Annotated in this window: 56 protein-coding genes and 2 pseudogenes; 23 read left to right on the top strand and 35 right to left on the bottom strand. The window is 28.6% G+C overall.

The features are described 5' to 3' along the window. A partial coding sequence (locus EG57_RS26275; protein ID WP_032077215.1) for a hypothetical protein occupies positions 1 to 1236 on the bottom strand: 1236 nt, incomplete at its 3' end. Positions 1237 to 1808: 572 nt separating this feature from the next. On the opposite strand from EG57_RS26275, the gene EG57_RS0210715 reads away from it, so the two are divergent. After that, complete coding sequence (locus tag EG57_RS0210715; RefSeq protein ID WP_032077216.1) at positions 1809 to 2060, top strand: hypothetical protein; 252 nt, start codon at positions 1809 to 1811, stop codon at positions 2058 to 2060. A gap of 173 nt (positions 2061 to 2233) precedes the next feature. On the opposite strand, the gene EG57_RS0210720 is transcribed toward EG57_RS0210715, so the two are convergent. Then, complete coding sequence (locus EG57_RS0210720; RefSeq protein ID WP_032077217.1) at positions 2234 to 2800, bottom strand: TetR/AcrR family transcriptional regulator; 567 nt, start codon at positions 2798 to 2800, stop codon at positions 2234 to 2236. Between the two features lie 179 nt (positions 2801 to 2979). On the opposite strand from EG57_RS0210720, the gene EG57_RS0210725 reads away from it, so the two are divergent. After that, positions 2980 to 3801 carry a nitroreductase family protein gene (locus EG57_RS0210725; protein ID WP_032077218.1) on the top strand — a complete coding sequence of 274 codons (822 nt, stop codon included), beginning with the start codon at positions 2980 to 2982 and terminating at the stop codon, positions 3799 to 3801. 746 nt (positions 3802 to 4547) lie between these two features. On the opposite strand, the gene EG57_RS0210730 is transcribed toward EG57_RS0210725, so the two are convergent. From EG57_RS0210730 to EG57_RS0210740, 3 genes are read right to left on the bottom strand one after another with little or no spacing between them, the layout of a single operon-like run. After that, on the bottom strand, positions 4548 to 7265 hold the full coding sequence (locus EG57_RS0210730) for an AAA family ATPase (RefSeq protein ID WP_032077219.1): 2718 nt from the start codon (positions 7263 to 7265) through the stop codon (positions 4548 to 4550). Next, positions 7255 to 7902 (bottom strand): ABC-three component system middle component 1, encoded by a 648-nt coding sequence (locus EG57_RS0210735; protein WP_032077220.1) that lies wholly within the window; start codon positions 7900 to 7902, stop codon positions 7255 to 7257. The genes EG57_RS0210730 and EG57_RS0210735 overlap by 11 nt, the downstream gene beginning before the upstream one ends. Further along, a complete protein-coding gene (locus EG57_RS0210740) occupies positions 7883 to 9481 on the bottom strand; it encodes a transcriptional regulator (RefSeq protein ID WP_032077221.1) in 1599 nt (532 codons plus the stop codon). Before EG57_RS0210740 ends, EG57_RS0210735 begins: the two co-directional genes overlap by 20 nt. Before the next feature lie 121 nt (positions 9482 to 9602). On the opposite strand from EG57_RS0210740, the pseudogene EG57_RS26280 reads away from it, so the two are divergent. Next, a pseudogene (locus EG57_RS26280) lies at positions 9603 to 9746 on the top strand (nitroreductase family protein); the annotation flags it as partial. 58 nt (positions 9747 to 9804) lie between these two features. Here the strand turns inward: EG57_RS26280 and EG57_RS25155 are convergent. Next, the gene (locus EG57_RS25155; protein WP_052037850.1) at positions 9805 to 10635 is read right to left on the bottom strand and encodes a thermonuclease family protein; all 831 of its coding nucleotides are present in this window, start codon (positions 10633 to 10635) and stop codon (positions 9805 to 9807) included. A 311-nt stretch (positions 10636 to 10946) separates the two neighbouring features. On the opposite strand from EG57_RS25155, the gene EG57_RS0210750 reads away from it, so the two are divergent. The 7 genes from EG57_RS0210750 (at position 10947) to EG57_RS0210775 (ending at position 15298) form a co-directional block, all read left to right on the top strand. Next, complete coding sequence (locus EG57_RS0210750; RefSeq protein ID WP_007060504.1) at positions 10947 to 11171, top strand: DUF1659 domain-containing protein; 225 nt, start codon at positions 10947 to 10949, stop codon at positions 11169 to 11171. 60 nt (positions 11172 to 11231) lie between these two features. Then, a complete protein-coding gene (locus EG57_RS0210755; RefSeq protein ID WP_029162187.1) occupies positions 11232 to 11450 on the top strand; it encodes a DUF2922 domain-containing protein in 219 nt (72 codons plus the stop codon). 143 nt (positions 11451 to 11593) lie between these two features. Next, a complete protein-coding gene (locus tag EG57_RS25830) occupies positions 11594 to 11767 on the top strand; it encodes a YvrJ family protein (RefSeq protein WP_082085024.1) in 174 nt (57 codons plus the stop codon). A gap of 274 nt (positions 11768 to 12041) precedes the next feature. Further along, complete coding sequence (locus tag EG57_RS0210760) at positions 12042 to 12686, top strand: sigma-70 RNA polymerase sigma factor region 4 domain-containing protein (protein WP_029162188.1); 645 nt, start codon at positions 12042 to 12044, stop codon at positions 12684 to 12686. Continuing rightward, a complete protein-coding gene (locus EG57_RS0210765) occupies positions 12677 to 13270 on the top strand; it encodes a sigma-70 family RNA polymerase sigma factor (protein WP_032077222.1) in 594 nt (197 codons plus the stop codon). Before EG57_RS0210760 ends, EG57_RS0210765 begins: the two co-directional genes overlap by 10 nt. 233 nt (positions 13271 to 13503) lie before the next feature. Beyond that, positions 13504 to 14607: a DnaD domain-containing protein gene (locus tag EG57_RS0210770; RefSeq protein ID WP_032077223.1), complete on the top strand. Its 1104-nt coding sequence runs from the start codon at positions 13504 to 13506 to the stop codon at positions 14605 to 14607. Beyond that, a complete protein-coding gene (locus EG57_RS0210775) occupies positions 14549 to 15298 on the top strand; it encodes an ATP-binding protein (protein ID WP_084572215.1) in 750 nt (249 codons plus the stop codon). Before EG57_RS0210770 ends, EG57_RS0210775 begins: the two co-directional genes overlap by 59 nt. A 97-nt stretch (positions 15299 to 15395) precedes the next feature. Here the strand turns inward: EG57_RS0210775 and EG57_RS0210780 are convergent, their stop codons facing one another. Continuing rightward, on the bottom strand, positions 15396 to 16109 hold the full coding sequence (locus EG57_RS0210780) for an isoprenyl transferase (protein ID WP_179944824.1): 714 nt from the start codon (positions 16107 to 16109) through the stop codon (positions 15396 to 15398). A gap of 153 nt (positions 16110 to 16262) precedes the next feature. Beyond that, positions 16263 to 17039, bottom strand: a complete 777-nt coding sequence (locus tag EG57_RS0210785; protein ID WP_032077224.1) for an EFR1 family ferrodoxin — start codon at positions 17037 to 17039, stop codon at positions 16263 to 16265. Positions 17040 to 17376: 337 nt separating this feature from the next. On the opposite strand from EG57_RS0210785, the gene EG57_RS0210790 reads away from it, so the two are divergent. From EG57_RS0210790 to EG57_RS26515, 3 genes are all read left to right on the top strand, one after another. Continuing rightward, on the top strand, positions 17377 to 19278 hold the full coding sequence (locus EG57_RS0210790; RefSeq protein WP_052037852.1) for a sigma-54-dependent Fis family transcriptional regulator: 1902 nt from the start codon (positions 17377 to 17379) through the stop codon (positions 19276 to 19278). 218 nt (positions 19279 to 19496) lie between these two features. Continuing rightward, complete coding sequence (gene adhE / locus EG57_RS0210795) at positions 19497 to 22118, top strand: bifunctional acetaldehyde-CoA/alcohol dehydrogenase (protein WP_052037854.1); 2622 nt, start codon at positions 19497 to 19499, stop codon at positions 22116 to 22118. Positions 22119 to 22217: 99 nt separating this feature from the next. Then, entirely contained in the window at positions 22218 to 22376 is a 159-nt protein-coding gene (locus EG57_RS26515) for a hypothetical protein (protein WP_161782706.1), read from the top strand. 66 nt (positions 22377 to 22442) lie between these two features. Here EG57_RS26515 and EG57_RS0210800 read toward each other — a convergent pair whose 3' ends face one another. From EG57_RS0210800 to EG57_RS0210810, 4 genes are all read right to left on the bottom strand, one after another. Further along, positions 22443 to 23123: a GTP pyrophosphokinase gene (locus tag EG57_RS0210800; RefSeq protein ID WP_029162196.1), complete on the bottom strand. Its 681-nt coding sequence runs from the start codon at positions 23121 to 23123 to the stop codon at positions 22443 to 22445. Positions 23124 to 23177: 54 nt separating this feature from the next. After that, entirely contained in the window at positions 23178 to 24935 is a 1758-nt protein-coding gene (locus tag EG57_RS0210805; protein ID WP_032077225.1) for a helicase-related protein, read from the bottom strand. A gap of 438 nt (positions 24936 to 25373) precedes the next feature. Continuing rightward, positions 25374 to 25535, bottom strand: a complete 162-nt coding sequence (locus tag EG57_RS25835) for a MoaF C-terminal domain-containing protein (protein ID WP_242859838.1) — start codon at positions 25533 to 25535, stop codon at positions 25374 to 25376. An 81-nt stretch (positions 25536 to 25616) separates the two neighbouring features. Continuing rightward, entirely contained in the window at positions 25617 to 26426 is an 810-nt protein-coding gene (locus tag EG57_RS0210810) for a MerR family transcriptional regulator (RefSeq protein WP_032077226.1), read from the bottom strand. A 200-nt stretch (positions 26427 to 26626) separates the two neighbouring features. Here EG57_RS0210810 and EG57_RS0210815 point away from each other — a divergent pair. From EG57_RS0210815 to EG57_RS0210830, 4 genes and pseudogenes are all read left to right on the top strand, one after another. Next, positions 26627 to 26860, top strand: a pseudogene (locus EG57_RS0210815) (hypothetical protein); the annotation flags it as partial. 205 nt (positions 26861 to 27065) lie between these two features. Continuing rightward, positions 27066 to 27395, top strand: a complete 330-nt coding sequence (locus EG57_RS0210820; protein ID WP_032077228.1) for a transposase — start codon at positions 27066 to 27068, stop codon at positions 27393 to 27395. A gap of 44 nt (positions 27396 to 27439) precedes the next feature. Beyond that, positions 27440 to 28321 carry an IS3 family transposase gene (locus tag EG57_RS0210825; RefSeq protein ID WP_084572210.1) on the top strand — a complete coding sequence of 294 codons (882 nt, stop codon included), beginning with the start codon at positions 27440 to 27442 and terminating at the stop codon, positions 28319 to 28321. A 176-nt stretch (positions 28322 to 28497) separates the two neighbouring features. Then, positions 28498 to 29025 carry a GntR family transcriptional regulator gene (locus tag EG57_RS0210830; RefSeq protein ID WP_032077229.1) on the top strand — a complete coding sequence of 176 codons (528 nt, stop codon included), beginning with the start codon at positions 28498 to 28500 and terminating at the stop codon, positions 29023 to 29025. 240 nt (positions 29026 to 29265) lie between these two features. On the opposite strand, the gene EG57_RS0210835 is transcribed toward EG57_RS0210830, so the two are convergent. Continuing rightward, the gene (locus EG57_RS0210835; protein ID WP_032077230.1) at positions 29266 to 30288 is read right to left on the bottom strand and encodes an alpha-hydroxy-acid oxidizing protein; all 1023 of its coding nucleotides are present in this window, start codon (positions 30286 to 30288) and stop codon (positions 29266 to 29268) included. Between the two features lie 98 nt (positions 30289 to 30386). Further along, complete coding sequence (locus EG57_RS0210840; protein ID WP_029162206.1) at positions 30387 to 30602, bottom strand: hypothetical protein; 216 nt, start codon at positions 30600 to 30602, stop codon at positions 30387 to 30389. A 154-nt stretch (positions 30603 to 30756) separates the two neighbouring features. Between EG57_RS0210840 and EG57_RS0210845 the strand changes: the two genes are divergently transcribed. Then, entirely contained in the window at positions 30757 to 31386 is a 630-nt protein-coding gene (locus tag EG57_RS0210845; protein ID WP_032077231.1) for a flavodoxin family protein, read from the top strand. 76 nt (positions 31387 to 31462) lie between these two features. Here EG57_RS0210845 and EG57_RS0210850 read toward each other — a convergent pair whose 3' ends face one another. From EG57_RS0210850 to EG57_RS0210860, 3 genes are all read right to left on the bottom strand, one after another. Continuing rightward, entirely contained in the window at positions 31463 to 31906 is a 444-nt protein-coding gene (locus EG57_RS0210850; RefSeq protein ID WP_032077232.1) for an OsmC family protein, read from the bottom strand. Positions 31907 to 32074: 168 nt separating this feature from the next. Further along, on the bottom strand, positions 32075 to 32899 hold the full coding sequence (locus EG57_RS27280; protein ID WP_032077233.1) for a methyl-accepting chemotaxis protein: 825 nt from the start codon (positions 32897 to 32899) through the stop codon (positions 32075 to 32077). Positions 32900 to 33055: 156 nt separating this feature from the next. Next, the gene (locus EG57_RS0210860) at positions 33056 to 33892 is read right to left on the bottom strand and encodes an aldo/keto reductase (protein WP_032077234.1); all 837 of its coding nucleotides are present in this window, start codon (positions 33890 to 33892) and stop codon (positions 33056 to 33058) included. Positions 33893 to 33966: 74 nt separating this feature from the next. On the opposite strand from EG57_RS0210860, the gene EG57_RS0210865 reads away from it, so the two are divergent. Then, positions 33967 to 34308 carry a biotin transporter BioY gene (locus tag EG57_RS0210865; RefSeq protein WP_341350113.1) on the top strand — a complete coding sequence of 114 codons (342 nt, stop codon included), beginning with the start codon at positions 33967 to 33969 and terminating at the stop codon, positions 34306 to 34308. Positions 34309 to 34384: 76 nt separating this feature from the next. On the opposite strand, the gene EG57_RS0210870 is transcribed toward EG57_RS0210865, so the two are convergent. From EG57_RS0210870 to EG57_RS0210885, 4 genes are all read right to left on the bottom strand, one after another. After that, positions 34385 to 34861, bottom strand: a complete 477-nt coding sequence (locus EG57_RS0210870; protein WP_032077235.1) for a MarR family winged helix-turn-helix transcriptional regulator — start codon at positions 34859 to 34861, stop codon at positions 34385 to 34387. A 194-nt stretch (positions 34862 to 35055) separates the two neighbouring features. Further along, a complete protein-coding gene (locus EG57_RS25420; RefSeq protein ID WP_052037855.1) occupies positions 35056 to 35787 on the bottom strand; it encodes a hypothetical protein in 732 nt (243 codons plus the stop codon). A gap of 141 nt (positions 35788 to 35928) precedes the next feature. Next, a complete protein-coding gene (locus EG57_RS0210880; RefSeq protein ID WP_029162215.1) occupies positions 35929 to 37302 on the bottom strand; it encodes an amino acid permease in 1374 nt (457 codons plus the stop codon). 201 nt (positions 37303 to 37503) lie between these two features. Beyond that, positions 37504 to 39987 carry an MBL fold metallo-hydrolase gene (locus EG57_RS0210885; RefSeq protein ID WP_032077236.1) on the bottom strand — a complete coding sequence of 828 codons (2484 nt, stop codon included), beginning with the start codon at positions 39985 to 39987 and terminating at the stop codon, positions 37504 to 37506. 218 nt (positions 39988 to 40205) lie between these two features. On the opposite strand from EG57_RS0210885, the gene EG57_RS0210890 reads away from it, so the two are divergent. The 4 genes from EG57_RS0210890 to EG57_RS0210905 all read left to right on the top strand — a co-directional run bounded on the left by EG57_RS0210890 (position 40206) and on the right by EG57_RS0210905 (position 42373). Further along, positions 40206 to 40769: an RNA polymerase sigma factor gene (locus EG57_RS0210890; RefSeq protein WP_032077237.1), complete on the top strand. Its 564-nt coding sequence runs from the start codon at positions 40206 to 40208 to the stop codon at positions 40767 to 40769. Between the two features lie 3 nt (positions 40770 to 40772). Further along, positions 40773 to 41237: a zf-HC2 domain-containing protein gene (locus EG57_RS0210895; protein ID WP_032077238.1), complete on the top strand. Its 465-nt coding sequence runs from the start codon at positions 40773 to 40775 to the stop codon at positions 41235 to 41237. Between the two features lie 25 nt (positions 41238 to 41262). Further along, positions 41263 to 41919: a DUF2953 domain-containing protein gene (locus tag EG57_RS0210900; protein WP_032077239.1), complete on the top strand. Its 657-nt coding sequence runs from the start codon at positions 41263 to 41265 to the stop codon at positions 41917 to 41919. 64 nt (positions 41920 to 41983) lie between these two features. Then, positions 41984 to 42373 carry a GerW family sporulation protein gene (locus EG57_RS0210905; RefSeq protein ID WP_032077240.1) on the top strand — a complete coding sequence of 130 codons (390 nt, stop codon included), beginning with the start codon at positions 41984 to 41986 and terminating at the stop codon, positions 42371 to 42373. Positions 42374 to 42455: 82 nt separating this feature from the next. Here EG57_RS0210905 and EG57_RS0210910 read toward each other — a convergent pair whose 3' ends face one another. The 14 genes from EG57_RS0210910 to EG57_RS0210965 form a co-directional block, all read right to left on the bottom strand. After that, positions 42456 to 43286 carry a YitT family protein gene (locus EG57_RS0210910; RefSeq protein WP_032077241.1) on the bottom strand — a complete coding sequence of 277 codons (831 nt, stop codon included), beginning with the start codon at positions 43284 to 43286 and terminating at the stop codon, positions 42456 to 42458. A 330-nt stretch (positions 43287 to 43616) separates the two neighbouring features. Next, positions 43617 to 44585, bottom strand: a complete 969-nt coding sequence (locus tag EG57_RS0210915) for an LCP family protein (RefSeq protein WP_032077242.1) — start codon at positions 44583 to 44585, stop codon at positions 43617 to 43619. A 134-nt stretch (positions 44586 to 44719) separates the two neighbouring features. Further along, positions 44720 to 46411, bottom strand: a complete 1692-nt coding sequence (locus EG57_RS25160) for an ABC transporter ATP-binding protein (RefSeq protein ID WP_052037856.1) — start codon at positions 46409 to 46411, stop codon at positions 44720 to 44722. Positions 46412 to 46522: 111 nt separating this feature from the next. Further along, positions 46523 to 46660, bottom strand: coding sequence for a hypothetical protein (locus tag EG57_RS26520; protein WP_161782707.1), 138 nt, complete (start codon positions 46658 to 46660; stop codon positions 46523 to 46525). A gap of 42 nt (positions 46661 to 46702) precedes the next feature. Next, positions 46703 to 48658 (bottom strand): asparagine synthase-related protein, encoded by a 1956-nt coding sequence (locus EG57_RS0210925; protein WP_032077243.1) that lies wholly within the window; start codon positions 48656 to 48658, stop codon positions 46703 to 46705. Further along, positions 48658 to 49134, bottom strand: coding sequence for a lasso peptide biosynthesis B2 protein (locus EG57_RS0210930; RefSeq protein WP_032077244.1), 477 nt, complete (start codon positions 49132 to 49134; stop codon positions 48658 to 48660). The genes EG57_RS0210925 and EG57_RS0210930 overlap by 1 nt, the downstream gene beginning before the upstream one ends. Next, positions 49109 to 49396, bottom strand: a complete 288-nt coding sequence (locus EG57_RS0210935; RefSeq protein ID WP_032077245.1) for a lasso peptide biosynthesis PqqD family chaperone — start codon at positions 49394 to 49396, stop codon at positions 49109 to 49111. The genes EG57_RS0210930 and EG57_RS0210935 overlap by 26 nt, the downstream gene beginning before the upstream one ends. Positions 49397 to 49416: 20 nt before the next feature. Continuing rightward, on the bottom strand, positions 49417 to 50340 hold the full coding sequence (locus EG57_RS0210940; RefSeq protein WP_032077246.1) for a phosphoenolpyruvate carboxykinase (ATP): 924 nt from the start codon (positions 50338 to 50340) through the stop codon (positions 49417 to 49419). Between the two features lie 247 nt (positions 50341 to 50587). Beyond that, a complete protein-coding gene (locus EG57_RS0210945; protein ID WP_032077247.1) occupies positions 50588 to 51823 on the bottom strand; it encodes a nucleotidyltransferase domain-containing protein in 1236 nt (411 codons plus the stop codon). A 282-nt stretch (positions 51824 to 52105) separates the two neighbouring features. Next, positions 52106 to 53677, bottom strand: coding sequence for a hypothetical protein (locus EG57_RS0210950; RefSeq protein WP_152563676.1), 1572 nt, complete (start codon positions 53675 to 53677; stop codon positions 52106 to 52108). Between the two features lie 21 nt (positions 53678 to 53698). Continuing rightward, complete coding sequence (locus EG57_RS27285; protein ID WP_278246460.1) at positions 53699 to 53833, bottom strand: hypothetical protein; 135 nt, start codon at positions 53831 to 53833, stop codon at positions 53699 to 53701. 14 nt (positions 53834 to 53847) lie between these two features. Then, on the bottom strand, positions 53848 to 55380 hold the full coding sequence (locus EG57_RS0210955; RefSeq protein ID WP_032077249.1) for a lipopolysaccharide biosynthesis protein: 1533 nt from the start codon (positions 55378 to 55380) through the stop codon (positions 53848 to 53850). An 84-nt stretch (positions 55381 to 55464) separates the two neighbouring features. Further along, a complete protein-coding gene (locus tag EG57_RS25425; RefSeq protein WP_052037857.1) occupies positions 55465 to 56598 on the bottom strand; it encodes a glycosyltransferase family 2 protein in 1134 nt (377 codons plus the stop codon). A gap of 234 nt (positions 56599 to 56832) precedes the next feature. Beyond that, on the bottom strand, positions 56833 to 57627 hold the full coding sequence (locus EG57_RS0210965; protein ID WP_032077250.1) for an O-fucosyltransferase family protein: 795 nt from the start codon (positions 57625 to 57627) through the stop codon (positions 56833 to 56835). Between the last annotated feature and the right edge of the window lie 44 nt (positions 57628 to 57671).

Consider the following 57671-nt stretch of genomic DNA (forward strand, 5'->3'; position numbering starts at 1 on the left):
TGCAAATTTTGCATTCGTATTTGCTGTTACTGTTAAATTTGCATTACTTGTTAAACTTGCCGCTGGTATTGTTATTATCATTCCTGCACTCGATACTGCTGTCGGTGTTCCTGCTATTGTTATTGTCACTGCAGTAGCTCCTGCTGCTGCATTTGATTTTGCTGTTGCTGTTAATCCTGATGGTAAGTTTGCTATCCAACTTGCCAAATTATCACCTGCAGTTATATTGCTTGCAAGGGTGTCGTCTGTCAATGTTATTAATACATCTCTTGATGTAATTGCACTGTTTTGTGTACCATCTACTGTTATATTTCCTACTGTTGCTGATGGTACTGGTGCTGGCGCTACTACTGCAAATTTTGCATTTGTATTTGTTGCTACTGTTAATCTTAGATCACTTTTTAAGCTTGCTGCTGGTATCGTTATTGCCATTGGTGCACTTGATGTTGCTGTTGGTGTTCCAGCTATTGTTAGTGTTACTGCTGTAGCTTCTGCTAATGCAGTTGTCTTAGCTTTTGCTGTTAATCCTGATGGTAAGTTTGTTATCCAACTTGAAAGATCAGTATTTTCATTTATATCTTGTGATAATTTATCATTTATCAATGTTATTAGTACATCTCTTGATGTAATTGCACTGTTTTTTGTACCATCTACTGTTATATCTTCTGCTATTGCTGTTGGTATAGCCTTTACATTTATATCGAAATCCTGAAAAATGGCATAATCAACTGAAGTTAATACAACTTGTTTGACATTCTTTATATCTGGAGTAAGAGTGCTATAACCACTAGTTGATACTCCATTAAGAGTACTTGAAAAGGTTGAGCCATCTACATAGGTCAAAACATATGAAACCGCTGTATCAGATGCCAGAGCGTTAAATGAATTAATATCAAACATGTATCCATTTTGTACGCTAATAGTTAAATTAACACCAGACGATGCTCCACCATCATAAACATATATACCGCCATCACCTTGGCTGTTGTCATAGCCTAGAATATTACCAGGTAAAGCAGACAAAGTAACTGTTTTGCCGTCGGATAAAGTTCTATTTGAAGATTGTTGAGTATATTGTAAATCTGCGTCTTCAACTGCAAAACTCAGCGTTGCTGCATGTGTTAAAACAGTATTAAAATTAATTAATACAAATAAAGAAACTGCTGTCATAATAAGTGTTCTCTGAAACATTTTAATTCCTTGAAAATATTCTTTTAATTTTACAAATAAATTCAAAATCAAATCACTCCCCGCATTAAATATTGCGTAATACATATCAACATTAGGTCCGTAGGCAATTGTAACTTTCAAAATTCAGTGTAGTCATTATAATCACTAAAAAAATTACAAAATACTTGTTTATTAGAATTAAAAATGGTTTGTGAATTTTTCCATCAAAATTTCTTCTTTTTAGTTTTAAACATATTTTATTGTCCGTTTAACAACCTCCCTCTAAAATCCTGTGCTCTTGCAACATGCTTGTCTTTTGCAATATCAACACCAACAATAATTCTTGTAAGGGGTCAGACCCCTTACAAAAACTACAACAATTTAGCAAAACAAATTGTTACCGATTTGTTTACATCCCCCGAGGATAGTTATGAGCGCAGCGAATTTGCTAATACCTTTTAATTCTTTCACATTTTTTATTTCTTTTTGATTAAACCGTATTATTTAACATATCGAAGCAAAATAAGAAAACTTCATTATTTCATAATAAATAATACAATAATGGTAATATAACTAGTATTGTTAGCAAAGTAATAAAAATATCGGATGATAAATTAGATAAAGAAATCCACCAAGCTATGGAAATGTATGCTAAATTAGTAACTGCATGTCCTCATACATTTAAAGGAATAAAAAAATTTTTTTTAGAACAATGTGATGCTATTCCCATAGCACTAAATGATGATCGTATGAACCTTTTTAAATCAGTTGTAATTATGAAACATTTTAAAGATAAAGAGCATAAAGCACCAAAATTTTCTGATATGACAAATGAAGAAATAGCCAGATGGCATAAAGAAAAAAGTGATAATTTTTATTGGTATAAATGAGGAGGATATTAAAAAACGTAATCAACGTTTTCTAACATACTTCAATGCAATGGTTCAAATGGGGTATTTGCCTAAATTGTATTAAGAATAATAATTTTTAATACTTATCATCCTTTTCAAATAATTTCTCTAAAACCTTCTTACATAAAGAAGTATTTGTAAAAAATATAGTTCTATAGTTCCTTAACATCATAAACTAAAGGATTTATCAACTTTAATACAAGTTCTGCAAGTTGATCTGGAGTTTCTATAAAATTATTTTCTAGCCAATGAGCTTTTACTTGAACTAAACCACCTAATAGAAAATGTTTCATATATGATATTTCTAAATCAGAGTTAGCATAAAGTTTAATAATTGCTTGGTCAAAATATTTGCCCATATAGGGATAATAGAAATTCATAACTTTATGATTCACCTTACTTTTTTTTACTAATAACAAAAAATCCTTATTTTTATGCCAGTAATGAAAATAAGTTACTAATATTTTATACATATTCTTTTGGGGCATTTGTTCTATTTCATCAAAACAGTCTTTATATAATTTTTTTACATATTCATGAAGTACTTCTTCCTCTGTATTAAAGTTCCTATAAAAGGCTTGACGGGTTAAGTCAGCCTTTTTTATTATTTCTGTAATTGTAATCTTATTAAATTCTTTTTCTTCCATTAAAGCTAAAAGAGCTTCTGTAATCCACGTTTGGGACTTTAAAGCTGTGATGTTTTGTGTTTCTTTTTTCATAAAAGTTACATTCCTTTCTATAATGTATCACTTAAGCTAAAAGTATTGACCATACTTTTCTGATATTATATTATATAAGCAAATAAGTTACAAGTGTAACATTTTTTTGTTTATATTAAGTAAAACTTTCGTATGTGCAAAAATTGAATAAAAAATAAAATGTGAGTGGAGATGTTAATATGATGAAAGTAGATACTGAAAAGTGTGTAGGATGTGGATTATGTGTTAAGGATTGTTTTCCAAAGGACATAGAAATGATTGATAACAAGGCTAAGATTAACAATGTAACTTGTTTTAAATGTGGACATTGTATAGCAGTATGCCCTAAATCAGCAATAACAACTGATGAATACAATATGGAAGATGTAAAGGAATATAATAAAGAAGAATTTTCAGTACAGCCTGATAGTTTATTGAATTTCATTAAGTTTAGAAGAACTATAAGACAATTTGAAAATAAACCAGTAGAGGAAGAGAAGATTTCTAAAATTATAGAATCAGGAAGATTTACTCAAACTGGCAGCAATATGCAGGATGTATCTTATACAGTAGTAACAGAAGGAATACAGGAGCTTAAAGCTTTAACTCTTAAAAGTCTGAAAAAAATAGGAGAAACTATGTTAGCTAATCTAACTCCTCAGACTATGGCATATAAGAGATATGCTGAGTTATGGTTAAAAATGTATGAAGAATATTTAGAAAATCCTAATTTCAATGACAAACTATTTTTCAATGCTCCAGCATTAATAATTGTTACAGCTAATTCAGTTGTAGATGGAGCCTTAGCTTCTTCAAATATGGAATTAATGACTAATGCCTTAGGACTTGGAACCTTCTTCAGTGGATTTTTCGTAAGAGCTGCACAGGACAATAAAGAGATTTTGGACTTCCTTGGGGTTAAAGAAGGTAAACAAGTTGTTACCTGTATGGTGATAGGCTATCCAAAAGTTAAATATATGAGAACTGTACCAAGAAAAGCTGCAGATGTATCTTGGAAATAATATTTAGATGTTGTAGAAGTGTACTTTTGATATAGGGGCTCTGGAAACAGAGCTTACTACCTTTAGAAATGGGAGAATACAAAAATCAAACATAAACTTCCAGTTTCTGCAACGACCTCAGAAGTTCGCCTTGCTAACCTATTGAGGAAAATATGGAGATTATTTAAAATTTAGATGTTCTCACGCAACTGGTAAAGTTAACTGTCCCTGCGGGATGGCATGGTGCAGTACATCTAACTATGAATATTGTCATAAAATAAATTATAAAAAGAACAATAGACTTTTTTCTATCCTCATAGAAGCACTGAATATTGGCAGAATCTTTATAATCAAATAACCTCAATTGAAAGATGCAACTCTAGATTAAAAGAATTTTTAAATGTAAATAATCTGAGTTCATCAGGTATACGTAAAGCTAAAATGATTGCTCTTTTAAATTGTATGGCTCTAATTAGTAGAACTATTGCAGTTAACCAAAAGTCTAACGACTTAAAGAATATAGTGTAATATTAAGTAAAATTTCAAAAGTCATCCACAGGTACAGTAGTACCTAGCTTTGCTATAAAATTTTTCAAAAAGTTTGAGTAAACTTATCCACAATTTTAAAATTTTAATTGTGCAATTTCCTCAATTATAAAAGCTCAACCTCAGCTTTAATGAGACTTGAGCTTTTATAATTTATAATTTTTTATATTATGTGTTTCGATATTTTTTAATATGCCAAACTACTATCATATAATTACATTTTATTGAACTTTTATTTTAGGACCTTCCTCTCCATATCCTATAAATTGAAAAATTTTCACATTATTGTTTCTCATTTTAATAGACAACAATTTAGCAAAATTGCTTTCATGTGTAGACAAAATAATATTTGAATCAATACTTTTAGAATTTATTATAGCTCTTAATAAATCTATAAACGTTAAAATATTAATATCATCCATACTCTGAATCGGATCATCTAAGAAAAACTGTTTTAATTTGCTAATTTTTTGATTAAGAGACAATCCTAAAAATATACTCAATGCTAAAATATTCAATTGAGCAGAACTAAAAATATGATCTAAAAATATATTTTCACTACTATCATCCATTATATTAATCCATTTGTTTCCTCCCCTTGCATTACTGTAATCAATTTTTATTTTTCTAAAAAAAGGATGTGGATTAATCTTTTCGTATATAAATTGAATTAATGGGTTATTATCTAATCTTTCTTCTATCATTTTTCTCTGATATATAATTGAATTTCTATTAATTATATCAATATATGTTTTATATTTCTCAAGTTCATTTAAATCTGTTTTTAGATTGTCCTCTTTTTTAGAATATTTTACATACTCCTCAAGCATTTCTTTATTTTTTGTAATAAATTCATAGGGTGTTATTTTTTGTATAATATTTATAATTTTATTTAATTCATTAATCTTTTTCTTTAGTAAACTCATATTTTTTTCTTCATTATAATTTCCCAGTAATTTTTCTATTGTATTTAATCTTTCTTTTAATATATCTATATTTAAATCATATATACCATATTTTTTATTATAATTTTCTTCCATTTTGTTAAGTATAACTTCTATATTCTCTGTTTGTATGTTTTCTATTTCTTTTTCACTAATATCTTTAAAATCTTTATCAAAAACTATTTTATAAATTTTTTTGTACGCATTTATTCTATTTTCTATTTTTTTACTTTTATTATCAAATGTATTAATATGTTTGCTATGACAATTTATGATCCATTGCAGCTTTATTTCTATTTTACAAAAATAACTATTATATAAGTTTCTTATTCCTTTAAAATTGTTTAAAACTTTAGAAACTATCTTTTCTTGATATATTTTTTGTAAATTTTTTAATGTTTCTATTTTACCTTCTAATTTTTTCTGTGCTAATTCAATTTCTTTATTTGATCCTTTAACTGTAATATCTATTATATTTATCAATTTTTCTTTATTGTTTATTGATGTGTTATTTAAAATACTGTCATCTTTATTATATTTTGAAAAATCATTGTTAAAACATATAGGGCAATAATCTAAATTTTTATCATCTATGTATTTTCTAACATCATATAATATAGTTACATATTTATCGTTTATTTCAGAACTTATTTTTATAAGTTCTTTTTCAGATTCAATGGTATCATTAATTTTTGAAATATTTAATATATATTTCTGATTTGCTTTTAATATTTTTTTCCATGTATTTAGTTTAACGGTTTTTTTCAATTCATTTAATTCATCATAGTTATTTGAATATTTTCCAAATAACTTTATAAATTCAAAAGTTTCTTTAGATTTATCTATAAATTCTTCTAAAAGCCTATTAGTCATTTTATTTTTTTCTCTCTTATTGAGGAATTTATTCCATAAATCTCTATATCCATCACATTTATCAAACTCAGTTTCTAATACTCGTAAATTTTTTTTATAGTAAATAATTTTATCTATATAATTAATCTTAGTTAATTCACTTATGTTATTTTCTTTTAAAAACATAATACTTTTAATAGTTCCATATAAATTTATCATTTTATTTATCAAAAATTCTTCTACTAGCAAATCTAATATTTTACTGTACCGTATATATTTATTAATAATTATATTAAGTTTTAAAATGCAATTATTTACTTCATTAATACATTGTTTTACATCATAGTATTCAAAATCACTTTCTTTTTTTATTATTTTCTCATCTAAGTAAATGCATTTTTCTTCGAAATGAGCAATTTCCTTAATAATCCCTTTAACTTTTACTTTATATTCTTCGAAATTTCCCCATCCATTATTAGCAAATATATCTTCCAACTCTTTTTTACTATCATTTATATAAACTAATTTTTTACTTATTTTGTTTATAACACTAGGTAACTTTCTTATTTGTGACTTATCTGAAATTTTTTTAATAGAATCAAGTCCTAAAAGTTTTAGAAATTCATCTGTTCTTTGGGCTGGATCCTTTGCTCGCAATATACCATTCATATTTTCTTGACTCAAAAAATTAGTTCTAAATACATCTCCTAAATTGTCTTCATCAATATCATACAATAGTTTATCACTTAGCAGACTTATGTCACTCAAAAATTCTGATTTATAGTCCGCTTCATCAATTGAATTAGATTTTGAACTTCTTTTAATAACAATTCCATCTTCAAAACAAATAGAAACTTCAACTACGCGGTTTTCATCTTTCTCTGTTTTATTATGAAATTTTAAATAATTACTTTTTTTTAAATTATCTAGTTTCATAATATTTTGCAAGTTTTGAATTCTATTTAATCTGTCTGTTATACACCATTCAATAGCATCAAAAAAGCTTGTTTTTCCAAATCCATTATACCCACTTAATAATACTAAACTATTATTCAAATCTTTAAATCTAAAAAAACCTTCTGGATCATTTAAGTTCTCACCATATCCTCTAAAATTTTTAATACATACTTCTTTAATTCTCAAAATACTCACCTCCATCTATTTTCTTATCAATCTCTTCTACAGTTAGCTTTATTTCATCTAAATACTTTCCTAAATCTATTAAACTATTTACGTTTTCAATCTTTATAGAATTTGAATTATCTATTTTTAATATATTTTCAAAAACACCTTTCATTGATAATTTTTCATTACCTGTAATAATTTCTTCTAATCTTTTGGAAGGTTGAAAAATATCTATCAAGTTATTCACAATACTCTCTTTATTGGTATCTTCCACTACTATTTTTCTAGCTACAAACTTGTCTCTTTCTATTCTGCTTATCTGTTCTTGATTATAATTTTCATTGGTATTATCTAAAAAATGAATTCCTACTATGTATAAATCCCATAGTATTGATATTAAATTCAACTTATTAAAAATTTTCTCTTTATCTTTTAAACTTAGATTTTTTTTAATTTTTTCATCAAATTGACCCGTAGAAATATAATCTGCTATAAAAACACTATCATCTATTAAAGACTCTGGACCCGTTTCATTCATATTTTTAATAAAAAACACTCTATCTTCATGAACTGTAATGAAAAATTCTTTATCTTCTATATAAACCTTTTCAAGACATATTCCTGATTTATTCAATTTATTCACTATATACTCCATTTTTATTCTTTTCCTCCTTACAATTAAAAAACTTATTCAGACTATCTCTTACTTCTTCATCAGTCCCATCTATAAAAATGCAGTCATCACATCTATAATCAATATTTTTATGAATAATATAATTTTTATATAGAGTGTCTTTATCTGCTGTAGTTATATCATCTACAATTCCAAAAACTTCCTTTGTTTTTTTTTCACATGGTCTATTATTACGCCTAAATTGAGCATTAAATACAACCGTTAATCCTTTACTAATATTATTAATGTACTTATCACCATACTTATTTTTAAGATCTTGTAGAAACTTTCTCATATTGGTAGATATATTTCTATATTGGTATGGACAAACCTTATAAATGTATTTTATTAAATCCTTTATATATATATTTTCAATTGAATTGTTAAATTCTAGAAAACTTATATCTTCTATTTTTTTATTTTCATATACAGCAATAATTGTTAAATGGTATATTATTTTTTGTATAATGTCATTTTCAAAAGCCTCTGATTCTAATGTATATGTTTCTATAAAAATTTTATAAAAACTTTTATCAGTTAGTTTCTTTAAAAATTCTTGCTTAATTAAATTATGTTTATCAATTAATTCTTCTTTTTTACTTAATTCATTATCATTAACTAACTTATTAAAAAATGTTTCATCAATATCAATTTGTTCTATTATATTTTGTATTTCCTTTTTACAAATCCATTGTAATTTTTCTTCTTTATATGTATCAATACACTTCATCAATTCTTTTGTAGAAAATTTTTTCATATCATCAAATTTAGGATTCTCATTCAAATCAGAATTTTCAGCAATTATTCCAAAAAATTTATCTATAATTAAATTTTGTATTTTTTCATAATCACTCTCTTCTATATATTTTTTTTGCTTATCACATATACTTTTTAAATTTAATTTAATCTCTTTCTTTAATCTTGATATTGAATCTAATTTACTCCTATCATTTCCAAAATTAAAAATTAATTTTTTTACAAAATCATCTAATGTTACTTTTTCATCAACATAAGCATACTCTTTATAAATTTCCAATTTAAAATTATCATTATAGAATATAGTTTCTTCTAAGTTCTCTATGTAATATGACTCCTTTTTATCCTCTTTTAAACGGCTCTTTTCATCTTTCTTATACTTTTCATAATTATCACTATATGGTTTAACACTATTTTTACAATGTCTCATAATACATTTCATCACATAACATTTTTTTTCTTCTATACCTAAACTTCCACTATTCCACTTTAAAAAAAACTCAATATAATCTTTAGTAGGAGATACATTGGTTGATAATATTAATTTTTCATCCATAGACGAATATCTATAAAAATTATATATTGTTTTTATAATATCCTTATCATATAAACCCATATTAGCTTTATGAAATTTAGCCTCTATTGATTGTTTTTTTTTTAAATAATTAACTACTCTTATATCAGCATCAGTTTCAATTCCAACTTCTTCTATCTCATTAATGTTACATGTTAATTCTTTGCATGCCAATAAAATTTGATAATAATATCCAGCTATAGATCCACTCACATTAGTTGATTTGCACATTTAAACTTCCTCCATAATATTTCCATATGTAACTTGTATTGTTATATATTTAGCAAATAAACATATTCAACATACAAATACAAATTCCTCTTAATAAAATCAAATTAATACATATAAAAGTAAACTATTCTTCAATGCTCCAGCATTAATAATTGTTACAGCTAATTCACTTGTAGATGGTGCCTTGGCTTCTTCAAATATGGAATTAATGACTAACGCTTTAGGGCTTGCAACCTTCTTCAGCGGATTCTTAGAAGCAAGCTCAGCCAAGGCTTCGCAACGACCCCCGGGGGTCGTTAACAAATTATTAATAATTTGTTTTGCTATTGAGGTGGATTACAAACACTACAAGGTTCATATCCTTGTGCCTTAGCATCACTTAAACTTATAGCAGATTGACTCTTTCTTAAATACTTACAACCTGCAGCATGATATTTTTTCCCTGTTCTAGTTATATAAACAGTAGCAGTTTGATTATTACTTTGAGTTGTTTGTTGTGCTGAAGCCTGTTGAACTGCAGCACTACTATTATTTGAAGAACTACTTGCATTGCTTGTACTACTGCTGCTAGTTGATGTATTTGGTGCTGCTATTCCATCACCTTTGGTAGTTCCATTAGAATTTATAGCCCAAAGACCTCTACTATTTTGTCTAGCCTCTGCAGCAAACTTTTTAAAGTAATCAGCATATTTTACATCTGGTGGATAGGTAGATTGCTCTGCATACCCATTTAATGCTAAAACGGAATTGAACATTTTAGTTCTAATTTCATTTTCGTTTATTTCTTTTGGCTGCTCTAACCAAACATATCTTAAAAGTCTTCCATACTGATCAGTATCACTTGTATCTTTCTCAAGATATACTGTCTTTCCTAAAAGTTGAGATTTTGTGTAGTTAGAAGCTTCCTCTCCATATTGCTCATGTTTTGTTGTACTTTCTGGAGTATTAACGCCTATAAATCTAACCTTTGTTTCAGTACCATCCTCTAGCTTTACATAAACAGTATCTCCATCAACATGCTTGGTCACTACTACTTTGTCTAATTTTATAGGTGATTTAGTTTCTTCCTGTTTTTGCGTTGCTGCTACAGCATTCTGTTGAGCACCTGAATTACTTGAGCTGCTTGAATCAGAACACCCTACCCCTGTGAACAAAAAACAATTGTAATAAGTCTAATTAAATATTTGTTTATATTTTTTTTCAAATTCATATTTGTCCCCCTTTTCACCTTATATTACACCCTAATTATATAATGTTTTTACTTTATTTTCAATTTTTTACTTATTAATATAGAAAACTCAGATTTTCGACATGCAAACACACGTTTGATGAAATTAACTTATTAAATTTCTAATAAATGGAGGTAGTTATTTATGAAAGTAGCTATAAATTGCTAAACTACATAAAATCTCTGTCTCCTTTTCAAAAACTCAACCTATATATTAAGTGAAAGGAGATGATAAGCATGGCTGCAAAAGCAACAAAGCTTGAAACTGCAATGATTCTTAAGTACAAGGATGGTGTAGACAAAAATGGAAAGGATGTAATCAAAAAACAAAGTTTTTCAAAGGTGAAAACTTCAGCAGCAGACCAGGATATTTTTGATGTAGCAAAGGAATTTGAAAAGCTGCTTGGAAAAACTTTAAACGAACTTGTAAGAGAAGACCAGAGTGGAATAACCAACGCTTAAACTACAAAAATTAAACACTCAACTATTCCAAAATAATAAAAAGACTAAGGGGGTATTAATATGGCAAAATCATTATCTATGACTTTTTTAAATGAGGAAGGCAAAAAATCTTCCATAACCTTAAATAATGTTAAAGAAGATGTCACTGAAGCTGAGGTTAAAGCAGCTATGGATGTAATATTAGCTAAAAACATATTTACATCCGGTGGTTTGGATTTAAAATCAAAGGATTCAGCCCACATAGTAGAAAGAAATAGTTCCAGCCTAGCAGTAAAATAGACAAAATTTCAAATTTATAACTAACAAAGGAGCTGTCTTAAAGCTCATAAGTAAGCATTTAAGACAGCTTCTTCTCTACTTTATCATTTAAATTTTGAAAATGCTTCACTAAATGGATTTATACTAACTTGGAGGTTTTTAACATGGACATGAATCTTGTAAATTTAATAGGCAACGTAGGCTTTCCCATTGCGGTATCTGCTTACCTCTTAGTAAGAATTGAAAGCAAAATGGAAAACTTAACTTGCAGCATAAATAATTTATCCAATGCTATAAACCAAATGATAAGAAATGAAAAAAAATCAAATGATCCCTGATGTAAAATAATCAACTTCAAAAAATTCTGATTGAAAATAAATCAATCAGAATTTTTTTTGAAATATTTTTCTCATAATTTTACCTATATAGAAGAAATTCAACACTAAAAACAGTTATATTTCTTTCTTAATTTCAAATAATCCTCATATAATGCCAACTTTTCAGCATATTGTAGAAAAAAGCTGTAAAAATAAGTAAAATAGGTATGCAACATTTTATTCACAAATTGGAAATAAGCTATTGAAGGGTAAAAAAAGAAAGAGAGGTAATAATATGCTTACTTACGAAACTGATTTTGAAAACTTTTTAAAAAGATTAAGGTCCAAAGACGATGAAGCCTTTAAAAAGCTGTTCAAATACTGTGAAGGCTTCATTATAAAAAAATACCATGAAAAGATTGGTAAAGCTTATGGGAACCAATATTGGCATGATTATGAAAGCGAAGTATTTACGTCAATTTTTAAAGCAACTTTGAATTTTAATGGAAACAATAAAAGTAACTATAAAAGTTATATATATGAAACTATATTAAATTGTTTAAGAAAAACCATTAGAAATAACTGTGACTCTCAAATTATAATTAAATATTTAGATGACGAAAACGATTTAGCCTATGTAGAAAAAAATTTTATCTATAAAGAAGATAGTGCTTTAAATGAATTTTTATTTAATAAAGATTTAATGGATTATTTAAATCGTAAGCTAAAACCTTCAGAAATTGAGTTGTTTATATGTGTTTTTTATAAAAAGGAAGAACTAAAATATTTTGCTGAAACTCATAACATAAATTATTCCACTGTAAGATCCACATTTTTCAGAATGCGTAAAAAAATAGAGTACAAAAAAATTAAATCCTTATTAGAATTGAAACATAGTTTGTTCTTATTTGTAGCCTGTATTATTGGGGGGTGCTTATAATATTACAGCTTCTAGATTTAGTAAAAAAGGCCCAAAATGGAGATAAAGCATCTCTTCAAGCCATAATCAAAAACTTTGAAGGCTTTATGTATAAAACTGCTAGTTCTATTTACATAAATGGGTACGAAATAGAAGATCTAATACAAATAGAAGCTATAGCTTTAATTAATGCTGTATTTAAATATAACTGTGAATATAAAAATGCTTTCACAACCTACGCGGCTACTGCTATTAAAAATGCTGCAAACAATGAACTTAGAAGTTATTTAAATAAGAAAAATGGAGAAAAATTTGAATTTAGCTTAAATAATACTATAGATGAAGACACTGAATTCATGGACATGCTTCTTAGTGCTGATAATGTGGAAGAGGATATTTTACTAAAAGAAGAGGTAAAAACTTTAAGAAAAGCTTTAAAAAGTCTGCCTGACAACTTTAGAGAAATTATATGCTGGCACTATTTTAAGGAAAAATCTTTAAAGGAATATGCAGAGCTTAAAAATATAAAATATTCAGCTGCAAAGAAAAGACATGCAAGAGCACTGGAGAAACTAAAACAAATAGTTTATAGCTTCTCTAGTTAAGAACTAATAGTGAAGAGTTAATAGTGAAGGATGATTTTTAGCTGCCGCAAAAATCTTTAAATTTATATAAGTAAAAGCTCAGCAATGTTTTGCTTTAGCAAAACGATTCTTCAAAAACTTAATTAAAGATTTTTTGTAGTGTAACGGAAAAAAATCCACATTAACTATTAATTCTTCCCTCTTACCTATTAACTAAAAATACAAACTATATAAATAAAGGATTGGTGTTAATTATGAAAAAAGTACTTTTGGAAAATGAAATCACTATGGTCTTTCAACCTAAACTTGCAGAGATTTTTGGAATTACAGAAAGTATAATACTCCAGCAAATCCACTACTGGCTTTTAAAAAGCAATCACATAATAAATGGCACACCTTGGATTTATAACAGCTATGAAGCCTGGCACAATCAAATAAGCTTTTTATGTAAGAGAACCATAATAAGAGCTATAAAAAAGCTTGAAACTGCAGGAATTGTTCTAAGCTCTAATTTCAATAAATCAAAAATGGACAAGACTAAATGGTACACCATAGATTATGAAAAACTTGAAAGCTTATGTGATTCTTTTGAAGATGGTACTAATTCAACAATTGACACTAAAAGAAGGCCAGGTGAAAATTCATCTGAAACTTCTGAAGATGATAAAAAACTAGAAGCTCCTGATAACTTAGAAGCAAATGAAATTTCTATGGATCAAAATATTTATTACAACAATGATAAAACTTATGAAAATTTAGATGATGTAAATAAGTCCAGCAATAAGTACCTTTCTCATTCTTCCATTGAGTCAAAAAGTCAAATGGATAATGCCTATTTTAATAAAGCAATACCAAAGATTACTACAGAGACTTACTTAAAAAAAGAAGAAGAAGAGTTCACCGATGTTGTAAGTTTTTACAGTGACAATATAAGCTGTGCTAGTCCTTATGAAATCGACCTGCTAAAAAATTTTATGGAGGACTTTAATTCCAAGGACTTAATTATTCTTGGCATAAAGCAGGCATTAAAAAGCAATGCCAAAAATTTGAGATATATTGAAAAAGTGCTTTACAGCTGGAAAAATAAAGGTTTAAAAGATGAAAATGAAGTTATAAATTATTTAAATAATTATAAAAAACATAAGAGTTATTACGGTTTTCATAACTTTAAAACTAACAGTGATTTTCTTGATGATTATAAAAAGCTGCAAGGAGGGGAAAGCTTTGGAAGAACATGGGGAAACTATGAAAAGAGTTGGGGATATAATTCAGAGACTGAGGAAAAAGAATTTGGAAAATATGAAAGAGAGGACGAAACAACAGAATTGTATCAAGGAGACATGGAAGGACTCATCTGAAGTTGACGCTTTAGAAAACTGCCCTATTTGTGGTGGAAAAGGATATATTATAAAACACTCTCCTGATGCTCAAGATACCATCGCCTTTTGCAAATGCAGAGAAATGGATAAGCTTAAGAGAATGTGGAGTTTTTCAGGCATAGAAACTCAAAAAAATAAACTTACTTTTAAAAACTACAATGCTTATAATGAAGTTACTGAAGAAGCAAAAAATACTGCTATCAAATACTTTAGAAGCTTTAAACAAATAAGAAATACTAGAAAAAACAGCATAGCTTTTTTAGGACAAGTTGGCAGCGGGAAGTCACACCTGAGCATAGCCATAGGTTTAAATCTTCTATCAAAGGGCATTCCCGTAATTTACATGTCCTATAGAGAACAAATATTAAAATTAAAACAAAATATTTTAGATGAAGAATACTATGAAGCTTGCACACGAAAGTTCAAAACAGCACAGGTTTTAATAATAGATGATCTCTATAAAGGCAAGCTTACTGAATCAGACATAAATATAACCTTTGAAATAATAAATTATAGATACATGAAGAATTTGCCTATAATAATCTCTTCTGAATTTACTATAGAAAAACTTTTATCTTTTGATGAAAGCATAGGCAGCAGGATTTTGGAAATGTGCAAAAATTTTACTGTAGAAATTCGTGGCAAGGAAAATAATTATAGATTGAAATAATTCTGTGCAATCTTATAATAATTAATTACTCACCTTTTTAGAGGACAATTGTCCTCTGTCCTCTGAAAAAGTTGTGTCGCAGCTTATATTTACTAAATTACTCAATTACATTGCCATATCTTCTATCTCTTTTAGAAAAGTCATAAATTGCTTTTTTCAAGTCATCTTTTTTAAAATCTGGCCATAATACATCAGTAAAATATAATTCCGTATAGGCCATTTCCCAAAGTAAAAAATTAGATAATCTTTTTTCTCCGCCTGTTCTAATAAATAAATCTGGTTCAGGAATATCAATTGTATCCATATGTGAAGCAAACAAATCTTCGTTAATTGATGAAGCATCTAACTTATTATTTAAACATTCTAAGACTATCTTTTGAGTTGTACGTATAATTTCATCTTTTCCACCATAATTTAATGCAAGTTGAAATTTTAGTCCTGTACAATTTGCTGTTGCCTTCTCTAAGTTAATTATTGAACTTTGAAATTCATTATCCAGTTTTTTTATATTGCCTATTACCTTTACTCTCATATTATTTTTTATTGATGTTTCAATACTCTTATTAAAGTATTCTTTTAATAATTTCATCAATCCTTCAACTTCATCTTTCGGACGCCTCCAATTTTCTGTTGAAAAAGCATAGATTGTCAAATATTCTACTCCTAAATCATATGTATCTTTACATATGTTTTCTAATGTTTTCCCACCTTGTCTATGTCCAAACGTTCTAGGCATAAATCTTCTTTTCGCCCAACGTCCGTTTCCATCCATCATAATTGCAATATGCTTTGGAATTTTTATATTATTCATCGATTATATTCCTCCATTGTGCATTCTTACTTTACCTACTTGACATAACTCATTCATATTAAATCATTCAACTATTTAATCTGCTGAATTATGACTTATACCTACAATATCAAATATATGCTTTTCTAATAATAATAACCCAAGTGGTGCTTTTTAATACTTTTGAAACAATTCCATAACCTTTATATCTGGATGATGGTATCGTCCTCTTTTAACTGTGTTTTTCTTATACTGGATAGATTGCTGTGGACACCACTGCATACATCCAACACATAATTCACAGTTATGCTGCCACTTTGGTTTTCCTTCAATAATTTTTATATTATTAGCAGGACAAATCTTTGAGCATGTGCCACATCCATTACACTTGTCATCTGTCCAAAAGTTTTTATCCTTATCACTGGGTTTAAAGCTTTTATATATGAATCCTCCAATAGTATTCACAATCACATTGCCATTTTTACCTACAACCTGATTATTTTTTATTATTGGAGCAATTTTAAGAATTTCTTCTTCCTCTTTTTTAAAAAGCTGCTGCTGCTTTTCTTCTGAATATGGAGGATACATAACCTGATAGCTGCCAGGCATAGCAATACCAAAACTTGCAGACAATTTTGCTCCCTTTTTATTTAGTATATTCTCTATTTGCTTAATTGAAATACCACTACCTGATCCAAAAGTTGCCACTGCAAAAATATATGCATCTTTATTGATTTGAAGTTTTTCTAAAAAACTCTTAAACATTGTAGGCAGCCCTAAAAAATAAACTGGATATACAAATCCTATTTTCTCAGATAGATCACTATCTATGTCTTCTATATTGTTCTTACTTATTTGTACAAGTTTTACCTCATCTAATGCACTACTTAAATCCTTTGCCACTTTTAAAGAATTTCCTGTTCCCGTGAAATAATAAATTGTTGTACTCATAATTACCTCCAAAATTTAATTAATTTCCTTTATCTCTATTTTACTATATTATTTATAAAATAGTATTTTAATAAGCATCTATCCATAAGCAAATTTTATTACCATATAATTATTATAACTCTCAGCCTCTGTAATATCCCTTCGACAGAATCTAACGAACATGATAATATAAACATATGGGGAAAAGAAATGTGCTTAAAAAAAAAGATAGAGATAGTTAAAAAATTATCAGAAAAAACAGAAAAAAGAATATTTATTTAAATTTATTGCAAATCATGTAGATTAGATTAGCAAACAGATAAATTTTAAAAAACATGGCATATCAAATCAAATTGACATGGGGAGGATATTTAAATTGAAGCTTGAGAATAAGAAAAACAAAATAGATATAATTGAAAATTCGCATAAAAGATCAATAGATTATGGTATCGAAAAAAGCAGAATATTTCCAAAGAAAGTTCTAAATCCAGAAGAAACTATAAATAATAGTAAGAAAAATGAAAAACTTTTAAATATAGCTTCTCGATTTATGAGAACCTTATATGATTTTTTAAAGGGATCAGGATTTTTTATAGTTTTACTTGATAGTGAATGCTGCATTCTAAAGGTTTTAGGAGATGATGATGTAGTAAAGGAAGCACTAGATTTGAATATGGTAGTAGGTGCTTATATGTCAGAAAACAGTATAGGTACAAATGCAATGAGTATTGCTTTAAAAGAACATACTCCTATTCAAATTTCTGAAAATGAACATTTTACTACTGCATATCAAAGATGGACTTGCTCTGCAGCACCAATTCATGATATAGATGGAACTGTAATTGGAGCACTTAATTTAACTGGTGATAAACAAAAAGTTCACCAACATACACTTGGTCTTGTAGTTGCAGCTGTAAAATCCATTGAAAATCAAATAAAATCAGAATATATGAATTCAATAGTAGATTCCATTTCTCTAGGAGTTTATGTTATGAATAAAGATGGAATTGTGAAAACTATAAATAAAGAAGCCTGCAGCATTTTAGGTATAAAGGAAGAAGATATCGTGGACAAGAAAGTAGATATTATATTACCTGATTGGGTTAATATATTTGAAAAAGTTAAAAAAGGAAATATTTATAATAATATAGAGGTAATTTTAAATAATGAAATTGCAAAGGCAAGATACAATATATCTGCAACTCCAATGGAAATTGATAATGAACTTAGAGGTATGGTTATTGTTTTCACAAAGATACAAAAAGTAATTAAATTTGCAAATAAATATAGTGATGGTAAAGCTGTTTATAATTTTGAGAATTTTATTGGCCATAGCAAAGAAATCAAAAAAGTAATAGACTATGCTAAGCTAATAAGTTATTCTTCATCTACAGTACTTATTCAAGGTGAAAGCGGAACAGGAAAAGAGCTTTTAGCTCAATCTATTCACAATTATAGTGCTAGAAATAATAATACATTTATAGCCATTAATTGCGGAGCCATTCCTGAAAGTCTCATAGAAAGTGAACTATTTGGATATGAAGATGGTTCCTTTACTGGAGCTAGAAAAGGAGGCTGTGCAGGTAAATTTGAGCTTGCAAATAGAGGTACTCTTTTTTTGGATGAAATATGTGAAATGTCTCTTAATATGCAAGTCAATCTTTTAAGAGTTTTACAGGAAGGATATATAACTAGAGTTGGAGGAAATAGAATCATTCCTGTGGATGTAAGAATTATAGCTGCAACATATAAAAATTTAAAGAAAGAAGTTGAAGAAGGAAGATTTAGAGCAGATTTATTCTATAGATTAAGCGTTGTTCCAATAAAAATCCCACCACTTAGGGAAAGAGAAGGTGATTTACCAGTGCTTATTGAACATTTTTTAAAGGTAAAGGCAAAAAAATTAAACAAACCGCTTCCAATTGTCAATGCAAATGTATATGAAAAAATGCTAAATTATAATTGGCCTGGAAATGTACGAGAATTAGAAAATTGTATTGAAAACATAGTACTTTTAAATGGTGAAAGTACTATGGTTTTTGAAGATAGTAAAAAAAATAATACTATAAATGAGATTACTTCAAATAAAATATTAAGTGTAGAAAGCAAGAAATTTTATACTTTAGAAGAATCAGAAAAAAATGAAATAATAAGATCACTAAATCAAAATCAACACAACCTTACAAAAACAGCAAAAACTTTAGGTATAACTAGAGCAACTTTATATTCTAAAATGAAAAAATATGATATACATCGATAAAATCCAAATAATATAAAAAACAATATATTGTATTAAAATTATACGATGTTTAAAATTTATACGATAAAACATAGCAAAAAGCATAAAAATTATACAATGCTAAAAAAGTAAACTTGATGATGTAAATGATTTCATTTCATAAGAGTTTGGCATGTCTTTTGCTTATATAGTTAAGTAGATAGTTTAAAGCGACTATATTTTATGAAAGAGGTGTTCTTATGAAAGAGACTAATGTAAAACTACCAAAAAAGACAACTACAGAGAGAGTTACAAATGCTGAAGAATTAGCTATCAGAATGGCTGAGGTTAGAGAAGCACAAAAGAAGTATTCCACTTTTACGCAAGAGCAGGTAGATCATATATTCAAAGAAGCAAGTATTGCAGCAAATTCTCAAAGAATTCCTTTAGCAAAATTAGCTGTTGAAGAAACAGGAATGGGACTTGTAGAAGATAAAGCTATAAAGAACCATTTCGCTTCAGAGTATGTATATAATCGTTATAAAAATGAACAAACTGTTGGTGTTTTCGAACATGATGATGGCGGTGGTATTTCTAAAATTTACGAGCCAATTGGAGTTTTAGCAGCAGTAGTTCCAACTACAAACCCAACATCTACAGGAATATTTAAAGCACTTATAGCTTTAAAAACTCGAAATGGTATTGTTTTTTCTCCACATCCAGGAGCTAAAAAATGTACTATTGAAGCAATTAAAGTAGTAAGAGATGCTGCAGTTGCAGCAGGTGCACCTAAAGATATAATAGCGTGGGTGGATGAACCATCAATAGAACTTTCAGGACTTGTTATGAAATCAGCTGATTTGATACTTGCAACAGGTGGTCCTGGAATGGTTAAAGCAGCTTATTCATCAGGCAAACCAGCTGTTGGAGTTGGTTCAGGAAATACACCAGCAATTATTGACGAAACAGCTGATATTAAAACGGCTGTAAGTTCAATTTTACTTTCTAAAACTTTTGATAATGGAACAATATGTGCTTCAGAACAAACAGTAATAGTTTTAGAAGAAGTATATGAAGCAGTTAAAAAAGAATTTATAAAAAGAGGAGCTTATTTCCTAACACCAGATGAAACAGAAAAAATAAGAAAAGTAATATTAGTTAACGGTTCATTAAATGCTAAGCAAGTAGGTAGAGCTGCTTCAGTTATAGCAGGGCTTGGAGGAATTAAAGTTCCAGAAGAAACAAAAGTTCTTATAGGAGAAGTTGAAAATGTAGAGCTTGATGAAGAATTTTCACATGAAAAATTATCTACAGTGCTTGGTATGTACAAGGCTAAAACTTTTGATGAAGCTTTAACAAAAGCAGAAAGACTTGTTGTGCTTGGAGGCTATGGTCATAGTTCAGTGTTATGGACACACAGAACTAAGTCTAAAGACAGAATAGCTAAGTTTGGTTCGACTATGAGAACTGGAAGAATTATGATTAACATGCCATCCTCACAAGGCGGAATAGGTGATATATTCAACTTTAAGGTTAATCCTTCATTAACACTTGGTTGTGGATCATGGGGCGGAAATTCCGTTTCAGAAAACGTTGGAATTAAGCAACTATTGAATATTAAAAATTTAGCTCAAAGGAGAGAAAACATGCTTTGGTTTAAAGTTCCATCAAGAGTTTATTTTAAATATGGCTGCCTTGAAAATGCTATAAAAGAACTAAAGGTATTAGGCAAAAAGAAAGTATTTATAGTAACTGATAAGATTCTTGTTGATCTTGGAATTGTTCATAAGGCTACAAAGATTTTAACAGAACTTGGAATGGACTATAAGATATTCTCAGAGGTTTTACCAGATCCAACTCTTGCTACAGCAAAAGCAGGTGTTGAACAATTGAATAGCTTTAAACCAGATACAATTATGTCAATTGGTGGAGGATCACCTATTGATGCAGCTAAGATTATGTGGGTATTGTACGAGCATCCAGAAGAAAAATTTGAAGATTTAGCTATGAGATTTATGGATATTAGAAAGAGAGTTTATACCTTCCCTGTAATGGGTTCAAAATGTTATATGGTTGCAGTTCCAACTACAGCGGGAACTGGTTCAGAAGTTACTCCATTTGCAGTAATCACCGATGAAAAAACAGGTGCTAAATATCCAGTAGCTGATTATGAATTGCTTCCAAACATGGCTATAGTAGATGCTGATCTTATGATGAATATGCCAAGAGGATTAACTGCAGCTTCAGGTATAGATGCTTTAACACATGCTTTAGAAGCTTACGTATCAGTTATGGCTTCAAGCTTCACTGATGGATTAGCTTTAGAAGCTATAAAGGAAATTTTCAACAACTTACCATTAGCTTACAATGAGGGTCCTGATAACATAAAAGCAAGAGAAGCTATGGCTCATGCTTCCACAATTGCTGCTATGGCCTTTGGAAATGCCTTCTTAGGAGTATGTCATTCAATGGCACATAAATTAGGATCAAAACATCATGTAGCCCACGGAGTTGCTAATGCATTATTAATTAATGAAGTTATAAAATATAATGCTGTAGATAATCCAAGAAAACAAGGTACATTCCCACAATATGAATATCCAAATGCTAAGAGAAGATATGCAGTCATTGCTGAAACTCTAAACTTGGGAGGTTCTACAGACGATGAAAAGGTAGATTTACTAGTTAAAGCTGTTCAAAAATTAAAAGATCAAGTTAACATTCCTAAATCTATAAGTGCTGCAGGGGTTAAAAAAGAAGACTTCTATGCAACATTAGATGAAATGAGTGAATTAGCTTTCGATGACCAATGTACAGCTGCTAATCCAAGATATCCATTGATTAAAGAAATTAAAGCTATGTATATAAAAGTGTTCGAATAATAGATTACTCAACAACAAAAAAGTTTGAAAATAAATATTTAAGGTTTGATAACATATATGTCAGCAGTCTCTCTAAAAATGAAAGGATGGTGTAATCTCATGGCTGTAGATGTAAAAAATATGTCTGATGAAGAAATGAAAGAAAAATTGTTGGAAATCAAAATTGAAAACCTTAAAAATATTGAAGCAAAAAAACAACTTAAGCTTACAAAACTGAAAAAAATAAAACAGGACAAGACTGTAAACAGATTTTCATAAGCAATCAAAACATTACTAATGTTTGTTTAGCATCCAATTCATATAAATTGGATGCTATTTTATAATTTATTCTAATTTTTCTACTTCCATTTGTATTTCTTGCATTTTCATATCTGTTGCTGCAATAACATTTGCACATTCTTTTAAATCTTTTTTTATATTTACGGAATCTTTTCCGCTGCTTTTATAATATAATTTGTGTTCTAAACTTGCCCAAAAATCCATAGCAATTGTTCTTATTTGTACCTCTACCCTTACAGATTCTATATGGTCTGAAAAAAACACAGGAATTTCGATAACCATATGAAGACTTCTATATCCATTAGGCTTAGGATTTTGAATATAGTCCTTTTCTTCAATCAATGTAACATCTTCTTGTTTTTTAAGCATCTCTGCAATTTCATATATGTCGCTGACAAATGAACAAATAACCCTAATTCCTGCTATATCATTTAAAGTTTTCCTTGCTGATTCAATACTCAATTCTACATTTTTGCGCTGAAGCTTGTCTAATATACTTTCAGGTGATTTAACTCTAGACTTAATATATTCTATTGGATTCCTTTTTCTTCTTATTTTAAATTCATAGTCTAAAATTTCAAGTTTGGTACTAACTTCTTTTATAGCACAACTATGAATTAATTTAAGCTCTTGCATCTTTTCCACTACATTTTCAACATCCCTTAGTGACAGCACTTTATCCTCTTCATTAAAAAACTTTTTTTCTATATTGTTTATTTCCTTCATATGTATTCTCCTTTTCCACAATTTTTAATAATAGTTTTTATTCCTACTAAATAATTATATATCCAATAATATTTTATTAATATCTTCACTCACCACAATACGTTCATCATAAACCCACTGTTCATCAAATTCTAAATTAAAAATCTTAGAGAAGGAATAGTAAAGATTTATCCTTTGATAGTAAAGTTCCAATTCATTAAGATCTTTTATTAAACAAGTTGGCTTAGAAATTAAATCGCTATGAGCTATAAAAAGTTCATCTACATAGCTTAAAAAAGCATCCATCATCGTAGGATTTGATACATCAAAAGGTATTTTTAGTAGAGTCCACTCCGTTTTTTCATCTAATTTGTAACTCTTTATATTATCTAATACTATGATATACTCTGAAATATCCATTTTTCTATAAAAGTACATCTTCTCTTTTCGTGTACTCCATAATGCAAGCTTTTCCCTTAAGGGTAAGCTTTTTATTTTAAGTATTGCTTCACTTGGCCCTATAACTGCTTCTTGTATAGTTCTATCTCTTACATTTATCATCTCGTTTATAAATTCTTGAGTACCTCCATAGGATGCCACATACCCAATATCATATATACCTTTTCTTCCTGCTCTTCCTGCAATTTGTTTTACCTCTTGTGAATTTAAAAATCTCACTTGACTTCCATCAAACTTCTTAACATTCATAAATATAATTCTTCTAATTGGAAGATTTACTCCCATACCAATGGCATCAGTAGTTACCAATATTTTTGTTTCTTTATTTATAAACTGCTCATACTGCTTTCTTCTCACTTCAGGAGGCAGGTCTCCATAAATCAAGCTTGATTTTATTCCTAAACTTCCATAATAATATGCTAATTCTAATACTCTTTTTTTAGAAAATACCACAAGTGCATCTCCATCTTGAATATTTTTACGAGAAAAAGACCCATATTCTATCACAAGAGGTATGCTTCTTTTATATTCTTTAAATTCATATTGATCTTGGCAATCTTCAATTATATCAATTAATAGCTCTTTACTATTAATGGCTCCACAAATATGTATCTCCTTACAATTTAGTCCTAACAATGCTCGTGTCCATGCTGCTCCCCTTTGATCATCATTTATCATCTGAATTTCGTCTATGATTGCTATATCATATTCTTCATTAACATCTAATTTTTCTATAGTGCAGGATATATGCTGTGCTCCTTCTACTATTATTTCTTCTTCTCCAGTCATAAGGCTGCATTTTACACCTTCACAATTTAGCCTCTCATAATTTTCCAAAGCTAATATTCTTAACGGAGATAGATATATTCCCTTTTTAGCTTGTTTTAATCTTTGCATGGCATTATAAGTTTTTCCTGTATTAGTTTCCCCTAAGTGAAGATAAAATTTTCTAATAAGCTTTCTAGCATGTTCATATTCATCCTTAGGATTTGCAGGAAATACATTGTCAAATTCTTTAGATACAAGCTTAGGTATATGCTTGGTTATAAGCACACTGATTATTCCAGAACCCAAATAGCTTTCATAATTATGTTTTACTATTTCTTTAAAACTAAAGTTAGTACCATTTTTTCTATTGTAGTCCTCTACAAGCCTTTCAGATATGTATTCTAATATTTCTAAATATTGCTCATAAACACTTTTAAAATCTCTAAGTCCATCATTTTCAAATTCCTTTAAGTGTCTTATTTTCTTTCTTACAGAAACCTCATGTTCCCATAATGCATTTGTCTTAGTATGCTGTACTATTTCTTCTATTTGAGGAATTTGATTTTTTATCTTCCTAAAATTTCTTTCTACTGCTCCTCTTTTCATTGACCGTCCTCCTAAGTAGAATTTACTTAATTATTATATCATTCTAATAATATTATTAGCAAAAACTCACTTTTAATTGTATAAAAACAACTAATTAATTTTTATATTGATTATTAGAGCTATTATAGCTTTTCACAATTACTTAGTCTACACAGAATTATAATCATAAAAATATTTATTACAAAAAAGAAAAAAATCAATGCAAAACTTACTAGATATATTCTTTAATCTTTAAATAAGTCTTTTTATATATAAATTTCGTCGTATTATTTCTTCATATAAATGCTTTCAAAATAAAACCCACGAAAATCCAAATTTTAGATTTTCGTGGGTTTTATATTTGAGTAATTTCTGTCACATTCTGCCAAACTTGAAGCCAATTTTTTAATATACTATGTAATTTTTTTCTTCTTACATAGTTACTTTCTACTACAAATATTAAACAATAGTTGCATATGAACCTACAGGAAAATTTGTAACTTTGCCCATATCATATGATTCATATCCATAAATTTTACCATAAGAACGCATTTTATCTGATTTTAAATCTTCTACTACAGTTCCAACTGTTGGAAATTCCCTATTATTTTCTTTTGTCATAACTTATAGCCTCCTTAAAGTTCATCTCACTTAAAAAGTATAATAGATACAGTTAATGGAGGGTCAATAGAAATTGTATTTTTATTTGATTAATATTTCTATTTTTACTAAAGTTACTTCTTTTTTATCTTGCCCAATCCTTGGAAATATCCATGTTTCGTTAAAATCACCTACTACCTCTATATTATTATCTATAATATAATTAACTAGCCTACGATAATATTGTTCCTTATTGTTACTATTATCATCTAATACTATAGATAGATAATTACCTTTAGGCAAAATATTATAATTATCTATACCATCATCGCATTCAATAAAATATCTTATGTCGTTATTTACTATCTTATTTTCATTTTTAAATAATTCAAAACTAGTGCTTGTTCCAAAAGAAGAATACACTTCTTTTCTCTTATTTTCTATATCAAGTATAACTTTTCTTAAATTTATTTCCAATTCATCAACTGTTTTAGACATAAAGCCATATGATATGTATTTTCGTTCTTCATTATATTTTATAAACATATTATTATCATATTGTAAAGCATCTACTATATTATAGTGGACTTTTTCCATAGAATTTTTAATTTGAGATAATTCAAATATCCTTTTTTCTAATAGTTTTGTTTGCTTATCTATTAAATCTATAGTATTTTCTAAAGATAGATTAACATTTATCATGCTTTTTATTTCTTCTAAAGACATTCCCATCATCTTAGAATTTTTAATTACATCAAAAACTATAAACTGTTCAACTGAATAATATCTATAGTTATTCTTTTTATTTGTATATGCTGGTTTAACCAATCCTCTTTCGTCATAATACCTAAGTGTTTTTATAGGTAAATTAAATAGTTTTGATATTTCACCTATTGAAAAATATTTATCCATATCTATTTTCTCCTTATACTTATGTGCATAGTCTAAATTTTATTTAGTTATTATACTACATATTTAAATGCAAAATAAGCTAGCTTAAATATTACATATCTACACTAGCTTTATAATATAGTTACTTTGTATACGGTAAATCATACGTACCTCGTATTTAATTAGTGCAGAAGGATTAAGACCTTTGTCTTGCACAAGCAGCTATTGCCTGGCTACTTCATAAGGAAGATTTTATTGTTCCGATTCCTGGTATGATGAGTGAAGAAATTGTTCGTCAGAACATGGAAATTCCGAATGTTCATTTTACTGCCAATGATATGAAGAGATTTGATGAAGCACTTGCTAAAATCACAGTATATGGAAAATGGGATGAAAGCTGTATTGGAAAATTGAAGGAAGTTTTGAACGAAGAAGGCTATAAATTAAAGGATTAAACACGTAATAGGCAAATAGTACAAAAAAAGATAGAAGGCAGTCGGAGGAACGGCTGCCTTATTGTATCTTTATTTTTCGTATAGTATAATGAGTAAATGTAAATGATCGAAATATCTTAAGCGAAGATACCTCTTAAGCCCCTAAATTGATTTGGACAATTGCAAATACATTTATTATAATGTAGAAAGTGATTGGAGGTAAATTATGAAAGGGAAAAGTTATGCAAAGGAATTAAAAGAAGAGATATTGAGAGAAGTAAAAGAAGTAGGAAATGTTTCATTAGTATCAAGGAGACATGGTATTTCAAAGTCAACTATATTTACTTGGATAAAAAATTCCAATAATAGAGATGAGATTAAGGTGAAACCAGGAAGAAAGGCTTTAGTTGAGGGAGAAAAAGAGCTTGAGAATGAAGTAGCAGAAGTAACAAAGGAAAATGATCATCTAAAAAAATTGTTAGGAGAAAAAGATTTAGAAATAGCAATCCTTAGAGATTTAATAAAAAAATCAAACCCTCAATTAAAGAAAAAGTAGAAATAGCTAAAAAGTATATAGATCAAGGCTATGATGCAGTATTTGTGCTCAAAGTAGTTAAGCTAGGAAGATCAACATATTATTATAACTTAAGTGTAGAAGGTAAGGAAAAGGCTGCGCCTAAGGGCGGAAAGCCCAAGGGATATAGTATAAACATTGATAGTATAAAAATATGTGATGACCAAATTAAAGAGTTTATTCTAGAGTCTATTAATGGGGATGCTATTAACTATGGATATAGAAAAATAACTCATCATTTAAGAAGATATTATAATCTTATAATCAACCATAAAAAGGTTTATAGGCTTTGTAAGGAACTTAAAATACTTAAAGAGCAGAGAGTAATTAAGTCTAAAATGAAGAGAGTTATTGCAATTAACAAGATAATAACAGGCTCAAATCAACTTTGGGAAATGGATATAAAATATGGTTATATAGAAGGTGAAGATAAGTTCTTCTATATACTGAATTTAATTGATATTTTTGATAGAAGTATTATAGACTACCATATGGGGTTGCACTGTGAATCTAAAGATGCTGCAGCCTTATTAAGAAAGTGTTTAATAAGGAGAAATTTATTTGAAGAAGGTGCCAATAAGCCTGTAATAAGAACAGATAATGGTCCACAATTTGTAAGTTATAAATTTAGTGCATGTTGTGAGGAACTTGGAATTGAACATGAGAGAATACTAGTAAAGACACCAAATAAGAATGCACATGTAGAATCGTTTCATAGAATACTTGAAGATGAGTGTTTAAAAATTAACGAATTTCAAGGCTATGCGGAAGCATACAGGGTAGTAAACGAATTCATGGAATTTTATAATAACAGGAGAATTCACTCAAGTTTAAGGTTTATGTCACCAAATGAATTTTATAACCTTTATTTTGGAGAAAATCTAACAAATATTGAAATAAGGGTTTAATTTTAAGATAAATGGAGAATCTATTAGATTTTGTCCAAAACGAAGGGGTCAATCCGATACATGGAGGAATATGGGATGTCTTTTTTATTAAAGGATCAAGCTTATGATAAATTCATTAAAATGATAAGGAACTTATATATGGTGAGATATATTCTATAAATGCGTTGACTGCCACTATGGATATGTCCAAAACACCAGTTAGAGATGCCATTCAAAAATTAGTGGATGAAAAACGAATTGATATTTTACCAAGTCGTGGTATTCGGTTGCATCAAATAACAAAAGAAGAGTTAACGCAGCATTATCATTTTAGTTGTGCAATTGAGGGTTATTGTGTGGCAACGCTAGCTAAAACCTATGAAAAAGATAAGAAGAATCCATCGGTGAAGAAACTAAAAAAACTGATGGAACAAATGAAGAAAATGCTTGATGAGCAGCATGATTTTGATGAATATTTTGCTTTAGACCAAAAGTTTCATAAGGAGTTACTTGAGTCATTGGGAGATCCTTATTTTACTAATCTGCAGCATTCCCCTATGGGATTTTATAATCATCCTGAAATACAGCTTACAGATAATAAACTATCGAGAAAAGAGGTATATGATTGTCATCAAAAAATATTGAATGCCATATGCGAAGGAGACTCTGCCGGTGCATATGAAGCATTGCTGGAACATTCAGATCTGATGCTGAAAGCATTTTAGAAAAATGAACTATAACAACTAAATAATTGTAAAATATTAGGCTTCAAGGTACATAAATTGGATTTATGCATGAAGCCTAAAACATTTATATAATTGTTGAGTAATTTGTTGTAATGTTTACATTTGAATTTTCAACTTCAGATATTAAAAGTCATTTGTATATATTTAGTACTACAAAGTGTCTCAACAATTAACCTTGCTAGATTTTTCAATTTATCTTGTACTATTTTTATTCTTCTTTTACCAAGGAATTGAAATCATATCATCAGTAATTTCATCTAAGCTATGTGCTCCACACATTGCCATAGTTTCTTTTAATTCACTTCCAATTTTATCAATATATGTTTGAATACCTTCATCTTCTCCACCATATAGTGCTGTTACAAATGGTCTAGCAATTAAAACACCATCTGCTCCCATAGCAAGTGCTTTAAATACATCTACACCACTACGAATACCACCATCAACAAAGATTTTCATATCATGACCTACATTGTAGGCAATATCTTTTAACACTTCAGCTGTTGATAAACATTGATCTAAAACTCTTCCTCCATGATTAGATACAACAATGGCACTTGCACCAGCTTGTTTAGCTTTTAATGCTCCTTGAACAGTCATGATTCCCTTAACAATAAATGGTTTATCACAGGCTGCTATGATTTGTTCTAATTCTTTTACAGATTTACTTCCTGCAGGAGGTGTCATATTTTTCAAAAAAGGCAATCCTGCTGCATCAATATCCATAGCTATAGCAACAGCATTTGATTCTTTGACATATTTCATTTTTTCTAAAATAGTTTCATAGTTCCAAGGTTTAATTGTTGGGATACCCAGACCATTTTCTTTCTTAATGGCTCCAGTTGCTGCTTTCATTACTTCTGGATTCGTCCCATCACCAGTAAATGCTAATATACCATGTTTTGCACAAGAAGAAACTAGAATATCATTATATGACATATCATCATATTTATCACCATAATGAAGATTCACTGCTCCTACTGGTCCAGCAAAAATTGGGTATTTAAATTTTTCATTAAATAATTGAACACTTGTATCAACTGGTTTATTTTCTACTAAAGTATCCATATTAATTCTTATTTCTTTCCATTTATCATAGTTTCTTATGGCTACATCACCAATTCCTTTAGCACCAGGTCCTGGAATTTTGTTTTTACAAGCCTTTCCATTACATTCGTAACAAGCTTTGCAGTAATCTCCTATACATGTTCTTGCTTTTTCTAATATTTCACTGTACATCATTATAATTCTCCTTTACTACTTAATAACAACATATAAAACTTCCCTTTAAAACAATTATAAAACATTTTGCATTGGTTTTCCATTTTTTCATAATTATTTTAAAGCATTGATTCATCATTAATATATCTTTCAAGGTTCGTATCTTCTATTGTCTTTCCTTTTTTATATTCTAAAATATAAGCATATATTTTATCAATTTTTATTATATCGATTATTTTGGGGATTTCTGGATTATCAATAAAAATTTCTTCTTCCTGAACTAGACTTTCAGCTAAATATTCCCATTGTATATTAACTGTAATGATTTTTTTCAAAATATAAATTTTAGGAAAGGAATTTTTAATTCAATATAGAATATTATTTAATACAAGTAACAGATAATGTTATTACTATAAGATATATCACAGTCATTTAAAGCAATCACTTAGTATAGTAATATACACTAAATATATTAAGGGGATGGATAATATGATTTTAGGAATTAGTGCAAGTGGCAGAAAAGATGGAATTACCAGCAAGACAGTGAAAGCTATATTGGAAGCAAGTAATTCAGAGTATGAATACATTTCATTGTCAGGCAAGAGAATTAATGGTTGTACTGGATGTACACTTTGCGCCGCCGATAATCAGTGCAAAGTTAAAGATGATTGGAATGAAATAGCAGAAAAAATGTTAATGGCAGATGCAATTGTTTTTGGTGCCCCTAATTATGGAGAGACTATAAATGCCCTTGGTCATGCATGCTTGGAAAGAACTTTTTGCTTTCGACACAGAGAAGCTTTTAGTCTATCCGGCAAGATTGGTGTAGCGGTTAGCGCTAGTTATAGTGAGCAAGGAGCAGGTTTAGTCAATATGATTATAAAAAAATCTATGATGGTTAATAAGATGTCAGTAGTTGGTACTGTATCCGCTCATGGGTATTCCCAATGTTACACATGTGGATTTGGTCACAAATGTAATGCAGGGAATGTGATTAAGAAATATGGTCCTTTGGATAAAATCGAAAAGAAACATCTTCCACCTAGTTTTGAAGAGCAAGAAGATACAATTTTTCAAGTTAATAATATTGGAAAATTATTGGGGTCTTTAGGTGTCTAAATAAATAATATAAAAAAGTGATTAAGTAAAAGTAATCTTCTAATTTTTACTTCATTAATCACTTTTAATTCAATAATTACTTCTCTATTGTAATCTTTGCCTTTTCTAGTTCAACAGCATTTCCTATTGTATCTCCTACCGGGCATCTTTTCTCAATTAATTCAACAAATTTTTTAATTTTTTCTTCTGAAGCATCACTCTTTATATGCATATTATATCTTATCTTCTGGTATCCCGGTCTTACATCCGATAACCCCATAAATCCATCCGGATCTAATTCTCCTTCTAACTCTATCCAAAAATCTTCAAGATTTATTCTCATTTTTTCGGCAAAAGATGCTGCAAGGATTGTTTGACATCCACCTAGAGCGCATATCACTAATTCAACTGGATTCATTCCAGTATCAGTTCCACCTAATTTTTCTGGTTCATCGATATCTACCTTAAATCCTCTCGCTTCTGCTGTAACAGCAAGACCTTTCTTTCGTCTTGCTGTTGCCTTAAATGTTGTTATGGCCATACTACCACTCCTTTATAAATTTAGTTAACATTACACTATAAGTATCTCCCAATGAATTAATAGTAAACATTATTTCTAAATCGTATAATAAAAAAACTCCATCCTTTGTTTTATTATATAAGCACATTCAAATAAAACAAAGAATGAAATTTTATCATTAAAATCAGTTTATTTTGCCAATTCATTTAATTTTGATGCTAGAGGATTTAATTCGTGTAGTGCAGCATCCATATTTTGAATTTGAGATAGTTGTTCTTTAAATGTATCTGCTGTTGACACAATACCATTAGAAATATTATGCACTGAATTTTCTATTTTAGTTAAAGTACTATTTATCTCATTTATAGATTTACTACTTGAATTAGATAATTTTCTAATTTCATTTGCAACTACAGAAAAACCTTTTCCGTATTCTCCAGCTCTAGAAGCTTCTATAGCTGCATTTAGACCTAAAAGATTAGTTTGAGAAGCTATATTTCTAACAAAATTTAGTATTTCATCTGTATTTTTAGCGTTCTCATCAGCTTGTTTAACTTCAGTTAAAATAGTATCGTTGGAGTCTACAGCGACTTCAATTCCTTTTGAAATTAAACTTGCTGCTTTAGATATTTCACTAAGGGATTCAGATAAAGTTTTTGATAAATTTAATATTTCATAGTGTCTTTTTAAACTTTTAACAAGAACTATGCTTCCTATAATAACTCCTTTGTCATCCTTTACAGGAATACCTGTAGCCTTAATTTCTACTCCAAAAACCTCTTTTGGAACTATTGATGACACCGTTTTCTTTGCTTTAATACACTCATAAGCAGCACCCCCTGGTCTTAAAGGGTCTCCTGGCTCTGCATTCATATTTATATTTTTACTGTTTACAACTTTTATAAAATGCTCTGTTGTCGACATAGTAAAAGCTATTTCATCTTCAAAAAAGCACTGCATATAAGGTATCATTTCGTCAAAAGCTCTCTGCAATTTATTTTCAATTTCGATCATAGTTTATACCCCCAAAAAACTCAAAATGGCAGGCTAGTAACATAACATTATATATGAAAAAACAAATATTAATTATAAGGTTAATTATATTATATCACGGCTTAAGTTGAAAATGCATCCCATTTTGAACACTTTCGTAAGATATTATAATCAAATTTATTTTAAATCAAGATAAGTTGTATTTTCTGGAACATTAGTTACAGATACATTATCCCCTTCATTTAATGAATCTATAAAATTCATATCTTCTTTAGCAAGTTCAAAATCAAAAACATCTAAGTTTTCTTTTATTCTTTCTTCATTTGATGACTTTGGTATAGGAATAACTCCTCTTTGTATATGCCATCTTAATGCTATTTGTGCTATAGTCTTTTTATATTTTTCTGATAAATTCATCATCACTTCATTTGAAAATATTTTTCCCCTCATTATTGGACTCCAAACTACCAATTGAATATTATTTTCATTACAATAATTCAACATATCATTTTTAGAGCTTAAAGGGTGTACCTCTATCTGATTTACCATAGGCATTATTTTTGCACTTTTCCTCAATTCTTCTAAATGTCCTATTTTAAAATTGCAAACTCCAATTGCTTTTACTTTACCTATTTCATAAAGATATTCAAAGGCTCTCCAAGTTTCAGAATTTAGCTTATTAGGCCAATGAATAAGATATAAATCTATATATTCAACTTGTAATTTTTTTAATGACTCATTAAAAGCCTTAATAGTTTTTTCATATCCATGATCATTATTCCAAAGCTTAGTTACCAAAAATATTTCTTCTCTATTTACTCCACTATCTTTTATACCATTACCTACTCCAACTTCATTACCATAAAAGGATGCAGTATCTATCTGTCTATATCCTATATGAAGAGCACATTTTACTGCTCTTGCTGTTTCATCCTCACTGCCAGATTTATACGTTCCAAATCCTATTGAAGGCATCTTTACACCATTACATAATACTTTAAATTTTTCACTCATAATATATATCCCACCTTTCACATTTCTTAATAAAAACATATCAATAAAAGTTTATTTTGTAAATATACCTTATAATAAAACTTGTTTTTAAAAGCTTAAAACAAACATTACTATTTGGACCCACTGGCGGCTATATTATCGGATTTTTCTTTATGGCACTGATTGCAGGATTTTTCATCGATACTTTTTTTGATAAATGGTATTTATGCTTTGTAGGTATGGTTCTAGGCACTGCTATATGCTATGTCTTTGGTAGTATGTGGTTATCATATCAAGCTCATATATCAGCGCATGCAGCATTTTCTGCAGGTGTAATTCCTTTTATACCTGCAGATCTTGCTAAAATTATAATTGCTACCTTAGCAGGTTCTAAAATACGTGAACGACTAATTAAGGTTAATTTATTTCAAGCTTAATTAATATAAACTAGGATTATAATTAATTGGGACTAAGTTATAACTTGATAACTTAGTCCGCTATTTTTTCTTTCTATTAATCATTCAAATAATTTTTAATGAGTTCTTCTTGTATCTTTAATAATAATTCATTGAAACGTTTCTTTTCATTTTCAGTTAAAAAATTTAGAAGCACAGATGTAAATTCCTCATATTTAGGTAATATACTATTAAATATTTCTTTTCCATTATCTGTTACTACAGCTTTTATGCTTCTTCTATCATTTTCATTTATTATTCTTTCAATTAATCCTCTTGCTACCATTCTATCAACAAGAGTTGTTATATTAGCTCTTGTCACATTCATTTTTTCACCAAGAGTAGATAACATAATTCCATCATTTCCAGCTAGATAAATTAAATACAGTGCAGAAAACTGAGTTTCGGATAACATAAGTTCCTTGTAAAATTTATTAAGTACCTTTTGAACCATATTAGAAGTTTTAGAAATTACCTCTAATAATCTTAATGAACTGCTTCTATCATCATCTAATTCTTTGCTTTCTTTGTACAACTGTTATTCCCTTCCTTTCACAAGTATTATTTTATTCTTAACCAGTTTCCTAAAAATTTAATTAATATATAAATTGTCAGTTTACTAATTATTTATAATATATACTGATTTTATCTCTATTGTCAAGCCAATTAAGTAATATTATACCAAAATAAAAACAACCCTTAAAACTAATTAAAGGTTGTTTTTATTAACTATTTATGAGCTTTTTGTGGAAAAGTTGCTTTAATTGCATCTGCCTGAGCTTGAGTTATTATGTTAGAGCTAACTAATTCAGCAAATAAATCAGTTTTCTGCTTAGGATTTGCTGCAAAATAAGCTTTTCTTTGATCTGCTGTCATTCCTTTTACTTTTTCCATTTCAGCTTTTCTTTCAGCAGCTTTTTGTTTTTGAAAATCTAATATCTTAGTTTCTTCATCTGCTGTTATAGTTCCTGCTGTAACAAGTTTGTCAAGTTGTGCCTTGATTCCTTTTTGTGATTTATTTTCATTATGTTTTACTTGTTTTTGTGGTAAAGCAGCTTTAATTGCATCTGCTTGAGCTTGTGTCACTATGTTAGCATTAACTAATTCTGTAAACAAATCAGTTTTTTGCTTAGGGTTTGCTGCAAAATAAGCTTTTCTCTGATCTGCTGTCATTCCTTTTACTTTTTCCATCTCAGCTTTCTTTTCAGTAGCTTTTTGTTTTTGAAAATCTAATATTTTTGTTTCTTCATCTGCTGTTATTGTTCCTGCTGTAACAAGCTTATCAAGCTCTGTTTTTAATGATGTACCTGCTTTCTTATGATTCACCTTTGCGCTTTGGGAAGCTTTAACTTTAGCAGTTGAAGTTGCACTTTTAGCTGATGCATAAGTTGCAGTAGACAAAAGTGTTCCACTTACTACTAATGCTGCTATAACCTTGGTCATTAGTTTTTTATTTACCATTTAAATTTCCCCTTTCAAGCTTTTTAATATTTTATTTTATTTACATTTTTATATTAACCTGCTTGTGTGTCAACTTTATGGCAAACAAGTGAAATTTATGTTACATCTTAAGCAAAATAAGGCAGACTTTACTTTAACTTTTTACTGGTTTAATGTACTATGTTTTATGCCATAAATAAAGTAAATACAAAGTCCCATTACTAGCCAAATTGCAAATCTAATCCAAGTAACAGCCGGTAAACTTGCCATAAGATAAATACAAAAGATTATGGTTAATGCTGGAGTATATGGTACACCTGGACATTTAAATTTTCTTTCAATGTCTGGCATTGTCTTTCTTAAAATCACAATTCCCATAGATACAAGTATAAAAGCAAATAAAGTTCCTATATTACATAAATCCATAATTACATCTAATGGTAAAAAACCTGCCATAACAGCTGTTACAATTCCTGTTATTATAGTACATAATCCAGGAGTTCCATGTTTTTTAGATACCTTGGAAAATGATTGTGGTAACAATCCATCTCTTGACATAACCATGAATATTCTAACTTGACCATATAAAGTTACAAGAAGAGTAGAAATCATACCAATTACGGCTCCTACACCAACTAAAGATGATCCCCAATTTATTCCTATTCTTGATAAAGCACCCGGAAGTGCATTATTTACATCTATGGATGTAAATGGAACCATTCCCGTAAGTATAACTGCTACAGATATGTATAATACAATAACTGCAACCATACAAATTGTTAATCCAATTGGAATATCTTTGTTAGGATTAGCTGCTTCCTCTGCTGCTGTAGACACTGAATCAAATCCTATAAATGCAAAAAATATAATTGCCGCTCCTGACATTATTCCCTTAACTCCGTATGGTGCAAAAGGATGATAATGTGCAGGATTTATATGCGTAACTCCAAGAATTATAAACACAAGTATTACAAATATCTTTACACCAACTATAATATCATTTACTTTTGCACTTTCTGATACACCTAGATACAAAAGCCAAGTAACTACAGCAGTAATTAAAACAGCTGGTAAATCTACAACTCCTCCTGCCATAGGAGACTTTATGATTGCTGCTGGTAAATGTATACCATAGTCATTTAATATTCCAACTAAGGTTCCTGACCACCCTGAAGCAACTGCAGCTGCTGAAACAAGATATTCAAGTATTAAATCCCATCCTATAATCCATGCTATAATTTCTCCAAAAGCAACATATGAATATGAATATGTGCTGCCTGCTACTGGAAAAATAGTTGCAAGTTCTGAATAAGTAAGAGCACAAAGTGCACTTGTTAAAGCTGCTATTACAAAGGATATAGTAACAGCCGGTCCTGCCAAATGAGCTCCTTGACCCGTGGCAACGAATATACCCGTTCCAACTATAGATCCAATTCCGATTGCCGCTAAATCAAAAGCCTTCAATTCTTTTTTAAGACCACTCTTTTTAACGGACTGCTTAAAATCCTCTAAAGATCTTTTTCTAAATAGATTCATTAACTTAAGTCCTCCCAATAATCCTGAAAAAATTTATTTATACAAATGTATTAATTATAAATAAAAACAAATAGTTATACAACAACCGTATAAGTCAATATAAAGCATTTTTCAACATATTACCTCATTTTTCTTTAAATAAAGTAATTTTTCTTATATAAAAATAAGGCGAACTCATTAATTCGCCTACTTCCTATTTATTTACCATTTAAGACTACATCCTGTTTTATATTCAAATTCCTCTTTTATTACTTTCATTTTTTCTTCTTCTAGATTCTCTAACTTTAATTCTATGCTTAAATTTAAAGGGTTAAAAGATGGATTTTTCTTTATAGGTATACTTTCCCTTCTACAAAGCACTTGTGCTATTTTTATTATTTCATTTTGATTTACAGCATTGGATATATTCATGTTCCATCCTGTAATTTTTACAAGCTCACTAACTTTTTCTGTATACTTTTTCCCAATTTTAGGTGATATAAATGAAAGCTCTATGTACTTACCTTTATCATTTGATTTTATTCCCTTTTTATACGGTTTAAATTCTTCTTTTTCAAAACTTTCTTCTATAATCTTTAAGGCTTGATTTTGCTCAACTGCTTTAACTTCATTTCCACTTTCTATCATATCATTTGTCACATCTTTAATTGCTCCAGAACTTTTTACTAAAAGTTCTATTCCTGTTTTTTCTTTAAAAACATTTAATTTACTTTGTTCCACACTATGTTTAGAGTTCAATATCACCACAGCTTTCTTTTCTTCCAACCTATAGGATATCTTTTTTATATCTAGGTCATATAAAAGCTCTAATATTAAACTATCTGATGCATTTATATTTACTTTATCACTTATTTCCGCTTTCCATTTTGTTTGTTTTTCAAATTCCATACAAGCTTCATGTATGTCCTTCTCTACTACATCAGGAAAATCAAAGCTCAATATTACTTTCTTTTCATTATAAATAAGTCCAGCTTTTTTAAAGTTATACTTTGAAAAATATTCAGATATAAGATCATTTAATTCATTAGGCTTTAACTCTTTTGGCTTCAGTTCTTCCTGTACTACTTCCTCACTTTTACATTTAAATAAGAATAGCCTTTTGTTGTCATTTTCAAAGTATACAGACTTAACTACTAATTTTTGAATTTCATCCATTTCTAAAGCTTTTATTTTATTACTTCCAGTCCATATATATATTAATTCTTCTACTGTAAAAAATCTTTCTCCATAATTATGTAATATAAACTTCCATAATTCATTTATGTTATTTTCATCTAATTTGCTGCTTGATTTTATAACATAAGGTATTTGTTTTTTCCACTGTTTTCTTGGATTTTTTATATTAACCTCATAACATTCTCCACATTTTGGTGCATATACCCTTCCCCTCACTTCTGATAAAAGCTCATTAGAGAAGCTTTCTACTACTTCTTCATTACCATGTACCATAAATATGTTGTTAGGAGTTAATAAATTTATAAGTGACTTTATTTCTCCTTTATCTCCATGAGCAGAAAGTCCTACCTTTTCCACTTTACATTTCACAGGAATACTTCTTCCATTTAACTCTAACTTTTTATCTTCTTCATCCTCCAGCAAATTTAATAATTTTCTACCTGGAGATTCTTCATCCTGATATCCAGTTATAACTATGTACCCATTTTCCATAGGAGCTATCTTTTCTGCATAATACTGGCTGTAGCCTCCTGTAAGCATACCAGAACTTGAAATTATTATACAAGGCTCCTTATCTTCTAATATTTTCTCTCTAATTTCTTTTTTATCTACAGCAATTATGTTATCATCATAAAAAGGCTCAATTCCTCTTAATATCTTTTTACCAAGAGAATTTTTTAAGTAAAGTGGATTTAATTTATATACTCTATTTATATCCTTAATCATTCCATCCACATATATCTTTATATTTTTTATAGATTTCTTATTTAAAGCCTTCTTAATAATTAAAATAATCTCTTGTGCTCTTCCCAATGCAAAAGCTGGGATTAACATTTTTCCTCTATCTACTTCACATTCATTTATAAGTTGTAAAAGCCTTTCTTCCTCAACTTCTCTATTAGCATGAAGCCTGTCACCATAAGTAGTTTCAAAAATTGCAGCATCTGGTCTAAGTTTTGGAACCTTTAACCCATCTACTGTTTTTTGTGAAAATACTGAAAAATCTCCCGAATAAAATAAAGAGCCTTCTGGTGTGGTGATATACACACAAGAAGCACCTGCTATATGACCTGCTGTATAAAAAGTTATCTTTATATCTTCAAATATAGGAAACTCCACCATATAATTTATAGTAAATATCCTATTTAACATATTTTCAACATCTACTTCTGCATAAAGTGGAATTTCGGCTTCTCTATTGTTCATTATTTTTAAACTGTCATACAAGAGAACCTTCATTAAATCTTTTGTCATATTATTTGCATATATTTTAGCACTAGGATATTCCTTACTTATTATTGGTAATGATCCTATGTGATCCATATGAGCATGACTTATAATTATTGCATCAACTCCCCCTTGTTCTTGAATAGTTCTGAAATCCGGAAGAGGATCTTTAGATGCACTTTGTCTTATTCCACAATCTAAAAGTATATTTTTATTATAAACTTTTAGGAGTATGCAGCTTCCCCCAACTTCATGTGCTCCCCCTAGAAATGAAATTTTCATATAATACACCTACCTAAGTTTACTCATCAAACCTTCATAATTTGCTTAAACTGTGAAAGTTCAATCATCCTATATTATAACCTAAATTTATTTTTTGAGAAAGTAAATAAAAAAAGCTACTTTTTTTGAAACTTTATTGCTAATATATGTGTATAGAGTATTATATGTGTAATTGATATTATTTCATTTAAATAAGCTCTATTAGAGGAGGAACCATATTGGACATAGATAAGAAATTAATATTGAGATGTAAAAAATATGACAAGCCTGCTCTCATGGAATTGTTTAAAATATACGAAAAATATTTGTATGGATTATGTTACAGCTATTGTCAAAATCAGCATGATGCTCTTGATTTAGTTCAGGAAATTTATATAAAAATATTTAACAACTTAAACAAATTTAATGATGATATGCCTTTTCATCCCTGGGTGAGAAAGCTTTCCGTAAATATTTGTTTAAATTTCAAAAGAACTATTAAATCCAATTTAGTATCTCTAAATGGAGAGTTCAATGAAAATTCAACTTTAGAGGATACCATAGCTTCTGATTTCAATGTTGAATATGAAATTGAAAAAATGGATTTAAAAAGAATCTTAAAAGAAAATCTCAAAGCTTTGCCAGAAAACTATAGATTAGTTATAATATTAAGATACTATGAAAACTTAAGTTATAATGAAATTTCTGAATTGCTATGTAAACCTCTTGGAACTATAAAAACAGATCTTTATAGAGCAAAAGCTTTACTTAAAAAGAAACTAGAAAATATTCGGGAGGAATAAAAAATGAGCTGCAAACTTGATAAAAAATTTCTGTATGCTTACGCAGATAACACCATAGATCCTCTGGAAAAGATATTTGTAGATGAACATCTAAAATGCTGTGATGAATGTACTAAAGCTTTAGAACTTATATATGACATAGATAAAAACTTAAGTACTATGGAGGAAGATGATGATTTAGTTTTTCCAGAAAGGTTGAGCACAATTTCTGAATTAATAGCAGAAAATTGTATATCCCAAATTGAAGAAAAAGATCTAAAATTAAAAATTCAAAATAATTATAGAGTTTATAGAAATTTCAAAGGAAACATAAAAAATTCAAGAAGGCTTTATAAGAAGAATCCATTTAATAAATTTATTCATAAAAGTATAAAAAGCTCTATAAAATTTATAGAAAAACCAATAAAAAAATCTATAACTAAAAAAATCAAAAAAACAAAGCTTTTTAAACTATTTAATGCAAGTTAATTTTTGTAAAATGAGGTGTATTTAAGTGTTTATACTCATTACATTTTTAAAGGTACTTGGAATATTGTTATGTATTATACTTTTTATATTAGCATTATTGTTATTTATTCCGTTTAAATATAATTTGTATTATAACATTAACGATAGTTCAAATTTTGAAGGAACTATATTATGGCTGTTCAACTTATTTAAAATTAAAGCTTTGCAAGAAGAAAATTTTAAAATAACACTTTTTATAGGAAACAAAGCTATTCGTGTAATTTCTGAAAGTGAACACTCAGAAATTAAAGAAGTTAAGAATGATAATAAAAAATCTAAAAAGACAAAAACAAATAATATTAAAAGCTTTATGGAAAAAAAGTTTTTAAGCTGTGTATTTTCTTATTTTAAAGATATGTTAAAAATAGTTAAACCTGATGAAGTAAAAATAAATGGTGTTTATGGTTTTGATGATCCTTGTATTACTGGGTTATTGTCTGGTTTTATACCAATAATTGCACAAGTAATTCCTCACAGCTATATAAACTTAAATCCTGTCTTTGATGATGATGTTATAGATATAAAAGCTAGCATGTGTGGAAAAACATTTTTATTTTTAATGGTTTTTAGAACTTTAAAATTTATATTAAAAAAGGATGTTAGAAAAATTTTACTAAAAAAATCTAAAACTAGTGAAACTTAATTAATACTTTATGTGTATTAATTATTGTAATAAAAAATTGAACAAATTTAGGAGGATTTTAATTATGGCAAATGGTTCATCTATTCCAGAAAATTTAGAGGTGTTATTTAATAAATTACAAAACTTTTTAAAAACTGAAACTGTTGTTGGAGAGCCTATGATCATTGGAGAAACTACTTTAATTCCTATTATATCTGTAAGCTTTGGATGCGGTACTGGTTACGGCAATGGCACTGATGATAAAGGAAATAATGGTTCCGGCGGTGGTCTTGGTGTTGGAGCTAAAGTAACTCCTAACGCTATGGTTGTGATCAAAAATGATTCTGTTACTATGCTTCCTGTAAGTGACAAAAGTAATATTGAAAGTCTTTTAGAAATGGTGCCTGGTATAGTATCAAAGTTTAAAAAAGATAAAAAAAATAATAGTACTGAAAAAAAATCTGAAGAAGAGTAAAAGAAGGTATATAGATTTGAACTTGTACAAATCTATATACCTTCTTTTTGTAAAAAATAATTTTTCTATATTCAATAAATATCTAAGTAAGACTAAATCCCTTTCCATAAACCTCATAGGAATCTTGAACTAAAACTAAAGCATTATTGTCCACTTCTTTTACAATTTGCTTTAATTTAATTATCTCCTTACTAGTAATTACACACATCAATATTACTTTTTGGTCATCTGTATATCCGCCTCTTGCTTCTAGCTTAGTAGTTCTTCCATTCATTTCTGTTAAAATGAGCTCATTAATTTTTTCAATATTATCAGATATTACATAAACTGATTTTGAGTCTTTAAATCCTTTAATATACATATCAACAACTCTTCCTATTATGTATACTGTTACAATACCATATAATGCTTTTTCTATTCCAAATACAAAAATAGTTAAGCAAACAATAGACAAATCAATACACATCATAACTTTGCCTACAGGCTTGTGTATAAATTTAGATATCATCTTAGCTACTGTATCTGTTCCTCCTACAGAAGCTTGTTTACTTAGCAGCATTCCTAATGCAAGGCCTGTCATAACACCACCTAGCACTGTTGCTAAAAATATATCTTTTGTGAATGGGCCAACTCCACTAGTCAATTCAACAAAAATTGGAACTAAGAAAGCTCCAAGCACTGTATTAATAACAAACTTTTTACCCAATATATATAACCCCAGCAAAAAAATAGGCACATTAAATATTCCTATTATTATTGACTTTTTGATATGAGTCACACTTTCAAGCACAATGGCCAATCCTGATACTCCCCCTGGAACAATATGATAAGGAGAAAAAAATGCGTTCAACGCAAAAGAAAATAAAAAGATTGCAAATACAATACTAACTAGATCAATTAACTTGTTTTTCATACCCATCCACCTTTCTTAAATAAATATTAAGTTCTAAATCATACAACATAAAAACCTCCCATCCTACATTAGGATGAAAGGCTGAACTTTCTAGCACTAATTATACATTAAAATTAATACTAATCATCTTCATTTCCGTTACATATTAAATTTTTCAAATTACAATAAAACCATACCATAATTCATTATACACTGCGCTTTAAATTTGTCAATGAATTTAAAGATATTATTTTAAATTTTGGTAATATTTTAAGTAATATTTAAACTTAATATATTATTTTAAATGCCATTTAAATTTTTAACTATTATTTTAAGTGATATCATAATTTTTTATTTGATGGAATTAGGTTTAATATCTTCAAATATATACTTATGCATTTGATTTTTAGTAGCATTCAAATCAAACATCAAATACCAAACATTGTCTATCATTTTTCCATCACAATACCCATCTAATGGAAACCTTTGCTCTCCTATATCCTTGATACCTAATGTATATATAGATGTTAGCATCTTTAATATATCAGTATTTGACATATTCGTTTCTGTATAAGGAAGCAGCTCAGAAACTACATTTACTATACTGGTAGAAGATATTTTCTTAATTTTATTTAATACAGCAATTAATACGTTTCTTTGTCTTTGAGTTCTTTCAAAATCTCCACCAGCAGTATATCTTATTCTTGTATAAGCTACTGCTTGTCTGCCATTAACTTTTTGCAATCCAGGATTATTAATAAGAGGTATGGATGCATTTTCAATCTTAGAAGTTTCTTTTATATATCCATTTATATATTTTATTTCCTCTGGTGTTATATTTATCTCTATACCACCAACACTATCAATTATTTTTTCAAATCCAAAAAAATCTACAGTAACGTAATCCTTTATATTTAAATCAAAATTCTTATTTAACGTTTTAATAGCCAACGTTGGTCCACCATAAGCATATGCATGAGTAACTTTAGTCATTCCATAACCATCAACATTAACATAAGAATCTCTCATAATAGAAGATATCTTTAACTTTTTGTGTTTTTTGTCAAGAGTTAAAATCATAAGTGCATCAGAACGTGATGCTTCATCTTTATATCTCCTATCAATCCCAAAAAGAGCTATATTTATAATTCCATTATCTTCTTTTGTTGAACTATTACTTATATTTAATTCTGAATTATTTTTTGGTATTTTTACCTTATTTACTTTACTTAATTCAGCATTAAAGCATGAAATAATTGCTCCAATTGCTATAACTAGAACAATTATAGTAGTAAATATAATTTTACAATTTTTCTTCATAGAATAACCTACTTTTCATATTACACAGTTTTATATTTTATTATATGCTTTTAAAAAATTAAAAATAGAATATTATAGATTTAAGAATGATGACACTACCTCACCCAATTTAGATAACTTTATCTAAATTAAAATTAAATAACATCAACCGCAACATCTTTATGATTTAGGCTGCTCTGTTCTATAAAATGCTTATCTTCTAATTTAAACACTTTATCACATATTTTTAATGCCGTATTCCTATGAGTAATAATTATACAAGTTGGTGTTGGCTCTAAATTTTTGATAGTTTCTAAAACATTTATTTCTGTTTCTGAATCTAATGCAGAAGTAGCTTCATCCAATATTAATATAGGAGTTTTATGAAGTAGTGCACGAGCAATGGCAATTCTTTGTGCCTGCCCCTCTGACAGGCCTGTTCCCCTTTCTCCCAATATCGTATAAAGACCATTTGATGAATTTTTAATAAACTCCCAGGCGCAAGCTGCCTTTGCTGCATGTTTAAGTTCTTCATCAGTAGCATATGGATTACCTAATCGAAGATTTTCTGCTATAGTACCTGAAAAAAGAGTATTCCCTTGAGGAACATATGACATGAATTTTCTAGTACCAGCACTTACTTCTATAATATTTAAATTATTTTTGATATATATATGTCCTTTTTCAGGATATATCAATGAAAGTAGCAAATGTATAAAAGTCGTTTTTCCCTTGCCAGATGAACCTACAAGAGCAATTATCTCTCCAGGATTAATATTTACAGATGCATTACTTAATACCATTTTATCTTCTTTATAACTAAAATCAACATTTTGGAATATAACACCTGCTGTCTTAATATCAGTAACCATTAAATCTTTATGGTCAATGCCCAAACTCTCAAGTTCCATAATTCTTTCAGTGGAAGCTATTGCAGCAATCACTTGTGGTAATGAAGAAGCAAGTCCATAAAATGGGCCTTGTATATTTCCTACTAGCTGTAGTAAAGCTGTAAGTGTACCGAATGTAGTGATACCTTGAGAAAGTTTTGAAGCATTAAAGCAAAAAATAAGAAAATAACTTATCCAATAACCTGAAGATAATGCCACATTGGTTAATACTGACATCTTTGTACGAGATACTGTTAAATGAATTCTATCTTTTTGAATCTCCTTGACTATATTAATGTTTTTATCATCAAGACAAAAAGTTTTAATTATTAACATATTTTGAAATGATTCATTTAGGAATGAACGATATTTTGATTCCAGTGCTTGATACTTTAAGTAAATTTTTTTTAATTTTGATGAATAAATACGACTCAACAAAATTGTACTAGGTGATATAACTATAAACGCTACAGCTAAAAATGGATCTAACATTAAAAGAGTTATAAAAGATCCTATGAGCAGAACACTTAATGATATTATATTTGGTATTGTAGTTATAATCATATTTGTTATTGCATCAACATCACTAGTCATCCTAGTCAAAATATCTCCACTGTGATACTTGCAAAATTCCATCCATTTCGTTTGCATAAGTTGATTATATAATTTTTTTTGAATACTATTAGAAATTTTTATAGAACACTTAGACGTTATTACTGCGACTGCAGCTCTCAATCCTATATCTAAGATTATAGTGATAGCAAATACTGCTAAGATTCGGAATAAATTATGAAATTGTGATAACGTAGCTGCATCAATCAACTTTTTCGTTATTAAAGCCCTATATACACAAATCAATGAAGATAAACTACCAAAAACTATAATAAATAAAAGATAATGAATAAAGGGCTTTCCTTGTAGTATTAACCACTTTGTTTTTAACCATAAATCTTTCAACTAATGAGCCCCCTTCATAAAAATATACATATAAATAAATGCATTTTAATTATTTTAGTATTAAACCACTGGTTAACCCAGTGGTTTAATACTAAAAATTAAATTTTTTCTTTAGGCTGATGGCCTATTCCCCCATTCTCTATGACCATTTACAGTTACTCTGATATGATCTTCTCCATTTCCATCCAAGGCACCTTTTGTGCAACCTACACCCAATTCCCAAATTTCCGGTGTTTCCCATTTCTTCATCTTTTCACCTCCTTTTATAGTGTTTATAAAAAAAATATATTTCTAATATACTTCTTTTTTATACATACTAATAAAATGTTTAAAAATTAAACTAGTAATTATAATTTTAACTGATGATTCTTTAGATTGTGTCATTGAATCTCCAATATCATTTAAAGCTTTTTTAATTTTATCCATATCTAAATAAATTCGTAATTCTTTATCTTCAACTAATTCTTTTGTTTCCTTTTGAATTTCTCTCCATATAGGTACCAACCTTTGTACCCAATCTGCATTTTGCGTTCCTCTTACATCATAATTCAGTCTTACTTTATCTGGTAAAATTTCTTTCATAGCTCTACGGATTAAATATCTTTCACGTCCTTTTCTAACATATTGTTCTTCAGGGATTCCCAAACAAAACTCAATAACTCGCTTGTCTCTAGTTGGATCCCGACTAATTACTCCATATTTTAATGATACTTTTGTATCTACTCCACCCATTTGAGAAAATACTGTTGGATCAACAGTCATTTTACGTGCTTCTTCTAAATCATAATATCTTCTCTGATATGATCCAATACCTAATTTTTTAAAATATTCATCAACCTTCCATCTTAATTTAAATTCTGGATTTACAACTGCAATTGATTCTTTTATTTCGGACTTACCTCTTATTTTTTTATATAACGTTTTTATACAATTTGGTAAAATCATTTTTATAAATACTTTTAAAACATGAAAATATTTATAATTATAAAATTTGCAAAATTCTGTAATTTCTTTATGTATTGATAACAATTTCACCTTTTTATATAATGTTATTAAGTGAATTCCAATATCTCCAAAAGAAATTGTAAAGTTTCCATTTTGTCCATCAAGAAGAACACTACAACCTCTTTTTGATGCAATAGATTCTATTTCATTTATCCAAAAAAAATTTCTAAAAAATTTATAAGGCTGTTCTAAAAATTCTAAATATTCATCTACATTGGTAAATGAATTTTTGCCTTCAGAATTACAATAGGTAACATCAATATTTTTATGCTTTTTGCATATAGCCTCAATATATTCAGTTTCATTTGCTATATAATCTTTATATAAGTAATCTACATAATCAGGAAAAGGAATTGCACTAAATGCTTGTAACCTTTTACCCTCAGAAGCTAATTTTTGTGCAGCAACGCATGCTACTGATCCAGAATCAAGTCCACCACTCATCTTAATTCCAATTGGACCTATACTGCGAAGGCGACAATGAACAGCTTCAAAAAATATTTTTTTAAAAGCTTCATTATATTCTTCATCAGATTTAAAACGAACTTTAGGTAAATTTAATGGATCCCAATATTGTTTCTTTACCATTTTGTTATAATTTATCCTTATAGTATATGCTGGAAGTAACTGTTTAATATCCTTATACACAGTTTCATTGCTATCAATTTCATGCATAGGCCCTTCTAAAGATAAAAAATTTGCAATCCACCTATCATTCAGCACTTTACCTTCTTGGCAAATAGAAAATAATGGTTTTGCAAGTGTACAAAATGCAAATATATTTGAAGAATGGTAAAAATAAAAAGTTCGGTTTCCCGTTTGATCTCTAGCACAGAATAATTCTTTTTTATTTCCGTCCCAAATCGCAAAAGCAAAATCTCCCACTAAATATTTAGGACACTTTTCTTCCCATTTTTTATATGCCATTAAAATAAGCTGACTATCAGAAATATAATCCCATTCTAACTTTGGCACATTAAATAAAGTAAAAATTTCTGTACGGTTATCAATGATAGCATCAGCTGTTATTGCCAAGTTTGTTACCTTATCAAAATAAGGTAACTTTTCAAACTTAGATTCAGGGGTAATATACTGCACTGCACAACCAAAAAATATTTCTCTATTTTTCCAAGTTGCTACCTTGTCCACATGGTAACTACTGATCTTATCCATCATTTTCAAGCCTACTTCTTCTGAAACCTTCTTACCATCTATAGAAAAAATTCCACATATTGCTCCCACTATTTTCTCCCCCTAACTTTACTCGAAAACTTCATAACTTCTGTAAAGCTATTACATCCAAGCCCACCAGTTACAATAATTTTTCCACTTCTCAGCCATGCATGAGCTAATAGCTTTTTTTGTTTATTTTTTGCCACTCCTAGATATAAAGTGGAATCTATTTTTCTTTTTTTTAACATTCTTTGTGCTGTGAGAGCTTGAACAAAACATTTGCTTTCCCATGGTGTAATCCTACTAACAACTGCAACTGCCCATCCAATTTTATTTATAGTTACTTTATTAATATCACTTATCTCCTCAGAAGATTCTTCTTTATATTTTCCAACAAATTCAACTAAATTATTAAAAGGTAAAAACAAAATTACAAATCTAAATATACCAGATAGAAAAAATCCATCAATTAATAATACTTTTTCTTGCCATGATAATTTGAAAAACTTTGCTATTTTATTAGTTAATTGTAATAAGGCTTTCATTATATAATCCATTTAAAAATGTTAATACAGTATCTTCACATGTTTTTGCATCCACATCAAATTCTTTGATTAGTATTGAAACTACCTCTTTTATTGATATTGGTCTTTCAATAATTTCCCATACACGACTACCTACACTATTAAAACCATAATACTTTCCTTTGCTAATATCCATCATAACTATTTCATCATCCATATATGTAGAGTCCAATCCTAATTTTTGAGTTATGACATCGTCAATAGAGATAATATTCTTTACCATACCAATCACTCCTCTTTAATTTATACTAAACATTCTATTTTTTGCTTTATAAACTTAACTTGATCTTCTAAAGAAAATATATCTTTAGGTCTAACTAGTTTGAAAACTTCAATATTTTTAGATATCTCTAAACATTGTTTAAAATATTGTGATTTTGTACCAAGAATTCTAAAAAGTACTCCACGATATATATTTTTTAAAAGAATATTTAGTTTATCAACTCCATGAAACTGGTTAATTTCTACACAATTGCACTCTTCTGGGCTAATTTCAAATATAGCCACAAGAGGAACAGGTGAATCTAAGAAACCTTCTTTTATTGTAAAAGAATACTTATTTTGTTTTGTAGAAACTTCACATACTTGACTTTTGTCTTCTCCCACTATTTCTAAACTATCACTCCATAATTTTTGCTGAGGATATCCTGGTTGTGCAATTGGAATACCTTCTTCATTTATTTTAATAACTGATATATCATCTGTTAAAATCAAGTGTCCAATTTTGCGAAAGGCTGAAGATAAAGTTGACTTACCAGCCCCAGAAACACCAGAAAGTATAATAGCCTTTCCATCAATAACTACAATACTTCCATGTATTGAAACCATATCTCGCTGTAAAAGAAGTGTCCCTAGTGCCATTCCTAGCAAATATAGCCTCATAGAATTATCACTAGCATTTTTATCAGGTTCTACAATGATAAAGTTACCATTTCTTAAATAATATTTTCCAACATCATCTATCTCAAAAATCAATTCATTTTGAGATATCTTTACATTTTTCTCCTCCCATACTACTTTATCAATCCTTATTGGTACTTTCCCCTTAACAATGTTAACATCAATTTTTTCTGACTCTTCAAGTTCAATAAGCTCAGGAAGATAAAAATCCGAAATAAATTTTAGACCAAATGCTCTATATAAATACCTATTTTTATCGTTACACATCATCTTATCCCCTATAAAATATTTATTTTATCTACTCATTTACAGAACATGCAGTACTAATAGTTGATCAATCATCTATGTTACTATTTTACCATTTTCCTATTTTTTGACATCATGCCATGGTTTAATCTTTTTATACCACATATAATACTCCGTATAATCTACTTATTATACCAAAGTGGTATATAATCTTACTATTGGAATAGTATCTATAATTCTGTTAAGAATATTCTAATCAGTCCACTATCTATAGTTCTAACCATTTAAACAAATCAACCCGCTTTCTTAAATAATTAGATTGTGATAGCAAAAGAACTCTTTTCTGATCTATATTAAAATCCCTACGAAAGATACCATATATTAGACGGTGTAACCATGCTAAAGGTATAAACATTGGGTGTTTTTTTACATAGCTATATCTTTTTGAAAGTTTATCTGCTCTTGGGAAAAAAAAACCTACTATACATTTAAATTTCCCCATGAAACTATGGGATTGTCTATCACTTTCACAATAGGATAAAAGCTTATCGTCTACTGCACTCAAAATTACTTTACCATAAATTCCTCCATAAACTCCTCCAATAAAAACACTATCTATAATCATATCTATATATTCATTGTTCTCTACTTCCCTATTATATAATTCGTTTGGCACAACCATGTGAAATAATCTTTTACACACTTCAAATATGGCAATAACAAAGTTTTCAATTTTGCACTTCTTAACTTGTTCATAAAAACTATTCCAATTAACTTTATGCCTCTGTGTTTCAACTAAAATTACTAAATCACAAAGCTGTCGAAGTCCAAATCCCGAATACACAAAGTGCACAGCCATATGTAAGCATAAGTATAGAATTTGGTTTTCCAATGAAGGAACTAATACAGTTGCACTGCATATGTTAACATTTTCAGTATTTTCCCATATACTTCTTTCGATATAATCGGCATTTTTGAAATACAGTGTATCTATTAACTTCCAATGAAGTTCAATAGGAAGAAATCGTTTATGTGAAAATAATATATGCTTTGAGTCTCTAGAATACTCAAAATATCCTAGGTTCAAAAGAATTTTTTCTACTTTCTCCACATCTTCAAAATGTACAAGTATATCTGAATCCGACATAGTTCTCAGTTCCTTCACTGGATAAAGTTCCCTGAGTACTAATCCTTTCAACCCTATCACTTGTATTTCGGCTTCATTTAGAGCCCTTAATACAGAAGTCATTTTATTAATATTTTGTTTCTGAATTATTGAAGCTAAAATCGTATTTTTTTTCCATTTTAGCACGATTTCATCTTCATGATTAAAATTATCTTGCATACTCTTTATTATGGGATATAAAAATGCAAATACATCGTGTTCCTTTGCCATTTTAAAGACTATGTTCCAATTAATATTATCTACTTCAGCATTGTTAATCTTTTCCCCATGTATTGATGCAGTTAAAAGACACGCTAAGCATTGTTGATCATTATTCATATTAAACCTCCAAATTATTTAATAGTACATAATATGGTATAATCTTAACTGCGGCACATTAAATCATGTATTGGATATTTTCCAATACATGAAGTTTATTAAATTAAAACAAAATAAGGAAATCGCATAAAGTATAAATTTTTAATTATGCAATTTCCTCAAGTAAGTAAATGATTCAATTGCAAATTAACTTAATCCCATATATCTCTCATTCTTTAATTTTATTAATAATGCATTAAAGTCACTAACTAAAGCTGGGATATCTGGGGATGTGCTTGTATTTTATAATGGTAATACATCTGTTGCAATCATCGAAGTATTATATATTCCTGCAGATTTTATATCACCACCTCTATTATAGTTTTTTGAAGCGATAACCTTCTTTGTAATAGTTTTGCTATTTGTAGCAGTAGAACTAATATTAACAAGTCGAACATTACCTCCTGCGTCTAAGAAATTATTATTGTAAAATAACATATCCCATAAGAACGCACTGACAGTGTTTGAAGCTAAATCATTTAATAAGGGCGACACTGTATTTAAAAATATATTTTTTTTAAATAAAATTGTTTTGCAATTTGCTCCACCTACTACTCCTGTTGCTGGGAAAACAAGTTGCATAAATACATTTGAATATTCACTATAAGTTTTTGTTGGAGATAATATAAGATTATTTCTAAATCTAAAGATTCCTACTACTCCTATCATCTTTATTAATGTTGTTGAACCAGACACTCGATAATCAATTGTATTTCCCTCAAACTCAATCAAATTAGCACTGATACTATCAATTATGATTGGAATATATACAGAAGAATCAGAGCAGCTAAAACTATTTTCAATATATTTTAAAATACCTACATAGAATCCATTTCGAGTATCGGATGTACTATCAAATGGGCATTTTAAAATCTTCCCTGCACCTAGTATAGTAGCACGATTTTTTTCAAAAACTATTTCAGAAGTCATTAAACCATTAGAAGTTGAATTACTTACCTCTGAAAAATAAAGACATTTTCCTGTGTTGTTCTTAACTCGTATAGTGCCATTATTACCTCCGTTTGGCGAGTTATCACAAGTTATAAGCCAACCTATTGCAACTTCAAAATAATTACCCTCAATTAGCACATTATCAAATCCATCTGCTACTTTTAGCAGTTCCCTGGTAGTTACATTATCAATAAACTTATTGTCCCATATATGAATATTTGCAAATGATTCTGTTCCAACATTCGATGGTTTCATATAAATTTGATGGTCTAATGCTCTACCAAAAGTGCAATTATATATATCCACATTATTTGAATCAACTCTTATACACTCTCCAGTGCTGTCGTGAATATATATATCGTGAATCTTTATATTATCGCCTCTAGTCCATATGTCAGCATAATTTATAAAATTAGTACTGGCATCTGGAATATTGCTCTGATTACCATTGATTGTTCCACCATATATTACATTATTGCCACCCAATCTAATAGTAGGATATTGTGTTTTATCATAATTTCTAGTTATAGTTGCACCATTTAAATCAACAACTAAATTTACTGGAATATTAATATATTGATTAATTACATACTCTTTTCCTCTTCTAAATCGTAGAATATAACCATTTGATACAGCATAATTAGCCATATCATTAATTCCTTGTGCAATATCTGTACTAAAATATTGTGATTGTTCTGGATATACATAACTGAAGTCTGATTGATTAGCCTTTTCTGATAACTGCAATTGTATTCTTTTTATTGGATAACTTATATCCTCCATAGAATCCACCCCTATACATACTATGAAGGCTTGTACTAATTGCACACATAATAGTAGAAAAAATATATTCTTATTCTTCATGTCATTACATCCATCACCTTTTTAATAAATATAGTTGTCCGTTTTTTCAATAAATACAAATACTGCATCATATCCTTGATCTATATATTTTTTAGCTATTTCTACTTTTTCCAATATCTCTTCTTCTAATCCTTTTGTATAACTTTTTCCTTTCATAAACACTTTTTATCTTATGCTAACTTCTTTTTAATAATTAATCTTTTAGCCATTCCAAAGACATATTGAAATTCAGTTGACCTGAAGCTAATTATAAGAAATATCACATTTGGAATTATGACACACACAATTATTTTACTTATGAAGCATATTACTCCGTATCCAGGTACCATACTACATACATAATATGTTAAAGCTCCAACCAAGCAAATAACCACAGTATAAATCACAAGTTTAAAATAATAAATTAACTCACTTTTCTGAAAATAGTTTTTAAATAGAACATTCGTCTCCCATGGCATTTCTATAAAGAAGTAACTAATGATAGTAGAAATAATTACACCATTAATGCCTATCTTTGAAACAAGCACTATATTAAATATAAGATTAATACCACAACCTACTAATGGTCTAAATTTATCTTCCCACCACATACCATCTGCATCTTTATATGTCTGAACTATCTTTCTAATTAGAGTGATATAAAAATATGCTACTAATAATATTACTGTTGTAAATTCTAGCATTAAACTACTTCCAACCCATATCATCATAAAAGGTTGATATAAGCATACCAAACATATAGAACACCATCCAACTATCCAGGCATTAATAAATGTTAACTTATTAAAATCTCTATAATTTTTTTCTTTTGTTTCAACAATAATACTATTGCCTATCCCTGCAGTTATCGCTCCATATATTAATGTCAAAAAAGCAGTTATTGCAGAAATAATATAACAATAATTCCCGTATATGCCAACTGTAGACAATCCCAAAAATGCAGATATTATTATATTATCTAAAGATGTTGAAACCGTATTGCCAATTTTCTGAAAAGCCAGCGCACCTACCCGTTTTGCAATAACAAGTGTAACAGCCTTATTTAATATACCCCTACACCGATATTGTGGATATCTCCTATCCACTAATATTGAGCATATAATATTATCTGTAACAGTACAAACAATATTTGAAATTACATACAAAATGAAACTTTTAAATTCGATAAGTAATATTAGTTGAATTATGCTAATAACTATACGAACTGAAACACCAACCTTTTCAATTAGATCACTACGTTGATGGGCTGTTAACAATGATTTTTTATACGCAAATAGAAGATAGCTAATTGATGTATTTACTAGATATAAAAAATACAGAAAATATATATTAATATCTTTGGGGTATGATCCACTGATTATATATTTAATAAATGGTAATAAACTTAATCCAACAAATAAAATTCCTACACCAATCAATCTATATATTTTTCTATATAGATTTAACAGGGCACAAATTTCTTCTTCATTATCTTTAGCTATAGGTTCATACATACTAAAAATCATTGCAGTTCCAAAGCCTAATTCAGACAAATTTAATACCTGCAATATTGAAGCAAACAGACTATTTAATCCGAGATACTCTTCACCTAGAACCTTAATAATTATTGTCCTTATTATAAATGGAAATAAAATACTAACTATTCTATTTGCAATACCGTATATAATATTCCTTGAAGAATTTTTTGTTCTTTCAAACTTCATATAAACCTCATGTCCAATCCCTTAGAATTTATTCCTATTTTTTAGAGCTAAATTTATACTAAATAGCTAGCAGGTCTACCCTTTTTATAGGATTTGAGAAGTCCTATTTGTTACCATTCTTTTTAACCTAATTTGTTTCCTAATGAAATCATACTCTTGCTTTTTTTTAGTTATCGAATTATTAATTCGCCGTTTATCGAATAACTTAACTATTAAATAGTTAATTGTAGCCATCAATTCAGGAAATTTATTAAATAATATGAAGTCCATTTTATGTAATCCTGATACTTTTGTATTCTTAATCAAAATTTCCAAATCATTTCTTATTTTTTCCTTATAAGAAATCATATATCTCCGCTTATTTTTAATTTTTGAGTATTTCAAACGAGCATAATAATTTAACATTAAAATATAGTATTTTGCCATACATTTATCTGATTTATCAAATTCTTTATGGATTTTAAGATATTTGGCGAAATCCATATAAAATTCAAGAACATCAAGAGTTCTTTCTGTAAAAGAACTTGTACTAGAACTGGTATTTCCTTTAAAATAAAAATACAAAACATTATCTATGGATACAAAAACTTTGCAATGTTTAAAAATATTTAGCATAAATCGGGTGTCCTCTCCATTACATCCCTTAAATCGCTCATCATTGATTACATCACGGCGGAATAATTTTGAATACACACTCCACCTAATAATATCTACATCAAAAAATTTTGAGTAAAGTTCTCGGCAATCGTCGGATATTATTTGACGTATTAAAGTATCATCTTTAACACTATTGCTTTCATATAATTCTAATACTTCGTCAAAATAGAATACTTTGCTTCTTGAATCTACAATATCTGCATTTTTCATAAGCATCGTATCTAATAATATCTCATACATTGTCGGTGCAATATAATCATCACTATCTACAAATCCAATAAATTCCCCTTTTGCAATACTTAATCCATAATTTCTTGCTGATGAGACACCTTGGTTTTTTTGCTTTACTAAAATAATACGTGGATCAAGCTTTTCATATTTCTTACATATTAAATAGCTGCTGTCTTTAGACTCATCATCCACCAATATTATTTCAATATTTTTATAAGTTTGATTTATAATGCTATTCAAACATCTTTCCAAATAATTCTCAACATTGTATACAGGCACAATTATACTTATTATACCTTGCAGAAAACAATTTTTGGTATTCTTGTTCATTTGAACCTCCCTATCAATTTTCTTTACTTAATCAAGATTTGAAAATTGTACTTTCTTCTTATTCTAATAATAAATCTCAAAGACCTATTAATATAACTCACTTTCCGCACTCATTTTATAGTTTTCTAATGAATTATTACCAAAATTTTTTAAATATCTTTCAAACCCTTTATGTAAAAAGTATAATAGCATTTAAAATTCTCTAGTAAGCTTCTCGGTTATCAATGTTTTTAACTAGTTATTTTTAACAATACTGATAGGAATTTGTCCCCATTGTGCAGCTACTTCTGAAAAAGAACTATAATAACTACCAATAATCTTATCTGTTTTAGATAAACATAGTAAATCGATTAAAGCACAGATAATACCTTCACTTGAATTCCGATTCAATACTTTCTTTCCTTGGGTTATAACTCTGCCCTCAAACTCTTTGCATAATAATTTTTCTTCATCTAACGAATCGGTAGATAAAAAGAACTTAACATTGGGATTATTATCAATTTCATTTTTCATTTGCTTTATAAATCCTTGTGAAGAACTAGTTTGAATTGCATTAATGTTATCTGATCGTCTAATATGTACACCTATTATTTTTCCATTACTAAAGTTATAAATTTTGTTTACTTTATCCAATACACTATCTAAAGGTTTATATATACCAAAATTTAATTTGGTGTAAAATTGATGACCTGTTGCAATATAAACTTTATCATTTTCCTTTATTCCATTAAATGCGTTCCTAGGCAATAAAAGACCTTGCCTCAAGTTCTTAACACTTTTATCATCAAGATATAACTTTGAAGTAATTCTCTGATAAAAATGGCTTATTTGATCCATTTGTTTAATATCTTTCAATGGTATGCTTTCTAATGGTTTAAATAATTCATAAAACGAACAATTCAACTCTTTATTTTTTTTCCAACTTATAATTATATTTGATGATAAATTATAGTCATTGTTTAATTCTATCATTGAGCTAATTGCTCTCAATCTATTACATAACCCACCAGTAGGTTCAAAACATATCATGATTTATTCTCCTCCAATTAAAAAAATATATAAATAAACTATAC

Source organism: Clostridium drakei (assembly GCF_000633595.2).
In the GTDB taxonomy this organism is placed as follows: Bacteria; Bacillota; Clostridia; order Clostridiales; family Clostridiaceae; genus Clostridium_AM; species Clostridium_AM drakei.

What these genes read in the sequence shown, in the direction of transcription:
- EG57_RS25420 (WP_052037855.1), bottom strand. Translation starts at nt 35,787, where the DNA reads ATGGTAAATAAAAAACTAATGACCAAGGTTATAGCAGCATTAGTAGTA.
- EG57_RS0210800 (WP_029162196.1), bottom strand. Translation starts at nt 23,123, where the DNA reads ATGAAGGAAATAAACAATATAGAAAAAAAGTTTTTTAATGAAGAGGAT.
- EG57_RS0210750 (WP_007060504.1), top strand. Translation starts at nt 10,947, where the DNA reads ATGGCTGCAAAAGCAACAAAGCTTGAAACTGCAATGATTCTTAAGTAC.
- EG57_RS0210905 (WP_032077240.1), top strand. Translation starts at nt 41,984, where the DNA reads ATGGCAAATGGTTCATCTATTCCAGAAAATTTAGAGGTGTTATTTAAT.
- EG57_RS0210760 (WP_029162188.1), top strand. Translation starts at nt 12,042, where the DNA reads ATGCTTACTTACGAAACTGATTTTGAAAACTTTTTAAAAAGATTAAGG.
- EG57_RS0210885 (WP_032077236.1), bottom strand. Translation starts at nt 39,987, where the DNA reads ATGAAAATTTCATTTCTAGGGGGAGCACATGAAGTTGGGGGAAGCTGC.
- EG57_RS0210725 (WP_032077218.1), top strand. Translation starts at nt 2,980, where the DNA reads ATGATGAAAGTAGATACTGAAAAGTGTGTAGGATGTGGATTATGTGTT.
- EG57_RS0210830 (WP_032077229.1), top strand. Translation starts at nt 28,498, where the DNA reads ATGGATATGTCCAAAACACCAGTTAGAGATGCCATTCAAAAATTAGTG.
- EG57_RS0210880 (WP_029162215.1), bottom strand. Translation starts at nt 37,302, where the DNA reads ATGAATCTATTTAGAAAAAGATCTTTAGAGGATTTTAAGCAGTCCGTT.
- EG57_RS0210930 (WP_032077244.1), bottom strand. Translation starts at nt 49,134, where the DNA reads ATGAAAGCCTTATTACAATTAACTAATAAAATAGCAAAGTTTTTCAAA.
- EG57_RS0210965 (WP_032077250.1), bottom strand. Translation starts at nt 57,627, where the DNA reads ATGATATGTTTTGAACCTACTGGTGGGTTATGTAATAGATTGAGAGCA.
- EG57_RS0210850 (WP_032077232.1), bottom strand. Translation starts at nt 31,906, where the DNA reads ATGGCCATAACAACATTTAAGGCAACAGCAAGACGAAAGAAAGGTCTT.
- EG57_RS0210860 (WP_032077234.1), bottom strand. Translation starts at nt 33,892, where the DNA reads ATGAGTGAAAAATTTAAAGTATTATGTAATGGTGTAAAGATGCCTTCA.
- EG57_RS0210835 (WP_032077230.1), bottom strand. Translation starts at nt 30,288, where the DNA reads ATGATGTACAGTGAAATATTAGAAAAAGCAAGAACATGTATAGGAGAT.
- EG57_RS0210940 (WP_032077246.1), bottom strand. Translation starts at nt 50,340, where the DNA reads ATGTGTAACGATAAAAATAGGTATTTATATAGAGCATTTGGTCTAAAA.
- EG57_RS0210935 (WP_032077245.1), bottom strand. Translation starts at nt 49,396, where the DNA reads ATGGTAAAGAATATTATCTCTATTGACGATGTCATAACTCAAAAATTA.
- EG57_RS27280 (WP_032077233.1), bottom strand. Translation starts at nt 32,899, where the DNA reads ATGATCGAAATTGAAAATAAATTGCAGAGAGCTTTTGACGAAATGATA.
- EG57_RS0210755 (WP_029162187.1), top strand. Translation starts at nt 11,232, where the DNA reads ATGGCAAAATCATTATCTATGACTTTTTTAAATGAGGAAGGCAAAAAA.
- EG57_RS27285 (WP_278246460.1), bottom strand. Translation starts at nt 53,833, where the DNA reads ATGAAAGGAAAAAGTTATACAAAAGGATTAGAAGAAGAGATATTGGAA.
- EG57_RS0210910 (WP_032077241.1), bottom strand. Translation starts at nt 43,286, where the DNA reads ATGAAAAACAAGTTAATTGATCTAGTTAGTATTGTATTTGCAATCTTT.
- EG57_RS0210770 (WP_032077223.1), top strand. Translation starts at nt 13,504, where the DNA reads ATGAAAAAAGTACTTTTGGAAAATGAAATCACTATGGTCTTTCAACCT.
- EG57_RS25835 (WP_242859838.1), bottom strand. Translation starts at nt 25,535, where the DNA reads ATGACAAAAGAAAATAATAGGGAATTTCCAACAGTTGGAACTGTAGTA.
- EG57_RS0210780 (WP_179944824.1), bottom strand. Translation starts at nt 16,109, where the DNA reads ATGAATAATATAAAAATTCCAAAGCATATTGCAATTATGATGGATGGA.
- EG57_RS0210790 (WP_052037852.1), top strand. Translation starts at nt 17,377, where the DNA reads ATGGGGAGGATATTTAAATTGAAGCTTGAGAATAAGAAAAACAAAATA.
- EG57_RS0210820 (WP_032077228.1), top strand. Translation starts at nt 27,066, where the DNA reads ATGAAAGGGAAAAGTTATGCAAAGGAATTAAAAGAAGAGATATTGAGA.
- EG57_RS25425 (WP_052037857.1), bottom strand. Translation starts at nt 56,598, where the DNA reads ATGAACAAGAATACCAAAAATTGTTTTCTGCAAGGTATAATAAGTATA.
- EG57_RS0210735 (WP_032077220.1), bottom strand. Translation starts at nt 7,902, where the DNA reads ATGGAGTATATAGTGAATAAATTGAATAAATCAGGAATATGTCTTGAA.
- EG57_RS0210715 (WP_032077216.1), top strand. Translation starts at nt 1,809, where the DNA reads ATGGAAATGTATGCTAAATTAGTAACTGCATGTCCTCATACATTTAAA.
- EG57_RS0210955 (WP_032077249.1), bottom strand. Translation starts at nt 55,380, where the DNA reads ATGAAGTTTGAAAGAACAAAAAATTCTTCAAGGAATATTATATACGGT.
- EG57_RS0210810 (WP_032077226.1), bottom strand. Translation starts at nt 26,426, where the DNA reads ATGGATAAATATTTTTCAATAGGTGAAATATCAAAACTATTTAATTTA.
- EG57_RS0210845 (WP_032077231.1), top strand. Translation starts at nt 30,757, where the DNA reads ATGATTTTAGGAATTAGTGCAAGTGGCAGAAAAGATGGAATTACCAGC.
- EG57_RS0210950 (WP_152563676.1), bottom strand. Translation starts at nt 53,677, where the DNA reads ATGAAGAATAAGAATATATTTTTTCTACTATTATGTGTGCAATTAGTA.
- EG57_RS0210775 (WP_084572215.1), top strand. Translation starts at nt 14,549, where the DNA reads ATGAAAGAGAGGACGAAACAACAGAATTGTATCAAGGAGACATGGAAG.
- EG57_RS25830 (WP_082085024.1), top strand. Translation starts at nt 11,594, where the DNA reads ATGGACATGAATCTTGTAAATTTAATAGGCAACGTAGGCTTTCCCATT.
- EG57_RS0210785 (WP_032077224.1), bottom strand. Translation starts at nt 17,039, where the DNA reads ATGAGTACAACAATTTATTATTTCACGGGAACAGGAAATTCTTTAAAA.
- EG57_RS0210805 (WP_032077225.1), bottom strand. Translation starts at nt 24,935, where the DNA reads ATGAAAAGAGGAGCAGTAGAAAGAAATTTTAGGAAGATAAAAAATCAA.
- adhE (WP_052037854.1), top strand. Translation starts at nt 19,497, where the DNA reads ATGAAAGAGACTAATGTAAAACTACCAAAAAAGACAACTACAGAGAGA.
- EG57_RS0210945 (WP_032077247.1), bottom strand. Translation starts at nt 51,823, where the DNA reads ATGAATAATGATCAACAATGCTTAGCGTGTCTTTTAACTGCATCAATA.
- EG57_RS0210915 (WP_032077242.1), bottom strand. Translation starts at nt 44,585, where the DNA reads ATGAAGAAAAATTGTAAAATTATATTTACTACTATAATTGTTCTAGTT.
- EG57_RS0210740 (WP_032077221.1), bottom strand. Translation starts at nt 9,481, where the DNA reads ATGTGCAAATCAACTAATGTGAGTGGATCTATAGCTGGATATTATTAT.
- EG57_RS0210720 (WP_032077217.1), bottom strand. Translation starts at nt 2,800, where the DNA reads ATGAAAAAAGAAACACAAAACATCACAGCTTTAAAGTCCCAAACGTGG.
- EG57_RS0210895 (WP_032077238.1), top strand. Translation starts at nt 40,773, where the DNA reads ATGAGCTGCAAACTTGATAAAAAATTTCTGTATGCTTACGCAGATAAC.
- EG57_RS26515 (WP_161782706.1), top strand. Translation starts at nt 22,218, where the DNA reads ATGGCTGTAGATGTAAAAAATATGTCTGATGAAGAAATGAAAGAAAAA.
- EG57_RS26520 (WP_161782707.1), bottom strand. Translation starts at nt 46,660, where the DNA reads ATGAAGAAATGGGAAACACCGGAAATTTGGGAATTGGGTGTAGGTTGC.